Here is a 55,673-nt window from a genome sequence, read left to right on the forward strand (position 1 = left end):
GTGGACCAGGATGACGGTCGGCTTGGCTATGGCCGGCGCGGCCATCACAGCAGCAGGGGCAGCGACGGTGGCGGCAGCGATCGACAGGGCGAGGGCGATGGTGTTGGCAGCTTTCATGATCATTCCTTTATGGTAGTTGGCTATTAAATAGTGAGCTATATATTTGATCGGATTTCGGAGAGTTGCAGCGCAGCTTGCTGACCTCGCTCGCTTTGCTTGCCTACTCTCCATGTAAAAAATTATATATAGTGCGCTATTTAATAGCAAGATATTTAAATAATTATTTTTGCATGGTGTTGCTGGCCTCGGTCAGTACCAGGCGCGCCTGTAGGCCGCCTTCCGCATGATTGTTCAACTCCAGTGTGGCGGGCAGGGTGGTGGCCAGTTGCCTGGCGATCGCCAGGCCCAGGCCGGTGCCACCGGTATCGCGGTTGCGCGAGGTTTCCAGCCGGTAGAACGGTTCGAATACCTTGTCCAGTTGCTGATCAGGGATGCCGGCGCCGAAGTCGCGCACAATGATGGCAACCCCGCCCCCGCCCCCGTCGCTGGCCACCGTCAGCGCCACCGGTCCCGCATATTTCAAGCCGTTATCGACCAGGTTGTTCAGTATTCTTTTGAGCGCCTGCGGGCGCGTGGTGACCGCGCAGTTGGCGCGTCCGGCCAAGGTGACGTCCTGCCCGCTGTCGCGATAATCCTGCACCACGCTCTCGAGCAGCGAGTCGAGGTCGAGCCGGCACGGCAGTTCGGCGGCGCCGTGCAGTGTGCGCGCGTACGCGATGCCGTCGCGTACCAGGGTTTGCATTTCCGCCAGGTCGCGGTTCATCTTGTCGCGCTGCACCGGGTCGTCGAGCATGTCGGCGCGCATGCGCATGCGCGTGATCGGCGTTTGCAGGTCGTGCGAAATGGCCGCCAGGATGTGCGTGCGCTCGGTCATATAACCGCCGATGCGCGCCTGCATGGCATTGAATGCGCGCGCCGCCTGCGCTACCTCCAGCGGGCCGTCTTCGGGCAGGTGGTCGGTGTTGAGGTCAGGCCCGAGCCGGTTCGAGGCGGCCGCCAGCCGCGCCAGCGGGCGCGTAGCCAGCCGCACCGCGTACCAGGTGCAAGCGCCCAGCAACGCCAGCTGCACGGCCAGCACGGCCGGCAGCCACGGCGAGATCGGCAAGCTCGATGGCCGCAAGTCGATGGTGACCGGCTTGCCGTCGCCGAGCTGCACCTGCGCCTGCACCCGGTCCTCATGGCCGGGCACCGCGTAGGCGTGCACCGGGTAGGCCTTGCCGATCGCGGTTTCAAATACGTCGGCGATGCGCTGCGACAGCGCGCTGTCGGGCTTGTGGCCGGGGTCGCCTTCACGTAATTCGAAACGGTAGCTGCGCCGGTCAAGCCGCGCCAGCCATTGTGGCCGCTCATTGGCGGGCAGGCGGTCGAGCAGCGCCACCGAACTGGCCACGTCGCGCTCCAGGTAGCCCATCATCAGGCCGAACGCCGCTTCGTCGCGTTCGCTCACGATGAATACATACGTCAGCCCCTGCGCCAGCGCCAGCCCGGCCAGCAGAATCAGCGTGATGCGCAGAAACATGGTGCGCGGCCAGCGCAGCAGGCTCATGGGTTTGCATCCGCGTCCACTGCTGCCGAGAAGATGTAGCCCTCGCTGCGCAGCGTCTTGATGTAGCGCGGTTCGCGGGCGTCGTCGGCCAGGCGCTGGCGCAGGCGGCTTACCAGCAGGTCGATCGAGCGGTCGAACGAATCGGCGTCGCGGCCCTGGGTGAGGTTGAGCAGCTGGTCGCGCGTAAGCACGCGCTGCGGGTAATCGAGAAACACCCGCAGCAGGCGGTACTCGGCGCCGCTGAGCGCCACCATGGTGCCGTCGGCACTGAGCAGGTGGCGGCCAATGGTGTCGAGCTTCCAGTCGCCGAACGCCAGGAACTGGCCCGGCTCCTGCTCGGCCTGCATGCGCGGCGGCAGCATGCGCGCGCGCCGCAGCACCGAGCGGATCCGGGCCAGCAGTTCGCGCACCGCAAACGGCTTGGTCAGGTAATCGTCGGCGCCCATTTCCAGGCCGACGATGCGGTCGGTTTCCTCGTCGCGCGCGGTAAGCATCAGCACCGGCACCGCGCGCCATTTGCCCGCGCGCAGGTCGCGGCACAGCGTCAGGCCGTCTTCGCCAGGCAGCATCAGGTCCAGCACGATCAGGTCGATCTGGTGTTCGTCCAGCGCGCTGCGCATCTGGCGACCGTTGGCCACTGCCGTGGCGCGCATGCCGTTTTTTTCCAGGTAGGCCGCCAGCAGTTCGCGGATCTCGCGATCGTCGTCGACGATCAGGATGTGGTCGATAGTTTCCATGCCGCGATCTTACCGCAGGGCGTAGCCAATTTGTTTCACAGTGTATCTGCCCGCCGCGCAGACACACGGGCATGCAAAAAGGCCGCTGGCCGACACAGGCCAGATACGCTGGCGCGGTCAAATACGGTCTTCCAAACGGAGGACTCATGACTGAATCGATCGACGCCGCACTGGCGCTCACTGGCGGCGTACTGACCATCGCCTCGCCGTGCGTGCTGCCCATCCTGCCCATCGTACTGGGCGCCACCCTCAACCAGGGCAGCCGCAGCCGTCCGTTGCTGATCGTGGCCGGCTTCGTGCTGGCGTTTGCGGGACTGGGGATGCTGCTGGCCGGCGCGTCGCGCCACCTCGTCACGGCGCACGAAACGGTGCGCCAGCTCGGCATTGCCATCCTGCTGCTGGCCGGCCTGGCCATGTTGTGGCGCGCACCCTATGCCTGGCTGCTGCGCCATATCACCGGGCTATTGCCGGACAGCAGACCGCATGACCGCACCGGCGCCATCGGCGCGCTGCTGCTGGGCATGTCGCTGGGCGCGGTCTGGACCCCGTGCGCCGGTCTGGTGCTCGCCTCGATCCTGGTGCTGGTGGCCACCGCGCCGGATGTGACCTGGTCGGCCACCTTGCTGCTGCTGTATGCATGCGGTGCCGCCATCCCCATGCTGGCGATCGCCTACGGCGGGCGCTGGGCACGCAGCCGCATCGCGGTCGTGGCGCGCTATACCGACCGCCTGCAGCAGGGCTTCGGCGTGCTGATCGTGGCTACTGCCTTGCTGTTTCATTTCCAGTACGACGCCTTGCTGTATGCCCGCCTTGCCAACCTCGTTTCCCCTTGAAAGGATTTACCGTGCGCTATCTCCTCAACCTCGTGCCTGCCCTCGTACTCGCCGCTGCTGCGCTGTCCGCCACTGGCGCCCACGCCGCGCCGGTGCCGCCGCAGCCCGCTCCTGCGTTGGCCGGCATCGACCGCTGGCTCAACTCGCCCCCGCTGTCGATCGCGCAGCTGCGCGGCAAGGTGGTGCTGGTCGATTTCTGGACCTACACCTGCATCCACTGCATCCGCACGCTGCCGCATGTGCAGGCCTGGCACGCGCGGTACCGCGACCAGGGACTGGTCGTGGTCGGCGTGCACACGCCCGAGTACCCGGTCGAGCGGTCCACCGCCAACGTGCAGGCTGCCATCACGCGCTTCGGCATCACTTACCCGGTGGCGCAGGACAACGGCTACCAGACCTGGCAGGCCTATAACAACCGCTATTGGCCGGCGGTGTACCTGGTCAACAAGCGCGGCCAGATCGTTTATCAACATTTCGGCGAGGGCGCCTATGCAGAAACCGAGAAGACCATCCGCGCGCTGCTGGCCGAACCTGGTTGAGCGCTCGCCTCAACCGCCCAATTTACTCACCCAAGGAAAAATCATGAATGCTCTGCTGAAAACCGCTGTCACCGCCATCGCCGCCGCCTGCTTCGCCAGCGCCGCCGCCCCGGCCCCCGCCCTGGCGCAAGCGCCTGACCACGATCACGGTCACAGTCACGCTGCGGCGCTGCCAGCGCCCGCTTTTGACGCTCAAGGCATCGCCCGGACCGAGACCGTGCGCCAGGCATTCGACAGCACGCGCCAGGCGATCCAGGTGCGGGTGGACTTCCGTCCCGGCGCGTCATTCCCCAAGCACTCGCACCCGGGCGTGGAAATCGCCTACGTGCTCAGCGGGGAGATCGAATACGAGATGGGCGGCAAGATCATCCGCCTGCGCGCGGGCCAGTCGCTATACATTCCTGCCGGCGCCGTGCACTCGGCGAAAAATATCGGCACCGGCGTCACATCCGAGCTGGCCACGTACCTGGTGGAGAAGGACCAGCCGATCGTCATCCTCGACCAGTGAATGTGGGGCGGTGACCAATCGGCCACACAATTGTGAAGTTTCTGTGAAGAATCATTCGCAATTGTTCGTGCGGTCTTGTTGTGCGCGGTCGCGCGTGGCTAAATATACCGATGGTTAAAATCGGTATTACCGCTCGTCTGTTTTTGTCGCTGTTGATTGTCAGCCTGCTCACGGCGGTTGGCGTCGGCTTCGGCACGCGCTGGAGTTTTCAGCGCGGCTTCCAGGGCTACCTGAACGAGGTCGAATCGCGCCGCATGGAGGCCATGGCCGAAGAACTGGCCCAGGCCTACCAGGAACATGGCGGCAACTGGCAGTTCATGCGCGGCAACCGCGCCGCCTGGGAACGCACCACCGGCGCCATCGGCCGCGAACGCGCCACCGCGCCACGCGACAGCAACGATACCGATGCCGGCGGCAACTCGATCTATTACGCCGTGCCCGACAAGGCGCCGCGCCGGCTCGGCCTGTTCGACATGCAGGGCAACCACCTGGCCGGCAACCTGCAAACGGGACCGTCCTTGCGCTACCAGCCGGTGCTGGTCGAGGGCGTGCCGGTCGCCACCCTGGTCGGCGCGCCGCTGCGCGGCTTGCAGGAGGAAGCGGAGCAAGGCTTTCTGTTGCAGCAGCAGCGCGACAGCGTGCTGATCGGCCTGGCCACGCTGGTGCTGGCCGCCCTGGCCGCCTTGCTGCTGGCGCGCAGCTTCGTCGCGCCCACGCGGCGCCTGATCCATGCCGCGTCCAAGGTGGCCGCTGGCGACTACGCGGTGCGGGTGCCGCGCGGCCAGCGCGACGAGCTGGGCACGCTGGCGCACAACTTCAACATCATGGCCGCCACCCTCGAGAGCAACGAGGTGCTGCGCCGCCATTTCATGGCCGACCTGTCGCACGAGTTGCGCACGCCCTTGTCCGTGCTGCAGGCCCAGCTGGAAGCGATGGAAGACGGCATCGAACCTACCAACACCGCCAGCGTGGTGTTGCTGCAGGACGAAGTGGCCACGCTGACCCGGCTGGTCGACGACATGCGCCAGATTACCCTGTCCGAAGTGGGTGCTTTTGGTTACCAGCGCGAGCCGCTCGACCTGGGCGGCCTGCTCGAGAGCGAACTGACCAAATGGCGCGAGCCGCTGGCGCACGCCGGCATGACCGTCCAGGCAGGGATGCTGCCGCACCTGATGGTGGAGGGTGACACGATCCGCCTGCGCCAGCTGCTGCGCAACCTGTTCAACAACGCGCTGCGCCACGCCGACGGCGCGACCGAACTGCGCATTGCGCTGCACGTACTGCGCCAGCAGGCGCTGCTCACCATCACCGACAACGGCCACGGCGTCTCCGACGCTGCGCTGCCGATGCTGTTCGAACGCTTCTGGCGCGGCGACACGGCCCGTACCCGCGCCACCGGCGGCAGCGGTTTGGGGCTATCGATCTGCCGCAGCATCGTCACCGCCCACGGCGGCGACATCACCGCGACGCACGCCACGCCGGGCGGCCTGTGCATCACCATCGCGCTGCCGCTGGCGGAGAAGCAACCATGAGCGCCCAGCACGTGCTGGTGGTCGAAGACGAGCTGCGCCTGGCGCGGCTGCTGGTCAGCTACTTGCAGGCGGCCGGCTACCGCGCGACGGCCCAGCACGACGGCCTGGCGGTACAGGCCACGGTGGCCGCCGGCGACGTCGACCTGATCCTGCTCGACTGGATGTTGCCCGGCATTGACGGCTTGACCTTGTGCCGCGCGCTGCGGGCGTCGAGCGACATCCCGATCATCATGATGACCGCGCGCGCCCAGGAGGAGGACCGCCTGGACGGCCTCGACGGCGGCGCCGACGATTACATCTGCAAGCCCTTCAGCCCGCGCGAAGTGGTGGCCCGCGTGCGCGCGGTGCTGCGCCGCCGTCCCGCTGGTAGCCCCAAGCCGGGCTTGCAGATCGACGAGCAGGGCGTGCGCGCCTTTTGGCACGGCGCCGAGCTGCCGCTCACGCCGGTGGAATTCCGCCTGCTCAAAATGTTGCGCGACGCGCCCGGTAGAGCCATGTCACGCGATGACTTGCGCAGCGGCGTGTACGAGGACCGGCGCATCGTGCATGACCGCACGATCGACACGCACGTAAAAAACCTGCGCCGCAAGCTGGAGGAAGCTGGCCTGGCTGAAGCGATTTCAGCCGTCTACGGGGTCGGTTATCGGTGGGAGGCGCGCAGTGCGTCGCCCGTCATTTACAACTAGGAGAAAGCAAATGTCTGACGACACCCAGTCGCGGTCGCGGCGTAGTCTGATCAAGAGCATGGTATTCATCCCGATGGGGGTGGCCGGTGCTGCCGGCGCCGTGCGCGCGCTGCAACCGGCGCACGCGGCCGATGCCAACGCGCCGGAAGGCAAGCCGAACGACTACATCCCGTCGTTCTTCAACGCCAATGAATGGAAGTTCCTGGGCGCCGCAGTCGACCGCCTGATCCCGCACGACGAACACGGCCCCGGCGCCATCGAATCGGGCGTGCTCGAATTTCTCGACCGCCACATGCAAACCCCGTACGCGGCAGGCGACATCTGGTACATGCAGGGCCCGTACCTGAAGGCCGCGCCCGAGTTCGGCTACCAGGGCAAGCTGGCGCTGCGCGACATTATCCGCGTGGGCATCAGGGCATTCGACGGTTACGTTACCAGCCAGAACCCGGGCAAGGTATTCGGCGACCTGGACAAGAAGGCGCAGGAAGACTTGCTGAAAGCTGCTGAAAAGGGCGAGCTCAAGTTCGAGGATATCTCGTCCAAGCTGTTCTTCTCCAACCTGCTGACCGAAGTGCGCAACGGCTATTTTGCCGACCCCAAGCACGGCGGCAACAAGAACATGGGCGCCTGGAAAATGATCGGCTACCCCGGCATGCGCGCCGATTACCTCGACTGGGTCGAAGTGCGCGACAAGCCGTATCCGATAGGTCCGGTGGACCTCTCCGGCCGTCGGGCTTAGTTGCGTGGGAATACAAGGAAAAACATGAGCATCGTAAAAAACAAAGTAGACGCCGTCATCGTCGGCGCCGGCTGGACCGGCGCCATCATGGCCAAGGAACTCACCGATGCCGGCCTGTCGGTCGTCATCCTCGAACGCGGTCCGGACCGCGATACGCAACCGGACTTCGCCTACCCGCGCGTGGTCGATGAGCTCGAGGGCTCGGTCCACCGCAAGTACCTGCAATCGCTGGCCAAGGAAACCGTCACTGCCCGCCACAGCGTCAATGATGTTGCCGTGCCGTATCGCCAGATGGGTTCGTTCAAGCCCGGCACCGGTGTCGGCGGCGCCGGTTCGCACTGGTCGGGCGCGCACTTCCGCGCCTTGCCCGAAGACTTCACCGTGCGCAGCAATCTCGAGCAGCGCTATGGCAAGAAATTCATCCCCGCCAACATGACGGTGCAGGATTTCCCGGTCAGCTACGACGAGCTGGAACCGCACTTCGAGCACTTCGAATACGTGTGCGGCACGTCCGGCAAGGCCGGTATGCTCAACGGCCAGGTCAGCGAAGGGGGCAACCCGTTCGAAGGCTCGCGCAAGAAAGAGTATCCGCTGGGACCGAACCCCAACTATCTGGGCGCCGAGTGGTTTTATAAAGCAGCCAAGGAGAAGGGCTACCACGCGTTCCCGATCCCGGCATCGAACGCCTCTGGCGTATACACCAATCCGTACGGCTGCCAGATGGGTCCGTGCAACGCCTGCGGTTTCTGCTCCGATTACGGCTGCCTCAATTATTCGAAAGCCAGCCCGAACATCTGCATCTTCCCGGTCCTCAAAGGGCGCAAGAATTTCGAAATGCGCACGCTGGCGCAAGTGCTGAAAGTGAACCTCACCGGCGACAAGAAAAAAGCTACCGGCGTGACCTACCTCGACGCCCAGGGCCGCGAGACCGAACAGCCGGCCGACCTGGTGCTGCTGTGCGCTTTCTCGCTGTTCAATGTGCACATGATGCTGGTGTCGGGCATCGGCAAGCCGTACGATCCGGCTACCAGGACCGGCACCGTGGGCCGCAACTACTCGTACCAGAACCTCAACCGCGTGGTGATGTTCTACGACCAGAGCGTGCATGCCAACGGCTTCATCGGCATCGGCGGCGGCGGCGCCACGTTCGACGATTTGAACGGCAACCGCAACGACAGCGCCAAGACCGGCTACATCGGCGGCGGCATCATCTGGGCGCGCCAGCCGGGCGCCGGTCCGGTGCGCGGCATCCAGACCGAGCCGGGCGTACCGAACTGGGGCAGCGCCTGGAAAAAGGGCGTCAAGGATTCGTTCCTGCATTCGTTCTACTACGAGGTGCAAGGCTCGTGCATGTCGTACGACGATGCCTACCTCGATCTCGACCCGACCTACAAGGACGCCTTCGGCCGTCCGCTGCTGCGCATGACCTTCGACTGGCACGATAACGAAATCAAGGCGTCGCAATACCTGGTGGAAAAAGCCACCGACATGTGCAAGGTGCTGGGCCCGAAAGCGATGAAGGGCGACGCCAAGAAAGACGGCTCGCACTACAACATCACCCAGTACCAGTCCACCCACACGTGCGGCGGCGCCATCATGGGCAGCGATCCGAAGACGTCGGCGCTGAACCGTTATTTGCAGTCGTGGGACGTGTCGAACGTGTTTGCGCCTGGCGCCAACGCCTTCCCGCAAAACAACGGCTACAACCCGACCGGCATGGTCGGCGCGTTGACGTACTGGGCCGCCACGGCCATCCGCGAGCTGTATTTGAAGAACCCCGGCCCGCTGGTCCAGGCTTAAGGAGTGCGCATGAACACTGTGAAAAAAGTTTTAATCGCTGCCGTCGGCCTGGCCGTGATCGGCGTGGGCGGCGCGTATATGTACGCCTCGCAAGCGACGCCGACCAGGAACATCGGTCCCGGCGCCGTCAATCTGGCCGCGCCAAGCGCCCAGCTGATCGAGAAGGGCAAGTACATCGCCACCGCCGGCGACTGTATCGCCTGCCACACGGCGCCCGACGGCAAGCAGTTTGCCGGCGGCCTGTCGATGGCCACCCCGATTGGCGCCTTGTACAGCACCAACATCACGCCCGACAAGGCGACCGGCATCGGCAACTACAGCCTCGACGATTTCGACCGCGCGGTGCGCCACGGCATCACGCCCAACGGCGGCACGCTGTATCCGGCCATGCCGTATCCGTCCTACGCCAAGATCAGCGACGACGACCTGCGTGCGCTGTACGCGTACTTCATGCACGGCGTGGCGCCGGTAGCGAACGCCAACCGCGCCAGCGACATCCGCTGGCCGCTGTCGCTGAACTTCCCGCTGGCAATCTGGCGCAAGATGTACGCGCCGCCGGTAGCACCCTTGGTGCTGAACAAGTACGAGAGCGCGATGCTGGCGCGCGGCGCCTACCTGGTGCAGGGCCTCGGTCACTGCGGCGCTTGCCACACGCCGCGCGCCTCGACCATGCAGGAGCTGGCGCAGGACGAATCGAGCCCGGCGTACCTGTCCGGCGGTCCGGTGATCGATGGCTGGCTGGCGGTCAACCTGCGTAGCAATCCCGCTGGCGGCCTCGGTCGCTGGAGCGAGCAGGACATCGTCGATACGCTGTCGAAAGCGCGCAACGACCACTCGGCCGTGGTGGGCACGCCGATGGCGGAAGTGGTGTCGCACAGCACCCAGCACATGACCAAAGAGGACTTGACGGCCATGGCCGCCTACCTGAAGTCGTTGTCGGCGGGACCGGCTGAAAAGGCGGCGTACAAGGAGAGCAACGTCACCGCCTTGGCACTGAAGTCTGGCCGTGAAGACGGCCGTGGCGCCCAGTTGTACCTCGACAACTGCGCGGCCTGCCACCGCACCGACGCCAAATCGAACGGCAAGGTATTCCCTGCGCTGGCCGGCAACCCGAGCGTGCTGTCGGACGATGCGACGTCGCTGATCAAGTTGATCCTGGAAGGCAGTACGCTGCCGTCAACCCAGGCCGCGCCATCGAACCTGGGCATGCCGGGCTTTGCCTGGCGCCTGTCGGACGAGGAGACCGCGCAACTGGTCACCTTCGTGCGCCAGAACTGGGGTAACCAGGCGTCGGCGGTCAGTGCGGGCGAGGTGGCCAGGCTGCGCAAGCAGATCAAGGCCGAGCCTGTCGCTGCCGCGCATTAAGCGCTAGCGGGGCTGGTCCTTGCTGCTGCCCGGGCAGCATGCGGACCAGCACCTGGTCCTTGCGCACCAGGTGGTGGAACAGCGCTGCCACCACGTGCAGCACCACCACCACCCACGCCACCCATTTGCCCACGACATGGTGGACCATGTCCACCGGCGCTTCGAATCCTTCCCAGGTCAGGCCGAACGTCGCCGTCATCCAGTGGAACAAGCCGGTATCGCGAAACGACGGCACGCTGAACAGGCCGAAGTCAGTCGCCATGCTGGTGCCGACATAGCCGGTCAGCGGCATCACGATCAGCAGCGCATACAAGCCCCAGTGCGCCAGGCGCGCGAGCTGGTGCTCGAGCTTTGATCCCGGCGCATCGTCGGGCTGCACATCGAGCAGTTTCCACAGCAGGCGCGGCAGCACCAGCGCGCCGACCAGGATGCCCAGCATCCAGTGCACATTGAGCACGACCAGGCTTTCCGGCTGCTCGTCATCCATGAACCAGATCACGTAATAGACCACGATGTACGCGCCGATGAAGGCAGCCGCGCTGGTCCAGTGGAACAACTTGGCGAGCGCGCCAAAGCGGTGGGGTGTGCCTTGCCATTGCATGGTGGGGTCTTTCGAAGGTGAGAAGGTCAGCGCGCCAGCAGGCCGCGCAACAGTTGGTCGAGGCTGGCAATCGACACTGCCAGGCGGACCTCGGCATTGGCATCGTCAGCACCGTCGCCGGATGCTTCGGCGATCCAGAACGCCGCCTCCGTCACTGCGCCGTACAACATGCGCGCCAGCACGCCGGCGTGGCCGGGCGCCGCCGTGCCGGCGTCGATCAGTGCCTGCAGTTCGCGTTCGAGCACGGCAACGCCGGCGCTTTGATGGACCTGCGGTACGTCGCCGAACATGGCGCGGGCATCCTGCAAGATAATGCGGCGCAGCTCCGGCACCCGCGCCAGTTCCAGGTAACCGCAACAGCGCGCACGCAGCGCCAGCCAGGGCGTGGGCGCGGCGTCGGCTTTGGCCTGCAGTTGCACGGCCACTTCAGCTTCGAGCTGGTCGATCACCGCCAGCAGCAATTTCTCCTTGCTGCCGAAGTGGTGGTACAGCGCGCCGCGCGTGAGGCCAGCGGCAGCGGTAAACTGGTCCATCGAGGTCTGGGCATAGCCCTGTTCGGCAAACGCGCGGCGCGCCGTGGCGATCAGCCTGGCGCGGGTTGCTTCGATCATGTCGGCACGGGTGCGACGGGGGAGGGCGGTCATGGCAATCCTTTTACATACGCAGCGTATATTATTAGCATACGCTGCGTATGTCAATCAATGCCAGTCCACTGTGCTACTCATCCGGCAACGCCGCCTGCAGCAAGTCGATCAGCAAGCGGATCTTGGCCGAACCGCGCCGGCTGGCCGGGTACACGGCGTAGATGCCGATGTCCATCTGGCCCGGGTTGGCTTCGTGCCCGGGCAGCACGGCCAGCAGGGCGCCGCTGTCGAGGTCGCTTTGCACGAGCCAGGCCGGCAGCAGCGCCAGGCCCAGGCCATCGCAGGCCGCCAGGCGCAGCAGTTCGCTGTTGTTGACCGTGAGCGTGCCGGTCACTTCCACTTCCACCGTTTCGTCCGCGCTGCGCAAGTGCCAGCTGTGGCGGCTGGCGCCGTAGGCGAATTGCAGGCAGTTGTGGGCGGCCAGGTCCTGCGGCGTGCCCGGCGTGCCATGGTGCGCCAGATAGGCGGGGCTGGCCACGATGTGACGGCGGTGGCCGGCCAGCTTGCGTGCGATCAGGTTCGGCTGTTGCGGCGGGCTGCCAATGCGGATCGCCACGTCGATCGCTTCATCGACCAGGTGGGTCACGCTGTCTGCCAGGCGCAGGTCGAGCCGCAGGCGCGGGTAGCGTTCGGCCAGGCCGGGCAGCAAGGGCGCCAGGTAGCGGATCGCCAGCGTGACCGGTGCTGCCACCCGCAGCAGGCCCTGCGGTTCGCCATCGCCGCCGCCGGCCGCATCGTCGGCCTCGGCCAGCGCGGCCAGGATCTGGTTGGCGTGCTCGAGATAGGTGCGGCCACTGTCGGTGAGCGTGATGCTGCGGGTAGAGCGGTTCAGCAGTGGCGCGCCCAGGCGCTGTTCGAGCGCATCGACCAGGCGCGTGACCGACGAGGTGGCCACACCGAGCTGGCGGGCGGCGGCGGAAAAGCCGCCGTGACTGGCGACCAGGCTGAAAGCGTTGAGTTCGGCGAAGCGATCCATGGTGGCGTTGCGCAGTGCGCAAAGGTGTATGCGATGGCGCCCATATTATCAGCACTGCCCAGCCGATCTATAGTGGTTTCAACCATTCACGGCTGAGGAGGCCATATGAAACTCACTGCACATACTGAAGGATTCGGCGCCACCATCGAAGGGCTGGACCTGCGCGACGCCAACCCCGCCATGGGCCGCGACCTGCGCGCCGCTCTGGTCGAGCACGGCTTGCTGGTGATCCGCGGCCAGACCCTGGCGCCCGAGCAGCAACTGGCCGCCACCCGCCTGTTCGGCACGCTGGAAGTGTTTCCCACCGTGCGCGGACAATTACCGGGCGTGCCGGAAATCTTCCGCGTGGCCAGCCGGCCCGAGGACGGCCACGTCGAGGTGGGCCGCTACTGGCACTCGGACGGCTCGTTCCGCGACGATCCGACCCCGGTCAGTTTCTGGTACACGGTGGTGCAATCGGACCAGGGCGGCGATACGCTGTTTACCGACTTGCAGCAGGCCTACGCCGAGCTCAACGACGAAATCCGCGCGGAATTCGACGCCTTGACGACCGCCCACCGCAACGGCGTGGTGCACCCGCTGGTGCTGCGCCATCCGCACACCGACGTGCCGGCCCTGTACCTGAACGTGGGCCTGACCGCTGGCGTGCTCGGCTACAACAGCGCACAGTCGCGCGAAGTGATGGCTGCGATCGACCGCCACTATTCGCGCCCCGGCGCCAGCTACCGCCATCACTGGCTGCCCGGCGACGTGGTGGTGGCCGATAATTTGCGGGTCGCCCACAAGGCCACACCGCTGACGGGTGACAGCCGGCGCATCCTCAACCGCACCACGGTGCGCGCCGATGGGGTGATCTGGCAATAGTAACAATCGTGCGGCAGTTATTTCTCTGCCGCACGATTGGCGGGCTGCCTTATCAAGCTTGTAAATGCGATAAACTTCTCGCTTCACAAGATATCTTGGTCCGCATCATGCCTAACAAATCGTCGATGGACGACCAGTCGTTCCGCCGCATCCTTGCCCGCAACATCACCTTGCCGCTGGCGTCCGGCGTTGTCAGCGCCGGCGTATTTGTCGTGTTGCTGATCTATTTGATCACGACCATGAACTGGGTCGAACACAGCGAACGGGTAATCGGCAGCGCCAACGAGATCAGCAAGCAGATGGTCGACATGGAAACCGGCATGCGCGGTTACCTGCTGGCCGGCGACGAGGCGTTCCTGGAACCGTACGTGCTGTCCAAGCCCAAGGTCAAGGCCAGCATCGAGACCTTGCTGCAACTGGTGGAAGACAACCCGGCCCAGGTGGACCGGCTGCGCAATATCCAGGCCCAGCACGCCGGCTGGGACAAGTATGCGCAAGAAATGGTCGCGATACGGGCGGCCAACGGCGACGTCACCGGGCCGGTCAAAACCGCGCGTGGCAAAACCCAGTTCGACGAGATCCGCCGCCTGCTCGACGCCTTCATCAGCACCGAAGCACGCATGCGCCAGGAGCGCAACGATACCGCGCGCACCGTCACCATCGTGGTGGCGGCCGTGTACCTGCTGCTGACCTTGGGCGTGGGCGGCGCGCTGGCCTGGTTTGGCCGCCGCGAGCTGCTGGGCCTGTCCCGCGTCTACAACGACGTCCTGTTGCAGCACACCGAGCACGCCGACCTGCTGCAACAGCAGGCGTGGCTGCGCACCGGCCAGAGCGAGCTGGCCCAGCAGGGCATCGGCCAGATGGCGCTGCCGCAACTGTCGTCAGCGCTGCTGCAATTTTTGGCGCGCTACATGGACGTCGTCGTCGGCGCGCTGTACCTGCGCGCACCGGACGGCAGCTTCCACCGGGTAGCGTCGTACGGCTTCTCGGCCGAGTGGGACGCACGCGAACAGAAAATGCATCCGTCCGAAACGCTGGTGGCGCAGGCGGCGCTGGAACGGCGCCTGATCCGCCTCGACCAGGTGCCGGTCGATTACATCCAGGTCAGCTCGGGCCTGGGCACCGGTCCGGCCGCCAGCGTGATGCTGGCCCCGCTCGACAACGACGGCGTGATCAATGGCGTGGTGGAACTGGGCCTGCTGCGCCCAATCACTACCCGCGACGTCGATTTCCTCAACCTGGTCAAGGGCAATATCGGCAACGCCATCGAAGCCAGTCATTCGCGCCAGCGTCTGCAGGAAGTGCTGGCCGAAACCCAGCAGCTGAACGAAGAACTGCAAGTGCAGCAGGAAGAACTGCGCACCGCCAACGAGGAACTGGAAGAGCAATCGCGCGTGCTGGAAGAATCGCAAGCGAGCCTGGAAAACCAGAAAGCCGAACTCGAACAGACCAACGAACAGCTGGCCGAGCAGGGCCAGGCGCTCGACCAGAAAAACGCCGCCCTCACGCAGGCGCAGCAGGACCTGGAAGACCGCGCCGCCGAACTCGAGCGCGCCAGCCAGTATAAATCGCAGTTCCTGGCGAATATGTCGCACGAGCTGCGCACGCCGTTGAACAGCTCGCTGATCCTGGCCAAGCTGCTGTCGGAAAATAGCCTCGGCAACCTCAACGACGAGCAGGTGCGCTTCGCCAACACCATTTATTCGGCCGGCAACGACCTGCTCAACCTGATCAACGACATTCTCGACATCTCCAAGGTGGAGGCCGGCAAGCTGGAACTGGTGCCCGAGCAGCTGTCGCTGCGCCACGTGGCCGAAGGCATGGGCATGGTGTTCGAGCCGCTGGCCCAGCAAAAGAAACTGGCGTTCCAGGTGCAGGTGGCCGACGACGTGCCGCCGCACATGGTCTCCGACCGCCAGCGCCTCGAGCAGATCCTGAAAAACCTGCTGTCGAATGCGCTCAAGTTCACCAGCACCGGCCAGATCACGCTGAGCCTCGAGCGCGTGGGCAGCGACGCCGTGGCATTCTCGGTGCACGACACCGGCATCGGCATCCGCCCGGAAGACCAGCTCGGCATCTTCAACGCCTTCCAGCAGGCCGACGGCACCACCAGCCGCAAGTACGGCGGCACCGGCCTGGGCCTGTCGATTTCGCGCGACCTGGCGCATCTGCTGGGCGGCAGCATCAGCCTGGCATCCGAAGTGGGACAAGGCAGCTGCTTCACCCTGACCATGCCGCTGGCGTTTACCGCGCCCGAGGCCGGTCCGCGCCTGGGCAGCGCCAGCGCGCCGGCCGAGCTCGATGCAGACGGTCATACCCATGCTCCCGCGGTGCTGCAGCCAGTGTCCGTTCCAGCTGCCGCGCCATGGAAGGCGATGGCGCCGAAGCCGGCCGCAGCGCCAACCGAGCCGCCGCCACCGCGCGTGCGCCCGTTCGAGGACGACCGCGACGAGATCGACGCCGTGCCCCACGGCGTCGCCAGCCGTCGCACCGTGCTGGTGATCGAGGACGACGCCAACTTCGCCCGCATCCTGTACGACCTGGCGCACGAAAAGCAGTACCGCTGCCTGGTGGCCTTCCACGCCGACGAGGGCCTGGAACTGGCGCGCCAGTACCGCCCGGACGCGGTGCTGCTCGATATCCGCCTGCCCGACCGCTCCGGCCTGTCGGTGCTGCAACTGCTGAAAGACGACGCCACCACCCGCCACATCCCGGTGCACGTGGTCTCCGGCAGCGAGAACGGCGAAGCCGCGCTGCACCTGGGCGCCATCGGCTACGCCTTGAAACCGGCCACGCGCGACCAGCTGGTGGACGTGTTCCGCCTGATCGAAACCAAGCTCACGCAAAAGATCAAGCGCGTGCTGCTGGTGGAAGACGACGACCGCCAGCGCGACAGCGTGGTGCAGCTGATCTCGGACGATGACGTCGAAATCGTCGCGGTCGGCACCGGCGAAGAAGCGCTGGCGCTGCTGCGCACGACCATCTACGACTGCATGATCATCGACCTGAAACTGCCGGACATGCAGGGCAACGAGCTGCTGCAAAAAATGGCAGGAGAGCAGCTGGCCGCCTTCCCGCCGGTGATCGTGTACACGGGCCGCAACCTGTCGCGCGCGGAAGAAGCCGACCTGCACAAGTATTCGCGCTCGATCATCATCAAGGGCGCCCGGTCGCCGGAGCGCCTGCTCGACGAAGTCACGCTATTCCTGCACAAGGTGGAGGCGGACCTGTCGTCCGAGCGCCAGACCATGCTGCGCACGGTGCGCTCGCGCGACCGCGTGTTCGAGGGCCGGCGCATCCTGCTGGTCGATGACGACGTGCGCAACATCTTTGCGCTCACCAGCGCGCTTGAACAGAAGGGCGTGCTGGTGGAAGTGGGCCGCAACGGCTTCGAAGCGATCGAGAAGATGGACGCCAACCCGGACATCGACCTGGTGCTGATGGACGTGATGATGCCGGGCATGGACGGCCTGGAGGCGACGCGCCGCATCCGCGCCGACGCCCGCTTCGAGCGCCTGCCGATCATCGCCATTACCGCCAAAGCCATGAAGGACGACCAGGAGCAATGCCTGGCCGCCGGCGCCAGCGACTACTTGGCCAAGCCGATCGATTTGTCGCGCCTGTACTCGCTGTTGCGCGTGTGGATGCCCAACGGCGAACGGACCTGAGATGCACACCGACACCGACATCGAAATCAAAGTGTTGATGGAAGCCATCTACATGAAGTACAGCTATGATTTCCGCGACTACACGGGCGCTTCGCAAAAGCGCCGCGTGCTGCATGCGATGCGCGACATGGACTGTGAAACCATCTCGGCGCTGCAGGCGCGCATCATGCACGAACCGGCCGCCTTCAGCCAGCTGCTGCAATACCTGACCATCCCGGTGACGTCGATGTTCCGCGACCCCAGCTACTGGCTGGCGCTGCGCGAACAGGTGATGCCGGTGCTGCGCACGTACCCGTCGCTGAAGATCTGGATCGCCGGCAGCAGCACCGGCGAAGAAGTGTATTCGATGGCGATCCTGCTCAAGGAAGAGGGCCTGCTCGAGCGCAGCATGATCTACGCCACCGACATCAATCCGCAGTCGCTGGAAAAAGCGCGCAAAGGCGTGTTCCCGCTCGACGCCATGCGCGAGTACACGGCCAACTACCAGGCCGCCGGCGGCACCCGCAGTTTTTCCGATTACTACACGGCCGCCTACAACGCCGCCCTGTTCGACGGCGCGCTGTGCGAGAACGTCACCTTTGCCGACCACAGCCTGGCCACCGACGCGGTGTTTGCCGAAACCCACTTGATCAGCTGCCGCAACGTGATGATCTACTTTAAGAAGAAATTGCAGGAGCGCGCCTTCGGCCTGTTCCACGAGTCGCTGTGCCACCGCGGCTTTTTGGGACTGGGCAGCAAGGAGAGCATCGACTTTTCCGCCTACGGTCCCGCCTTCGAGCCGATCGTCAAGCGCGAACGGCTGTTCCGCAAGCGCTGATCATGCTCGACGCTGCTCTTGCCCTCACCGCCATCGACGCTGTCCTGGCCAGCCATCGCACCCGCATTGCGGCGGTGGTGATCGGCGCGTCGGCCGGCGGCGTTGGGGCGCTGCTCAAGCTGCTGCCGGGTTTGCCGAAACAGTATGCGCCGGCCGTGGTGGCGGTGCTGCACGTGCCGGAAAACCGCCAGAGCCAGCTTGCCGACGTGTTTGCCCAGCGCATGGCGCTGCCGGTGCGCGAGGCGGCCGACAAGGAAACGCTGGCGTCCGGGACGCTGTACTTTGCCGGTTCCGGCTACCATTTGTCTGTCGAGTCGGATTACTGCTTTTCCCTGAGCTGCGAAGCGCCGCGCAATTTTGCCCGCCCGTCGATCGACATCCTGATGGAGTCGGCGGCCGATGCCTACGGGCCGGCCCTGCTGGGCGTATTACTGACCGGGGCCAACCACGATGGCGCCGCAGGCATGGAGGCCATCGGCCGCGCCGGCGGCCTCACTGTCGTGCAAGACCCTCAAGATGCCGAAGTGGCCACCATGCCGCAGGAAGCGATCCGCGTGCGCCGCCCCGACCTGGTGCTGCCGCTGGATGCGATCCATACATTGCTGTTGAAGCTGGAGAAGAACTGATGCAAGCCGAGCAACCGACCAAACTGCTGATCGTCGACGATCTGCCGGAAAACCTGCAAGCCCTGAACGCCGTGATCCGGGGCCCGGGCCGCGAGATCTTCCAGGCCGGCTCCGGTGAAGAAGCGCTGGCGCTGCTGCTCCAGCACGACTTTGCCATGGCCTTTCTCGACGTGCAGATGCCGGGCATGGACGGCTTCGAGCTGGCCGAACTGATGCGCGGCACCGAGAAAACCCGGCAAATCCCGATCGTCTTCGTCACCGCCGCCGGCAAGGAACTCAATTACTCGTTCAAGGGCTACGAGGCCGGCGCGGTCGATGTGCTGTACAAGCCGCTCGATTCGCGCGCCGTGCGCGGCAAGGTCGAGGTGTTCGTGGCGCTGTGGGAACAGCGCGAAGCCATGCGGCGCCAGGTACTGGCACTGGAACAGGCACGCCAGGCACAGGAAGCCATGCTGGCCGAACTGAACGTGGCGCAAGGGCAGTTGCAGCGCGCGCTGGCCATGCGCGACGAATTCATGTCGATGGTCTCGCACGAGATGCGTACCCCGCTCAACACCCTGTACCTGGAAACCCAGTTGCGCAAGATGCAGCTCGAGCGCGGCAACATGGCGGCCTTCGGCGCCGAGCAGTTGCAGCGCATGGTCGCGCGCGACGACCGCCAGATCCAGAGCATCATCCGCCTGATCGACGACATGCTCGACGTTTCGCGCATCCGGTCCGGCAAATTGTCGCTGCGGCCGGGCTGGGTGGAAATGTCGGGCTTGCTGCGGCGGGTCGTGCATGACCTGACGCCGCAAGCGTCGACCGCCGGCTGCAGCATCGGCCTCGATGCCGGCACGCCGGTGTCGGGCTGGTGGGACGAGTTCCGCATCGAGCAGATCGTCGTCAACCTGCTCACCAACGCCATGCGCTACGGCGCCCAGATGCCGGTGTCGGTCGTGCTGACGGTGCAGGAAGAGCAGGTGCTGGTCGAGGTACGCGATCAGGGCCCGGGCATCGCACCCGAGCTGCAACAGAAAATTTTCGAACCGTACGAGCGCGGCGTGGGCAACGAAGTGCCGTCCGGCCTGGGCCTGGGCCTGTACATCTCGCGCGAACTGGCCGAGGTGCACCAGGGCAGCCTGACCGTGCGCAGCGTGCCGGGCGAGGGCGCAGTCTTCACGCTCGCCTTGCCACGCTCGGACGCGCCACCAATCTGATTACCGGGAATTGGCTTCTTCGCGGCGGCGGACCAGGTAGGCGTTGAGGTCGTCGATGGTGACGTGGCCGCGCTGGGCGGTGTCGATGTTGTCGAAGTTTTTCTCGACCACCGACAGCCCGGCCTGGTGCGCTTCTTCGCGGTTCAGGGTGCCGCTGTGATCGAGGTCGGCATCGGTGAAGCGCTTCTTGAGATTCTGCATCGGCTGCAGGCGCAGCAAGATCGGCGCGGCGCCCGACGCTGCCGCTGGACCGGCATCACGCTTGGGCTGACGCATTGAACGCCGCACATAGGCATCGGAATAGGGCGTGGACACGGCTGCCTTGGCCGTCATGTGCACGGCCATGTCGGCAGGTGGTGTCTGGGCCTGTGCCGGCGCCATGGACAGGCTGCCGACCGTCGCCGCTGTGGCGGCTAGTAGTTGTAATGTCGTCATAGTTATCTCCCCCGCATCGCGTGATGCCTGGTTCAGGGTGATACTGTGATCCGATTAAGACAAATTAGCAATTGAAGTCGTTGTGGCCGGCGAACGCGCGCGCCTGCCGGCCACGGTTGTGGCCCCAATACATCACTTCAGAGCAACAACCTTGTCTAATTAATCATTTTCCGGGTTCTTCCAGAACCCCGCATGCGCCAGCCGCGCCTCGTCCTCGCGCAGCGGCCCGATCACCTCGGTCGGGCGCTGGCCGGCTGCGAACACGGTCCGACACGGCAGCGCCAGGGTCGGATTTTCGGGATCGCTACCGGTCAGTTGTAGCAGGCTCGCTTCCGACAGCGCGTACACGACTCGCCCGACGCCGCTCCAGTAGGTGCCGCCACTGCACATGGCGCACGGTTCGGCGTTGGCGTACAGCGTGGCCGTGGCCAGTTCGGCCGGGCCGTACTGTTGCGAAGCGAGACGCAGCGCGTTCATCTCGGCGTGCGCGGTGCGGTCGGACGACGATGCGTTCATCGCCGACGAAATCACCGTGCCGTCCGCCGCCACCACCATGGCGGCAAACGGATGGTGGCCCTCGTCGCGCGAGCGCTGCGCCAGCGCCAGTACTTCGGTCAGAAAAGCGTGGTCCTGGGCGGTGGCGATGGCGGTCATGGTGTGCTCCTTACTTTGGAATCTTGCCATCGACGCCCTGCACGTAGAAGTTCATCGAGATCACGTCTTTTTCCGGCGCACGCACGCCGGCGGCGTACTTGATGGCGCCCGTTTGATCCTTGATCGGGCCGGTGAACGGGGCAAACGTGCCGGCGGTAAGCGCAGCCTTTTTCTCCTCGTAGAGCTTGGCCGCGTCAGCCGGCACCACCGCGTTCAGCTTCGACATCTTGACCATGCCTTCCTTCAGGCCGCCGCGGTAGTCGCTGGTCTTCCAGGTGCCGGCAATCACCGCCTTGGCCGCGTCGATGTAATAGCCCGACCAGTCGTTGGTGGCGGCGGTGAGATGCGCCTTGGGGGCGAAGCGCGACATGTCGGAATCCCAGCCGAACGCGTACACGCCTTTTTCCTGCGCCACTTGCAGCGTGGCCGGCGAGTCGGTGTTTTGCGCCATCACGTCCGCGCCTTGCGCCACCAGGGTCTCTGCCGCCTGGCGTTCCTTGGCCGGGTCGTACCACGAGTTCACCCAGATCACCTTGGTCTTGATTTTCGGGTTCACGCTTTGCGCACCGAGCGTAAACGCGTTGATGTTGCGGATCACTTCCGGCACCGGGAACGAGGCGACGAAGCCGAGCGTGTTCGACTTGGTCATCTTGCCGGCCAGGATGCCGTTCAGGTAAGAGCCTTCGTACAAGCGCGATTCGTACGTGGCCAGGTTCTTGGCGCGTTTGAAGCCGGTGGCGTGGATGAAGGTCACGCCGGGCGCCGACCTGGCCACTTTTTCGGTGGCGTTCATGTAGCCGAACGACGTGGTGAAAATCAGCTTGTTGCCTTCGGCGACCAGCTTGCGGATCACGCGTTCGGAGTCGGCGCCTTCCGGCACGTTTTCCACGAAGGTGGTTTTCACTTGCGCGCCCAGGGCTTTTTCCAGCGCCAGGCGGCCCTGGTCGTGGGCGTAGGTCCAGCCGGCGTCGCCGACCGGGCCCACGTAGACAAAACCCACCTTCAACGGCTCGGCGGCGAACGACGGGATGGCGGCGGCCAGGGTGCAGGCGGCGGCGATGGCGGTCAATACGGTGCGGCGATTCATCATGCGTCTTCCTCGAAGGGTAAATTAAAAGTGATATTCGGCGCGGACCATCGGCGTGCGGGCGGTGGCGCCGTTGTTGTTGCGGTCCGGGTTGCCGAACTTGTTCTTCCAGTACTGGTACTCGACGCCGACCTTGAAGGTGTTCTCGCCCGCGCCGACGGCGCCGCTCATGTCGTACATGATCTGCATGTCGATATTGGTTTCCGGCGCGGTGCCGCCGCCGAATTCGTTCTTGCCCTTGGCGGTGATGAAGTTGGCATAGCCTTCAAAGCTCAGCGGCAGGCCGAAGTCGAACGGGATGGCCCAGGCGCCGGTCAGCATGGCGTGGGTCTTGTACGAGTAGCGCGGCGTGGCCTGGTTGGTGAAGGTGCTGTATGGCGCGTTCGACTCCCAGATCGCCAGCAGGCTCACGTCGAGGAAACCGGGCACGTCGAGCATCAACGTCGGGCCAGCGACCACCATGCGCTTCTTGGAGTTGTAGCCGGCGTCGGTCTTGCTGTTGTAGTCGAAGCCGGCGGTGGCGCCCACGCCGCGTACCGGACCGAAGGCGTAGCTCTTGCCGGCGATCTTGCCGAAGTCCAGCGTGTGGCGGTACACCGCGTACGCCTCGTGGGCGCCGCTGTTGGAACCGGCCGACGAAGGATCGAGATTGGACGACATCAGCAAATCGACACTGAAGAAGTTCTTGCCGTACTTGTAGCCGGAAGCGTGGCTGAAGTTGACGATGTTCTTGGTAATGTCGTTCTCGTTGAACGGCTCGGCAAACTTGGTGCCGTAGCGGTAGCTGAGCGACGTGTCGCTCCAGTCGGCTGCGTGGGTGGTACCGACAGCGCCGGCGGCAAGGACTGCGAGAACTGCGGTGCAGCGGATCAGACGTGAACGACGTGGCATGTGCGGGCTCCGGTGAAGTAAAAGGCAGGTTGCTTTCCTGCCTACCTCTTTAGCAAGGATCAGGCCAGGGTTCATAGTCCCTTGAGCGCCTGCGCCAGGTTCACCTTGCGGTCCTGGCCCGCCAGGTGCAGGCGCGCTTCGATCGCCAGCAGGTGGTGCTCGATCAGGTGGATCGCCTGGTTGACTTTGCCCTGTTCGATCAGGGTGGCCAGGTCCTGGTGTTCGTCGTTCTCGCACATGGCGCTGCCCGGGGTTTCGTAGAGCGCGATGATCAGCGAGCAGCGCGACACCAGCTCGCCCATGAAGCGCAGCAGCACGTGGTTGCCGGCCAGGCGCGCCAGCAGCAGGTGGAACTCGCCGCCCAGGCGTATCCAGGCAGCGCGGTCGCCGCTGCGGCGCGCCGTGTCTTCGGCTGCCAGCGCGGCGCGGATCTGCTTCAGTGATTCGGGCGTGGCATGGCGTATCACCAGCGGCACGATCTCTCTTTCCAGCGCGCGGCGGGCGGCGAAAATCTCGCGCGCCTCCTGCGGCGTGGGCGAGGCGATCACCGCGCCGCGATTGGGCCGCAGCTCGATGATGTGGTCATGCGCCAGCCGTTGCAGCGCCTTGCGCACGGTGGTGCGGCTCACTTGATAGAGTTCGCAGAAATCGGCTTCGCCCAGGTGGGTGCCGGGCGGCAGGCGGTGGCTCATCACGGCAGTGACAACCGCCTTGTAGATACGCATGTCGATCGCGGTGGTACCGCGTTTGACGGCAGCTGGATCGGCTGGGCGCGGGTCGGGCATGGTGGGGCTCCATAGAGTAGTGCTAGCCGTGTAAAGCAGGAAGCGTGCTAGCGGCAGCCCCAAAAACGCCGCACGATTGTGTACGAAACCACTTTGTTTTTGCATCCACCCGCACGCTTTTGGGGAGCTTTGCATCCCGCTTTAGTGCAGGGCGCACGCTCAAGCGGCATGCGCAGTACGAGGTAGCGGTGGCATGTTAATTGCGTCTGTTCAGGTATTCGACGTGTATCCAATTTGTATACGATAAAGGACCGGCAGATGACTGAACCGCGCTTGCAGATGCTGGGCATCTCCAAGATCTATCCCTCGGTGGTGGCCAACGCCGACGTCAATCTCACCGTGATGCCGGGCGAAATCCACGCCGTGCTCGGTGAGAACGGCGCCGGCAAGAGCACGCTGATGAAGATCATCTACGGCGTGGTCAAACCCGACGACGGCCAGATCATGTGGGAAGGCCGGCAAGTGCATATCAACTCGCCGCACGATGCGCGCAAGCTCGGCATCGGCATGGTGTTCCAGCACTTCGCGCTGTTCGAAACGCTGACCGTGGCCGAGAACATCGCGCTGGCGCTGGACGACACGCCGGGCCAGGACCGCTCGCCGGCCGCGCTGGCGCCGCGCATCCGCGCTGTCTCGGAACAATATGGTCTGCCGCTCGATCCGGCGCGGCTGGTGCACAGCATGTCGGTGGGCGAGCGCCAGCGCGTGGAAATCGTGCGCTGCCTGCTGCAGTCGCCCAAGCTCCTGATCATGGACGAGCCGACGTCGGTCTTGACGCCCGACGCGGTATTGAAACTGTTCGAGTCGCTGCGGCGGCTGGCGGCCGAGGGCGTGAGCATCGTCTACATCAGCCACAAGCTCGACGAAATTCAAACCCTGTGCGACAAGGCCACCGTACTGCGCGGCGGGCGCGTATCCGGCACCGCGCTGCCGAAGCAGGAAAGTGCACGGTCGCTGGCCGAGCTGATGATCGGCCGCGAGCTGCCCGTATGCGTGAGTGTGCCGCAGCAGCCGGGCAACGTGGTGCTGCACCTCGATGCGCTCGATATCGACAGCGGCGATCCGTTCGGCACGCGCCTGAAAGACATCAGCCTGGCGCTGCGCGCGGGCGAGATCGTTGGCATCGCCGGCATTTCCGGCAACGGCCAGCAGGAACTGCTGAAAGCCATTTCGGGCGAGCGGCCACTGGGACGGCGCCAGGGAACCATTCAAATGTTCGGCCAGGACGTGGGGGCGCTCGACGCGGCGCAGCGGCGCCAGCGCGGCATGGGCTTCGTACCGGAGGAACGGCTCGGACGCGGCGCCGTGCCCGACCTGTCGCTGGCCGATAACGCGCTGCTGACCGGCTATGTACCACCGGCCACCGGCATGGTTCAACGCGGCATCGTCAAACGGGGCGCGGTTGCCGCCTTTGCGCGCGACGTCATCGAGCGCTTCAAGGTCAAGTGCGGCGGCGAGCGGTCTGCCGCTGCCAGCCTGTCGGGTGGCAACCTGCAAAAGTTCATCGTCGGCCGCGAGATCATGCTGTCACCGAAAGTGATGATCTTTGCCCAGCCCACGTGGGGCGTCGATATCGGTGCGGCCATGCTGATCCGCCAGGCCATCATCGACATGCGCAACGCCGGCGTGGCGGTGCTGGTGCTGTCGGAAGAAATCGAGGAACTGTTCATGCTCAGCGACCGCATCGCCGTACTGGCCGACGGCCGCCTGTCGCGCGCGGTGCCTGTGGCAGATACCAGCATCAACGAAGTCGGCGTGTGGATGAGCGGTGACTTCAACTATCAAGGAGCGCAGAATGTCCCGGCTTGAAAAACGTCCAGAACCTTCGCGGCGCATGATGCTCGCTTCGCCGCTGATCGCGGCAGTGGCCATGCTGGCCACCGGCTCGCTGCTGTTCCTGTTCATCGGCCAGGCGCCGCTGCACGCGTTTTACGTGTACTTCATCAAGCCGTGGACCACCCTGTACGGCGTGGGCGAGCTGCTGTTGAAAGCCACACCGTTGATCCTGTGCGGCGTGGGCCTGGCCATCGGCTTTCGCGCCAACGTCAACAACATCGGCGCCGACGGCCAGTTGACGGTGGGCGCGATCGCCGCTGGCGCCGTGGCGCTGCAGTTCCACGAGGTGGAGGCGTGGTGGGTGCTGCCTTTGATGATACTGGCCGGCGCCGTGGGCGGCATGCTGTGGGCGGCGATACCCGCGCTGCTGCGCACGCGCTTTAACACCAGCGAAATCCTGGTGAGCCTGATGCTGGTGTACGTGGCGTACCACTTGCTCAGCTACCTGGTGCACGGGCCGATGCGCGACCCGGACGGTTTCAATTTTCCGCAGTCGAAAATGTTCAGCGCATCGGCGACCTTGCCGCTGCTCGTCGATGGCTTGCGCCTGAACGCGGCGTTCATCCTGTCGCTGGTGGCGGCCGGTGCTGCATGGTTTTTCTGCCGCCATACCTTTGCCGGCTACCGCATGCAGGTAAGCGGCATGGCGCCGGCGGCCGCGCTGTATGCCGGCTTTTCCGAGCCGCGCAACGTGTGGCTCGCCTTCATGGTCAGCGGCGCGCTCGCCGGCGTGGCCGGCGTGGGCGAAGTGGCCGGGCCGCTGGGCCAGTTGCAGCCGTCGGTGTCGCCCGGCTACGGTTTTGCCGCCATCATCGTCGCCTACGTGGGGCGGCTGCACCCGCTGGGCGTGGTGCTGTCGGCGCTGTTGATGTCGCTGCTGTACATCGGCGGCGAGACCGCGCAGATCGAGCTGGGCGCGCCGTCGGCGATTACCGGCGTGTTCCAGGGGCTGCTGCTGTTCTACCTGCTGGCGGCCGACCTGTTCATCCATTATCGCTTGAAGCCGCACAAGCGCCCGCATAAAACCCCCGGAGTGCCAGCATGATGACCACCGAACTGTTGATCGCCTTTCTGGCCAGCACCGCCGGCGCTGCCACCCCGCTGGTGGTGGCCTCGATGGGCGAGCTGGTGACCGAGCGCTCCGGGGTGCTCAACCTCGGCATGGAGGGCATGATGCTGGTCGGCGCCGTGGTCGGTTTCGGCGTCACGCTCGGTACCGGCAGCATGGTGCTGGGGCTGTTGGCGGCGATGGTGGCCGGCATGTTGATGGCGCTGGTGTTCGGCTTCCTGGTGCTCACGCTGCAAACCAACCAGGTGGCCACCGGGCTGGCGCTGACCTTGTTCGGCATCGGCGTCTCGGCCTTCCTCGGGCGCAGTTTTGTGGGCCAGACCGTCGAGCGCATGCCCCACCTCGACATTCCGCTGCTGTCCGATCTGCCATTTGTCGGGCCGTTGCTGTTCCGGTTCGACGCCATGGTCTATGCCTCGGTGGCGCTGGTGGTCATCATTGGCTCGATGCTGGCGCGTACCCGCCTGGGCCTGGTGATCCGCGCGGTGGGCGAGTCGCCGCACAGCGCCCACGCGATCGGCTTCAACGTGATCGCGCTGCGCTATGGCACGGTGCTGTTCGGCGGCGCCATGGCCGGCCTGGGCGGCGCCTACCTGTCGCTGGCGTTGACGCCGATGTGGGTGGAGGGCATGACAGCCGGGCGCGGCTGGATTGCGCTGGCGCAGGTGGTGTTTGCGACCTGGAAGCCGCGCGGCGTGCTGGTGGGGGCCTACCTGTTCGGCGGCGTGACGGTGCTGCAATTTCACGGCCAGGGCATGGGGCTGGCGATTCCGTCGGAATTCCTGTCGATGCTGCCCTATGTCGCGACCATCGTGGTACTGGTGATTATCTGCCGCAATCCGCAGACAATCTTGTTGAATAAGCCAATGTCGCTCGGTCAAAACTTCAAAGCGGACTGATTAGTCGTTGTATTACTGCAATAAATCCCGGTATTGCGACAATTGGTGAGATTTCGCAATACCGAAAACTTTTATCCTGCGTTCTCAGGCCAAGTCCTGTGGCGCGCCCCAACCCCCGGTCCGCCTTCTTGCTCTCATAAGTCGTTAACATTTTTCCCATCCAGAACAAGCTAGCTACCGAGGAATCGCCATGCGCGTCAACACCCCCGTCACCCAGAACGAATACATCATGGAAGACGGTAAAACCATCGTCTCCAGCACTGATTTGCAGGGCAATATCAATTACGCCAACCCGTATTTTCTCGAGGTGAGCGGTTTTACCGAGGCGGAAGTGATGGGCGCGCCGCAAAACATCGTGCGTCATCCGGACATGCCGGTCGAAGCGTTTGCCGACCTGTGGGCCACCATCAAGGCCGGCATGCCGTGGACCGGGCTGGTGAAGAACCGCTGCAAGAACGGCGACTACTACTGGGTGCTGGCCAATGTCACGCCCGTCATCGAGCAGGGCAAGCAGGTGGGCTACCTGTCGGTGCGCACCAAGCCGTCGCGCGAGCAAGTACGCGCGGCCGATGCCCTGTACCGTGAATTCAAGGCCGGCAATCCGCGCGGCATGCGCATCCAGAACGGCCGCGGGGTATCCGGCGGCGCGTTCGCGCGCATGAAGCAGTCGCTGGCGATGTCGCTCAACCAGCAAATTGCGCTGGCCACGGCGGTGGGCGCTGGCGCCATGCTGGTGCTGGCGCTGTGCCTGTTCACCCTGGGCGACACCACGCTGCAGCAGTCGCGCGGCTGGCTCGGCGGCATTGCGCTGGCAACGATTGCCGGCATGGTGCTGTTCGGCCGCAGCCTGTATGCCAACGTGGCGCTGCCGCTCAAGCATGCCACCAAGGCCGCGCGCATGATGGCCGGCGGCGACCTGACCGCCACCATCGAGGTGCGCCGCGACGACGAGATGGGCCGCTTGCTGGCCGCGCTGCGCCAGACCAATATCAACCTGCACAGCATCATCGGCGACGTGCGCGCCAACTTTGCCGAAATCACCACCGCTACCACTGAAATTGCCAACGGCAATATGGATTTGTCGGGCCGCACCGAGTCGCAGGCGTCGAGCCTGCAGGAGACAGCGTCGAGCATGGAGCAGCTGACGTCCACCGTGCAGCAAAGCGCCAACAACGTCGCCAGCGCCAACCAGCTGGCCGAAGAGGCCAAGCAGGTGGCCGCGCACGGTGGCGACATCGTCTCGCAGGTGGTCACCACCATGGGCGACATCAGCACCTCGTCCACCAAGATTCTCGACATCATCGGCCTGATCGACGGTATCGCCTTCCAGACCAATATCCTGGCCCTCAACGCGGCGGTGGAAGCGGCACGCGCCGGTGAGCAGGGTCGCGGTTTTGCGGTGGTGGCGTCCGAAGTGCGCAGCCTGGCCCAGCGTTCGGCCACGGCCGCCAAGGAAATCAAGACCCTGATCGACATGTCGATCTCCAAGGTGCAGGCTGGCACCGCGCTGACCAACAGCGCCGGCGTGACCATGGGCCAGGTGATCGAATCGGTGAGCAAGGTCTCGCGCGTGATGGCCGAGATTTCGCACTCCACGCGCGAGCAGAGCACCGGCATCGGCCAGGTCAACCAGGCCGTAATCCAGATCGACGACATCACCCAGCAAAACGCCGCGCTGGTGGAGCAGGCCGCCGCTGCCGCCGGCAACCTGGTCGAGCAGGCGCGCAACGTGTCGCAGGCGATGGCCGTGTTCAAGCTCCAGCATGCGGCGCGCGCCGGCGCCCGTCCCGCCACGCCGGTGGCGCGGCCCGCGCCCGCCTCCACCCCCACCCGTGCCAAGCCCAAGCTGGTGGTCCACAACTAGGGGGGACGTGCCGTATCATGACGGTTTCGATCAGAACACCACGGCATGGACGGCACCATCACCATTACCTTGGCGGAGCAGGGCTGGACCTTCGCGGCTGACGCTGGCGCCACCGTGCTGGCGGCAGCGCAGCAGGCCGGCATCCGCCTGCCCAGCTCGTGCCGCAACGGCACCTGCCGCACCTGTCTCTGTCGTCTGGAGTCCGGCGCTGTCCGCTACACCATCGCCTGGCCCGGCGTGAGCCTGGACGAAAAGCGCGAGGGCTACATCCTGCCTTGCGTGGCGGTGGCCGATACCGATCTGGTCATCGCGGCGCCCGCCGCCAAGAAGGTTGCTTAGCCCTTCCTCAGGCGGTCGAGCAGGGCGTCGGTGGAGGCGCTGAGCGGCACGCCGTGACGGCGCAGCAGCTGGATGTGCAGCACCAGGTTTTCCAGCACCAGCTTGGCTGCCACGGCCAGCAAAGTCAGCTGTTTGTCTTCCTCGCTGAAGTTGTCCATGGCCTCGGCCATCTCGCACAGGTGGCTGGCGATCAGGCCGCGCAGTTCTTCTTCCGCGAACGGCAGGTCGGCGAAATCGATCGGATCATCCTGCTCCACTTCCTGCATCAGCAGTTCCAGCTCTTGTGGCGTAATCGACATGCGGGGCTCCGATGGTAGTTGACGCCATGTCATTTTAGCCAAACGCCCGCAATGCCGCGCTGCTTTGCGCCTATTTATCCCGCAACATTCGTTCCGTAATAGGCCAGGAACATGTCCACCGTCGCCTCCACCACCGTGGTCTGGGTGGCCAGGTCGAGCGGCGGCTGGTTGAGGGTGACCTGCGGCCAGAAGGCGAAGGTCTTGAGTTGGCCTTGCAACATGTGCGAGGCCAGCACCGGGTCGGCCGGGCGCAGCTTGCCGTCCGCTTGGGCGGCGCGCAGCCAGCGCGTGATGCCTTCTTCCTTGGCGCTCAGGCGCGCGACCATGTCGTGGGCGCGCTCGGGCGAGTGGATCGCCTCGGCAATGGCTACCCGCGCCAGGTCGAGGAAGTAGGCATCCTCGAGCATTGCCATCTTTTTCCACAACATGTCGAGCAACTGCGCGCGCAGCGGCAGGGCACTGTCGTACGGCGTGTCTTCCAGCGACGAGGTGCTGCACCACAGTTGCTGCAGGATGTGCGCGAACAGCTCGTCCTTGCTGGGGAAGTGGTTGTACACGGTGCGCTTGGACACGCCGGCCGTGGCGGCAACCTTGTCCATGCTGGTCGATTCGAAACCGCTGGCGCGGAACTCGGCAATGGCTGCATCGACGATGGCCTGGCGCTTGCGGTCGGTAAGCTTGATGGGAACATTCATCCGACTATTTTACACCCGATAGTTTACTTTTTCAAAAAACGGAACTACACTGTGTAGTGTATTTTTCACTTCGAGGATTCCCATGGCTTATCCATCCGGTATAGCAGAGGCTGCCACCAACGACCTCGACGCCCTGACCGTCACCGCGCCCGGCGCGCCGCGCACGCGCGATGGCCGCTTCCGCAACCCGGCCCGGATGCACAAGATGGGACTGCTCAAGGGACTGAGCATCATGGTGCGCATGATGTTCGACAAGCCGGCAGACACCGTACCGCGCGCCGCCATACCCGTTCATGCGATGACGCAGCAGCAATTACTGGCTGCTCCGGATCGCACCCTTTACCGCCTGGGCCACTCGACCGTGCTGCTCAAGCTCGACGGCGCCTTCTGGCTCACCGATCCGGTGTTCTCGGAGCGCGCCTCGCCGCTGCAGTGGGCCGGCCCCAAGCGTTTTCACCAGCCGCCCATCAGCCTGGAAGACCTGCCGCCGCTCAAGGGCATCATCCTGTCGCACGACCATTACGACCACCTCGACTACGCGGCGGTGATGGCGCTGGCGCCCAGGACCGAATACTTCATCACCCCGCTGGGCGTGGGCGACCGCCTGATCGATTGGGGCATCCCGGCAGGCAAGGTACGCCAGCTGGGCTGGTGGCAAGGCACGCAGGTCGGCAACATCCGCCTGCTGGCCACGCCCACCCAGCATTTCTCGGGCCGCGGCCTGACCGACCGCAACAAGACCTTGTGGGCGTCGTTCGTGATCGAGGACCGCGAGGCGCGCATCTTCTTTTCCGGCGACAGCGGCTACTTCGACGGCTTCAAGGAAATCGGCCGCCGCTATGGCCCGTTCGATTTGACCATGGTGGAAACCGGCGCCTACGATCCGCAATGGCCCGACGTCCACATGCAGCCCGAGGAATCGCTGCAAGCCCATATCGACCTGCGTGGCAAGGTGATGCTGCCGATCCATAACGGCACGTTCGACCTGTCGCTGCACCCGTGGCACGATCCGTTTTCCCGCATTGCCGAACTGGCGGCCGAACGCCGTCTGCCGCTGGCCACGCCGGAAATCGGCATGCCAATGTCCATCATGGCGCCATTGGCGGCGGTGGCGCAGCAGCAGTGGTGGGCGCCGCTGGTGGCGCAGGAGGCGGCCGCGCGCGAGGCAGCGGCCTGAGAAAAGTTCAGGCAGTAGTGTTGATGAACTTGCCGATGGTCTGGCCCAGTGCATTGACCTGGGGCCGGCTGGCGGCAAGCAGTCCCGGCAGCACTTGCTCGGCGCGCGACGGGTTTTCGATGGCGCGGTTGAGGTTGACCGCAGGCGCAGGCTCGGGCGCCGGACGCGTGGCCCGGGTGCTCTCGCGCTGGTTTTGCGCCAGCGCTTCGCGGTCGCGGCTGAGCTGACTTTCGCTCTGGTCCAGGCGCGCCGCATCCTGGTTCACGCGTGTTTCCCCCTGCTGTACCTGGCGCTCGGCCCGGACCACGGCGGATTGCACTGCGTTAATAGAAGTTACGTTAACCACGAATTTTTCCCCTCAAGCCAAAAGCCCGGGCATGGCAATGCAGATTTGATATCGCTTACCAAAGATTAGGCCAGAAAAACGGAAAAGGCAAGGCGGCAACATGAAATGTGGTGGACCTGCTGCCTGGCGCGTGGCTAGCAGGTTTTTTGGCGGTTTTGTTGTATTTATTGCGATTAACATCTGTTGTCATGGCGGCAGCGTTGGCGGCGCCGCTATAATCAATGATCAACATTGAATGTTACCCTATGAACTTGCAGCGCCTCGCTAATTTTCTCGGGATGTCGAAAACGACCGTGAGCCGGGCCCTGAACGGGTATCCCGAAGTCAACGTCAAAACCCGCGAACGCGTGCTCAAGGCGGCCCAGGACGCCGGCTACCAGCCCAATCCCATGGCGCGCAGCCTGGCGCTCGGACGCAGCAATGTATATGGCCTGATCTTCCCCCTGCTCACGTCCGACCTGGCCGACCCGATGTTTCTCGACGTGGTGGCTGGCATGTCCGGCGCGTTAGAGGCCTTCAACAAGAACCTGATCCTTGCCCCGGTCTCGCCCGGCACCGAGCAGCGCGCGTACCAGCAGATCGTGCGCGGTCGCCGCGTCGATGGCCTGGTGGTTGCGCGCACGCTGGTGCACGACGAGCGCATCGCCTTTCTCACCCAGGCCAAGTTCCCCTTCATCGCCCACGGCCGCACCCAGCAGGATGCGCCGTACGCCTGGTTCGACTACGACCATGCCGCCGGCGTGGAACTGGCGCTCGAGCGCCTGCTGGCGCTCGGTCACCGCCGGGTGGCGATGGTGAGCGCCTCGCTCGACATGAATTTCGCCCGCGAACGGCGCGACAGCTTCATGGCCTCGATGGCCGCTGCCGGCCTGGCGGTCGATCCGCGCTACCTGGTCGCCGACTGCATCGACCGCCGCAGCGGCCATACCGCCATGCAGCAGCTGCTGGCGTGCTCGCCACGGCCGAGCGCGGTCATCGTCGACAACCACATGTCTGGCGCCGGCGTGGTGCGCGCCATGTGCGACGCCGGCATCGAGATGGGCAAGGACATGTCGGTGGTGGTGTGGGGCAGCATGGCCGACTCCCTGGCCGGCGCCAACGTCGCCACCATCGACCAGCCCGAACCAGCCAAAGCCGGCGCCCGCATGATCGAAATGCTGCTGGCGCTGGTGAACGGCACCCCGGCCACCGACTTGCAGGAAATGTGGCAGCCGGTGCTGTTGCCTGGGGCGACGATCGGGGTGTGCAGCGAGAATTGATGCTGTCGTTCAGCGGTAACGGGGCAGGTCAATCTTGTCAGGCCAGCAGAGAGCTGCAGAAAGTGAATAGCAAATTTTTGTGGGTTCTGGTAGAAGAAACTGCGGTTTTGAATAGCAAAGTGAATAGCATTCGAGGCTTGGCTCAAGTGCTATTCTGGCGCTCAGATGGATTTCTCAGGCGGCTGTGGGCAGGTGCAGCTGTACAGTTGCCTTCAGCTGTTCGGCATATTTGTACAAATCATCCAGGTTCTCCAGCGAGACTCGTTCTTCTTCCTTCTTGTCGTTGAATAACCCGAGCGACAGCTTCTGCAAATTATTGAAGCGCAACCTGCAAACCGGTTTGCGGTTGTTATCGTCCAGCAGAATGGCGCAGTAGCTCTGCGAATCGCGCATCACGATTCTGCGTGGGTTGACCACGTCGCGCAGTATCGACCTGATCATGTGCAGTCCCTCAATTTCTTCTGCCGAGGTGACGATCAGGTTTTGTTCCAGCTCTTCCGGCAGCATGACAGGAGCTTGCTCCTGGACCGGCGATGTTTCAGGCGTCATGGCGCCCTTGAGCCGCTCGTTGATACGCTCTCCCAACAATTGTTCAAACGCCCGCTTGGTAATGATCGTGAACTGATCCTTGACTGTCGGCGTGAATCGCTTCCCGCTCAGCATATCCGTTGCCAACAAACGCACGAATTCTTCGGATGGATTGAGCATCCATTCCGCAAGGCGATTCTGGATAGCTCGGGTGTACTTGAGATCGTTGGCGGTCGTGAGGATGGTATCGATGTTGAACATCGTTTTGGCGAATTTTTTCAACTCGTCGACGTCACGTTCCTTGAAATCCAAAATATTGAATTCAAAAAAAGGTTTCTCATCCATTTTGTTGGGCTGCTCCAAGTCCGTAAAGAACTTGTAGATCAAGCCGTTGGTGAGTACGCCAAAACGTGCAGCGGTTACATGAAAATATCTGAACAGCTGGCTGGCATGATTGATATGCAGGTCAGCACCGCTTTTTTTGCACTCGAAAAGCATGATCGGCTTTCCCTCGAGTAGTACCGCATAATCGACTTTCTCGCCTTTTTTAGTCCCGATGTCAGCGATCAGTTCGGGAGTGACCTCCAACGGATCGAAGACGTTGTAACCCAATAGCTGGATGAAAGGCATGATCATTGCGTTCTTGGTTGCCTCCTCCGTCTGGATAATGTCCTTGGACGCGGCGACGCGGGATGCCAGTGCTCTGAGCTGATCGATTAAATCCATACGGTTCCCTGGTTGGCTAAGTTAAAAGAGGCCTGTGCGGTCTTTTCAGATAGATAACCGAGTCTTACATAATTCTTAAATATTTAGCAATAAAATATTTATGAAATTCAATAAAAATTATCCGGGTGACTTAAAGGAGACAGTGGTATTGGATGAAGTTCAAGACTGCGCCATGACTGCCGTCGCCTCAATCTCGAACAACATGCCATCGAGCGCCAGCCGTGGCACCGGGATCAGGGTGCAGGCCGGTGGTGGGGCGTCGCCCCAGGCGGTGCGTAGCGCGGTGCTGAAGATGGCCAGCCTGGCTTCGTCGTGATCGACGATCAGGACGGTGATCTTGGCCACTTGCGCCAGGGTGGTGTCGGCCGCTTGCAGGGCGGCGCGCAAGTTGCTCAGCGCTTGTTCGACCTGCGTGGCGAAATCTTCCGACAGCACGCCGTTGATGTCCTCGCCGCCCTGGCCGGCGATGTACACCAGGCGTGCGGGAGCCTGGGCGATGACGACGTGGGTGTAGCCGTTGGGGCGCGGGTCGTACAGGTCTGCGGGATTGATGAATTGCATGGAAGCCTCCTCGATAATCAATCCCGCCAGTCTAAAACCTCAATTTAAGTTGAGGTCAAGCGCGCTTGCATGCAGGCTTACATATTGCGGCGATACTGTCCTCCCACCTCGAACAGGGCCGTGGTGATCTGCCCCAGCGAACACACGCGCACCGCGTCCATCAGCTTCTCGAACACGTTGGCGTTGTCGATGGCGGCCTGCTGCAACGCTGCCAGCGCTTGCGGCGCTGCACTGGCGTGGCGTGCGTGGAAGTCGGCCAGGCGCTGCAACTGCGACTGCTTCTCGTCGTCGGTGGAGCGCGCCAGTTCGATCTTTTGCGGCGCTTCGCTGCCTTTCGGATTGCGGAAGGTGTTCACGCCGACGATCGGCAGGGTGCCGTCGTGCTTCTGGTGCTCGTACAGCATCGATTCTTCCTGGATCTTGCCGCGCTGGTAGCCGGTTTCCATCGCGCCCAGCACGCCGCCGCGTTCGGCGATGCGTTCGAACTCCTGCAGCACCGCCTCCTCCACCAGGTCGGTCAGCTCGTCGAGGATGTAGGCGCCCTGGTTGGGGTTCTCGTTTTTCGCCAGGCCCCACTCGCGGTTGATGATCAGCTGGATCGCCAGCGCGCGGCGCACCGATTCGTCGGTGGGCGTGGTGATCGCTTCGTCGTAGGCGTTGGTGTGCAGCGAGTTGCAGTTGTCGTAGATGGCGATCAGCGCCTGCAAGGTGGTGCGGATGTCGTTGAAGTCGATCTCCTGCGCGTGCAGCGAGCGGCCCGACGTCTGCACGTGGTACTTGAGCTTTTGCGAGCGGTCGTTGGCGCCGTACTTGTCGCGCATGGCCACGGCCCAGATGCGGCGCGCCACCCGGCCCAGCACCGTGTATTCCGGGTCCATGCCGTTGGAGAAGAAGAACGACAGGTTCGGCGCAAAATCGTCGATGTGCATGCCGCGCGCCAGGTACGCTTCCACGAAGGTCAGGCCGTTCGATAGCGTAAACGCCAGCTGCGAGACCGGGTTGGCGCCCGCTTCGGCGATGTGATACCCGGAGATCGACACCGAATAAAAATTGCGCACCTGGTGGTCGACGAAATACTGCTGGATATCACCCATCACCTTCAGCGAAAACTCGGTGGAGAAGATGCAGGTGTTCTGGCCCTGGTCTTCCTTGAGGATGTCGGCCTGCACCGTGCCGCGCACGTTTTGCAGCACCCAGGCGCGGATCTTCGCTGCCTCTTCGGCGTCGGGCTGGCGCTGGTGTTCGGCGGCGAACTTGTCGATCTGCTGGTCGATGGCCGTGTTCATGAACATGGCCAGGATGGTGGGCGCCGGGCCGTTGATGGTCATCGAGACCGACGTCGAGGGGCTGCACAAGTTGAAACCGTCGTACAGCACCTTCATGTCGTCGAGCGTGGCGATCGACACGCCCGAGTTGCCCACCTTGCCGTAGATGTCGGGGCGCAGCGCCGGATCGGCGCCGTACAGCGTGACCGAATCGAAGGCGGTGGACAATCGCTTGGCGTCCATGCCGGTGGAGACCAGCTTGAAGCGGCGGTTGGTGCGGAAGGCGTCGCCCTCGCCGGCGAACATGCGGGTAGGGTCCTCGCCCTCGCGCTTGAACGGGAATACGCCGGCGGTGAACGGGAACGAACCGGGCACGTTTTCCAGCATCAGGAAACGCAATACCTCGCCATGGTCCTCGTAGCGCGGCAGCGCCACCTTGCGGATGCGCGTGCCCGACAAGGTGTGCTGGACCAGCTTGGTGCGCAATTCCTTGTCGCGGATGGTGGTGACGTAATCGTCGCCGGCATACGCGGCCTGCAGTGCCGGCCACTGTGCCAGCAGTTTTTTCGCGCCCGCATCCATGGCGCTGTCGCGTTCCAGGATCACGTCATCAAAATCGACAACCTTGCCGGCAGCGGCCAGCATGCGCTTCGACTCCGCCAGCTGCTGGCGTTCGCGCGCCAGGGTGACCTGCTTGCGGGTGTGGCGGTGGTAGCCGCGTACGGTGTCGGCAATCTCGGCCAGGTAGCGCGCGCGGGCGGGCGGCACGATCACGTTCTTGCCGCTGGAATGACGGGCGCTTTCCATGGCCAGCTTGCCGGCGGTCGTGCGCAGGCCGAAGCGGCCAAGCAGCGGCAGCAGGCCCTGGTACAGGGCCGTGACGCCGTCGTCGTTGAAGCGCGAAGCTTGCGTGCCATACACCGGCATCTCGTGCGACGGGGTGCTCCATAGTTCGCGGTTGCGCTGGTACTGCTTGGCGACGTCGCGCAGCGCATCCAGGGCGCCCTTGCGGTCGAACTTGTTGATGGCGATGATGTCGGCAAAATCGAGCATGTCGATTTTTTCCAGCTGCGAGGCGGCGCCAAATTCCGGCGTCATCACGTACATCGACACATCGACGTGCGGCACGATGGCCGCGTCGCCCTGGCCGATACCGGACGTCTCCACGATCACCAAATCAAAGCCGGCCACCTTGCAGGCGGCAATCACGTCGGGCAGCGCTTGCGAAATCTCGGAGCCGGCGTCGCGCGTGGCCAGTGACCGCATGAACACGCGCGATTGCCCGTTCCACGGGTTGATGGCGTTCATGCGAATGCGGTCGCCGAGCAGCGCGCCGCCGGACTTGCGGCGCGACGGGTCGATCGAGATCACGGCAATGTGCAAGGCGTCGCCCTGGTCGAGGCGAATGCGGCGTATCAGCTCATCGGTCAGCGACGATTTGCCGGCGCCGCCGGTGCCGGTGATGCCCAGCACCGGCACCGCCAGGCCGGCAGCTGCCGCCAGCAGTTCGGCCCGCAGCGGGACGCCCGCGCGGTCGTTCTCGAGCGCCGTGATCAGTTGCGCCAGCGGCCGGTGACGGTCGACCACTTCGCCTTCACGCAGCGGCGCGAGCGACGTCGGCGAATACTGCGACAGGTCGATATCGCACTGCGCCACCATCCACTGGATCATGCCGACCAGGCCCATGCGCTGGCCGTCCTCGGGGCTGAAGATGCGCGTGACGCCATAGGCGTGCAGCTCGGCGATTTCTTCGGGCACGATCACGCCACCACCACCGCCGAACACCTTGATGTGGGCGCCGCCGCGCTGGCGCAGCAGGTCGATCATGTACTTGAAATATTCAACGTGGCCGCCCTGGTAGCTGGAAATCGCAATGCCCTGCACATCTTCGGCCAGCGCGGCGGTGACCACCTCATCGACCGAGCGGTTGTGACCCAGGTGCACCACCTCGACACCGTTCGATTGCAGGATGCGGCGCATGATGTTGATCGAGGCATCGTGGCCGTCGAACAGCGAGGCGGCGGTAACGAAGCGGATTTTGTTGGCCGGCGCCTGGTGTTCCGGTACTGCTGCCAGCTTGGGCGTGGAGAGATCGTTCATTGCATGTCCTTTCTATGCTGCGCGCAGCTGTGTAAATTGCGCCAGCAGGCGTGCTTTATCGGTGCGGAAGGTGGCGACAGCCTGTTCCTTCACGTGGCCGAAGCCCCGTACTTTTTCCGGCAGTGCGGCCAGTTCCACGGCCAGCGCGTGGTTATCGGGCGTGAGTTGCGCCAGCAGCGCCTGCACCATCTCGCGATATTCGATGACCAGCGCACGTTCCATCCTGCGCTCGGCGGTATAGCCGAAGACGTCAAACGCGCCGCCACGCAAGCCCTTGAACCTGGCCAGCAGCGCGAACGCCTTCCACATCCACGAACCGAATTCCGCCTTGACCAGGTGGCCCTTGGCGTCCTTTTTTGCCATCAGCGGCGGGGCCAGATTGAACTTGACCGAGAAATCGCCTTCGAACTGCTGCTTCAGCTGTTCGACAAAGCTGCCATCGGTGTACAGCCGCGCCACTTCGTATTCGTCCTTGTAGGCCATGAACTTGAAGTAGTATTTCGCTACCGCCGTGGACAGCTTGGTGCCGAGCCCCAGCGCTGTCTCACGTTCGCGCACCTGCGTCACCAGGCCGGTGTAGCGGGCGGCGTAAGCGGCGTCCTGGTAGGCGGTGAGGAACGCTACGCGTTTGCCGATGATGGCGTCCAGGCTTTGCGGCATGTGCAGCACGACCGACTTCGCTGGCGTGGCCACGCGCTCAACCCGCACCAGGTCGACTGCCGCGCGCCGGCCCCACAGGAAGCTGTGCTTGTTGGACGCCACACCGACGCCATTAAGTTCAATCGCGCGCAACAGCGCCGCCTCGGACAGCGGAATGCGGCCGCGTTGCCAGGCATAGCCGAGCATGAACAGGTTGGCGGCGATCGAGTCGCCCATCAGCGCCGTGGCCAACTTGGTCGCGTCGATGAAGTCGGCAGCGTTATCGCCCACCGATTGCGCGATCAGCGCCTGCACTTCCTCGGCCGGGTACTGCCAGTCGGCGTCCTGCGCGAACGTGCCTGGTGGCTGCTGGTGCAGGTTCACCACGGCGAGCGTGCGGCCGGCGCGCATCTTGGAAATCGCATCAGCGGCGCCGGCGGTGAGCATGTCGCAGCCGAGCACCAGGTCGGCCTCGCCGGTGGCGATGCGCTGGGCGCGCAGGTGGGCCGGGGTGCGGGCGATTTTCACATGCGACGTCACCGAACCGTTTTTCTGCGACATGCCGGTCATGTCGAGCACCGACGCACCTTTGCCCTCCAGGTGCGCGGCCATGCCCATCAGCGCGCCCACTGTAATCACGCCGGTGCCGCCGATGCCGTTGATCAGGATGTTGTACGGCTGGTCGCACGAGGGCAAAATTGGCAGGGGCAAAGGCCCGAAGTCATCAACCTTGTTGGCCGACACAGCCCCGGCGCGGCTCTTCCTGAGCGTGCCGCCTTCCACCGTGACGAAACTCGGGCAGAAGCCCTTGGCGCACGAATAGTCCTTGTTGCACGACGACTGGTCGATGGTGCGCTTGCGGCCAAACTCGGTTTCCTTGGGCAGGATCGACACGCAGTTCGACTGCACGCCGCAGTCGCCGCAGCCTTCGCACACGGCGTCGTTGATGACCATGCGCTTGGCCACGTCCGGGTACTCGCCTTTTTTGCGGCGGCGGCGTTTTTCGGCCGCGCAGGTCTGGTCGTAGATCAGCACCGACACGCCCGGCACTTCGCGCAGTTCGCGCTGCACCGCGTCCATGTCCTTGCGGTCGTGCAAGGTAATGTGGGCAGGCAGGGCGCTGCGGTCCTGGTAGCGGGCCAGGTCTTCGGTCACGAGCGCGATGCGCTGCACGCCTTCGGCGGCCATTTGCCGAGCGATCAGCGGCACCGACGTGATGCCGTCCACCGGCTGGCCGCCGGTCATGGCTACCGCGTCGTTGTACAAAATTTTATAGGTGATGTTGACCTTGGCCGCCAGCGCGGCGCGAATGGCCAGGTAACCTGAGTGGAAATAGGTACCATCGCCGAGGTTCTGGAATACATGCGGAATGGTGGAAAACGCGGCCTGGCCGATCCACGGCGCGCCTTCGCCGCCCATGTGGGTGGTGAGCTTGTTGAATTCCGGGTAGATCGACGTGGCCATCACGTGGCAGCCGATGCCGGCCAGCGCCAGGCTGCCTTCGGGCACCTTGGTGGACGTGTTGTGCGGGCACCCGGAGCAGTAGAACGCCGGACGGAACGGCGTGTTGACGGCACGCGTCAAGACCGCGTCCTTGGCGTCGAGGAAGTCGAGCCGGGCGGCGATCTGCTCGCACGTGGCGGCGTCGAGGTCGAAGCGCTTGATGCGGCTGGCGATCACGCGCGCTACCTGCGACACCGAGAAATCGGCCTTGGACGTGAGCAGCCATTCGCCGCGCGGCGCCACCCATTCGCCCTTTTCGTCGAACTTGCCGATCACGCGCGGGCGCACGTCGTCGCGCCAGTTGTACAGCTGTTCCTTGAGCTGGTACTCGACGATCTGGCGTTTTTCTTCGACCACCAGGATTTCGTCGAGGCCCTGCGCGAACTCGCGCACGCTGTCCGGTTCCAGCGGCCACGGCATGGCCACCTTGAACAGGCGCAGGCCCACCCTGGCGGCCATGGCTTCGTCGATGCCCAGTTCTTCGAGCGCTTCGAGCACGTCCAGGTACGATTTGCCCGAGGCGATGATGCCGAGCTTGGCGTCCGGGCTGGTGATGGTGGTGTGGTTGAGGCGGTTTTCGCGCGCATAGGCCAGCGCCGCGTAGATTTTATAGTCCTGCATCAGCGCTTCCTGGTTGCGCGCCTGGCGCCCCAGCGGAATGCTCGACAGCCGCGCATTGAGGCCGCCTTCGGGCATGACGAAGTCCTGCGGAATCTTCACCTGCACGCGGAACGGATCGGCATCGACCGAGGCCGATGATTCCACCGTGTCGGCCAGCGCCTTGAACGCCACCACGCAGCCGGAAAAGCGCGACATGGCCCAGCCATGCACGCCGAGGTCCAGGTATTCCTGCACATTGCACGGGTAGAGCACCGGGATCATCGAGGCCGAGAACAAATGGTCGGACTGGTGCGGCAGGGTGGACGAATACGCGCCATGGTCGTCGCCGGCCACCAGCAGCACGCCGCCATGCTGCGAGGTGCCGGCATGGTTCATGTGCTTGAAGACGTCGCCGCAGCGGTCCACGCCCGGGCCTTTGCCGTACCACATGGCGAATACGCCGTCGTACTTGGCCTCGCCGATCAGGTCCACCTGCTGCGAGCCCCACACGGCAGTTGCCGCCAGGTCTTCGTTGACGCCGGGCACGAACTGCACGTGGTGCGCGGCCAGGTGGGGCTGCGCCTTCCACAGGTTTTCGTCGAGGCCCCCGAGCGGCGAGCCGCGGTAGCCGGAAATGAAGCCGGCAGTGTTCAAGCCCGCAGCCTGGTCGCGCACGCGCTGCATCAGCGGCAGGCGCACCAGCGCCTGGATGCCGGACAGGAAAATGGGGCCGCTGGTGGCGGTGTATTTGTCGTCGAGGCCGACGTCGAGGTTGACGGCGGCGCTGCCGTCGGGAAGGCCGGAAGGGGGCGCGTCGGTCAGCGCGCGCCCGGTGGTGTCGTCTGGCATGGCGGTGTCTCCGTGATGTGCCGTTCTTGCGCAGTCGCAGCAGCGCCGGGTAGGCGCACCGCGATGGCGCTATGGGCCGCGTGGTGGCGGCGCTCGCAGATAGTTTAGGCTTAAATTATCTGCGTTGTAGCGCAGTATGGGCGCGTTCGCGCTCGGCGTGGAAATACAGTTTTCGGATGGGGGTATAAGGAAAAGTGATGGGTTGGCGCTGTGCTGCGGCTGCGCGGTCCCGGATTGCCCGTAACCGTGAATCCGTCATCCCCGCGGAGGCGGGGATCCAAGGTGGGCGAACAGCCCGGGTATCGGCGCATGTCCTGGCGACGCGTAAAAATTGGATTCCCGCCTGCGCGGGAATGACGGATCTTGGGCTGGCGGCTGGCGGCTGGCGGCTGGCGGTTCGTGACTGGTGCTCAGCCGTCGATCACGGCGGCGCCGGGCCAAGCGCCGTTGGCGCACAGCTCGCCGCACACGCTGCGCACCAGCGCACCCACCGCCTGCGCAGCATTGGTCAGCGGAATGTTTTTCGACGCGCACAGCACCACCGTGCGCGAGATCGCCGGGTCGCAGATGGCCTGCGCGCGCAGGGTACCGCGCTGTAATTCGTCGAGCACCGGCGCCGACGGCAAAATCGTGGCACCCAGGTCGGCCAGCAGCGCCGATTTTAAAATCGCAATCGAATTGATTTCGATCACCGACGACAGGACCAGGCCGGCGCTGCGCAGCACGCTCTCGATGCGCGGGCGCACGCCGTGCTGCAAGCCAGGCAGGATGAGCGGGGTGGCGACGGCTTCCTGCAAGGTGAGGGCAGGCTGGCCCAGCGCATACGGCGCGTCGGCGCGGCAGATGAAGCGCAGTTCCTCTTCCACCAGCGGCGTGGTGGCAAACTGGCCCAGCTGGCCATCGTCGAACAGCACCGCCAGGTTCACCCGGCCCGAGCGCAGTTGTTCGTTGAGGTTGCCGGTCAGTTCCTCGGTCAGTTGCAGCGTGATTTCCGGGTAGCGGGCGCGGCTGGCGGTGAGCAGCGGCAAGGCCAGTGCGCCGGAAATGCTGTGCGGCAGCCCCAGGGTGACGCTGCCGCCGGGGCGCTCGGCCGATTGGACGACCGCCGAGCGGGCATCGGCCACCTGCTTGAGGATGGCCTGCGCGTGTTCGTAGAAAATCTTGCCGGCGTCATTGCTGAGCATGCCTTGCGCCGAGCGGTGCAGCAGTTGCACGCCCAGTTCGTCCTCGAGCTGGCGCAGCTGCTGGGTCAGTGCCGGCTGCGCCACGTGCAGCGCCAGCGCCGCGCGCGACAGCGAGCCGTGATCGACGATAGCAACAAAATAGCGAAGTTGGCGCAGTTCCATGTTTGTTGCAGCAGTCCGACAAGCGCGGTGAAAGACAGGGCCGTACAGTGTAGCACCGGTGCCGGATGATCCTGATGGGAAACTATTTGTTATACTCGATTCACGTTTTCAGCACGTCTTCCAGCCTTATAACGGGTGCCGGTATGTTCAAGAAAGTCGATGCATCGCAGCTCAAGGTGGGCATGTTCATCCAGGACCTCAGTTGCGACTGGATGGCCCACCCGTTCGTGCGCAACCGTTTCACGATCACCACCGAAGCGGAGATCCGCAAGATCATCAACGCCGGCATCCACGACGTGGTGATCGACAGTTCCAGGGGGCTGGACGTGGAAGCGCCCACGCTGGCCGAGGCGCAGGCCGCCACCGAGCGCGAAATCATCGAATTGATCGCCAAGGCGCCGGTGGTCACGCGGGTGGCGCTGGGCGAGGAAATGCGGCGCGCCACGCAAATCCGCCACCAGGCATCCACCCTGGTGCGCACGGTGATGCAGGATGCCCGGCTGGGCAAGGCCATCGAACTCGACCTGGTGGAGCCGGTGGTGCAAAGCATTACCGAATCGATCCTGCGCAACCCCGGTGCGCTGACCGGGTTGCTGCGCATCAAAGCCGCCGACGATTACACGTTCCTGCATTCGGTCAGCGTGTGCACCTTGCTGGTGGCGTTTTGCCGCTCGCGCAGTCTTGACGCCGAGACCACCCACCAGGCCGGCCTGGGCGGGCTGCTGCACGACACCGGCAAGGCGCTGGTGCCCGACGCCATCCTCAACAAGCCGGGGCCGCTCACCGACGAGGAATACGAGATCATCCGCCGCCACCCGCAGGACGGCTACGACCTGCTGCGCCAGTCGCCCGACATCGGCCCGATTCCGCTCGACATCACCTTGCACCACCACGAACGGCGCGACGGCAGCGGCTATCCCGGCCACCAGGCCGAGGGCCAGATCAGCGACATGGCACAAATGGCGGCCATCGTCGATGTGTACGACGCCATCACCTCGGACCGCTGCTATCACAAGGGCATGCCGGCCGCTGCCGCGCTGCGCAAGATTTACGAGTGGAGCAAACACCATTTCAATCCGCAATATGCACAGGAATTCATGCGCTGCGTGGGGATTTACCCGGTGGGAACCATGGTGATGCTGGAGTCGGGCCGGCTGGGCGTGGTGGTCGAGCCGCACGAAACCAACCTGCTGGCGCCCAAGGTCAACGTGTTTTTCAATACCAAGCAGAATGTGTACATCAAGCCGGAGATGGTCGACCTGTCGCGCGGGCTCGGCTTTGGCGGCGCCGACAAGATCGTCGGCCACGAATCGGCCGCCAAGTGGAATGTCGATCCGATGCGGTTTTTAACCCTGGCCTAGAAGAACTCGGCGGTATCGTTCGACTCGGTACTCTGCAACAACCCTTCGCTGAGCAGCTCGTCGTAGTGGCACACCAGGTTGCGGCCGTGGCTCTTGGCGTAATACAGCGCCTGGTCGGCGCGGCCCAGCACGATCACCGGGGGCTCGAACGCGGTGATGCTGACAAAACCCACGCTCACCGTCACCTTGCCCACTTGCGGGAAATCGTGCGCGGCCACGTTCTGGCGGAAGCGTTCGATGATTTTCCTGGCATTGTCGAGCGTGGTGCCGCGCAGCAGTACCACGAATTCTTCGCCGCCGAAGCGGAACACCCGGTCCTGCGCGCGGAACGACGTGTTGAGCAGGTTGGCGATCAGGATCAGCACCTCGTCGCCATATAAATGGCCGAAGCGGTCGTTGACATGCTTGAAATGGTCGACGTCGACCACCGCCAGCCATTGCCGTTCCTCGTCGCCGTGCTGGCGACGCTCGAGTTCGCCGGGCAGGGTCAGCGAGTCCTGGTCGGCGCTGGCGGCCAGCATCTTGGCCAACTGGTCGTCGAAGGTCTTGCGGTTGAGCAGGCCCGTGAGCGAATCGCGTTCGCTGTAGTCGAGCAGGTTCTGGAAGTTGCGGTACACGCTGACCACGCCCCCGATCACCTGGATGGTGGCGCTGGTGTAGGGCGTGGGATGGACGATTTCGAGGCAGGTGTCGGCCTTGTCGCCGAGCCAGATCGGCAGCCACAGCGTGTGGCTGCCGTTGTCATTGGCCACTGTCGCGCTGGCTTCGTGGCGGGCCAGGCAGGCCGCCAGCGCCGGATAATTCCCGATCGGTTCGCCCGGCTGCTGGAGGTCCGCCGTATCGACCATGGTGGCGGCCTCGCCGGCGGTAATCTGCGCGCGCGGACGTACGAAGATCTTGCCGCGAACAATGGCCAGGGTCAGTACCCGGGTGCGGCTGGCTTGGGCGAGTTCCTGCACCGCCGAGATCACCGAGATGTCGAGCATCGTATGATCGCGGTGGCCGGTCATGTCCACCATGTGTTTCAGTAGGGAATCCATTTTCTTCTCTGGAGAAAAACGCTGTCCTGTGCGGCTAGGCAAGCTGAGCAGGATAATATCTTTTTGCAATCAAGGCAATTCTTGTGTGCGAAAAAAAACTATAGCAGGGCAAACGAACGATTCCTTGCGCTTGCAAAATAGTTCCCCAAGGAAAACTTGTCTCATGTCAACTCTCCCATCAGAAGGCTCCGTATAGTGAATTCCAATGGCGCAGCGACGGCAACCCACCGCCGCCGTGCTGCTACCGCGCCAGGGTCTTTCTTTCCACCTTTACGGGAGTTCATCATGACATCGCTTATTGCAGCTGCAAAAGTGTTTGCGTCCGATGAGGAGGGCATCACCGCCATCGAGTATGGCCTGATTGCCGCCACCATGGTCGCTGCGGTCATTGCGGCGTTCTCGTTCCTTTCGCCGGCGTTGAAAGACGCTTTCGAAAAGATCTCGACCGAGATCGCCGCGCATAACGCTTGACGGCACGGCTTTCCAGTCGCTGTCCGGGCTGGAAAGCCTTTTCTTTTCGGAGCATCCATGTGGACCGCGCTCGAACTGCTGGTGCTCTGGCTCGTTGCGCAGGCGGCAGTGACCGACCTGGCGCTGCGCAAGATTCCCAATATCCTGGTGGTGAGCGGCCTGGCGCTGGCGCTGGTCCTGCACGGACTGGCCGGGCCGCCACTGGCCGCGCTGACGCACTGGCTGACCGGCCTGCTGGCCGGATTTTTCCTGTTGTTGCCGCTGTACCTGCTGCGTGGCATGGCGGCCGGTGACGTCAAGCTCATCGCCATGGTCGGCGCCTTTGTGGGGCCGCAAGCGGCACTGCACGTGGCGCTGCTGACTTACCTGCTGGGCGCGCCGCTGGCGCTGGCCACGCTGGTGTGGCAGGGCTGGCGTCAAGGCACGGGCCTGGCCATCGCGCGCCAGCTGGGCCGCAACTTGTGGCGCCTGGTGCAGCCGTGGCTGGGCCGCCTGGTAGGCCTGCCGCTGGCGCCGCTGCCGCGCGAGACCATCGCCAGCGTGGGTGGCATGCCCTACGGCGTGGCGATTGCGCTGGCGACAGTGGCGGTTGTGGCGTGGCCGCATCGTTAATCGCCCGATCGGCGCCTTCTTGCTACGGGTCAATATCCACCGGGCAAGGCTCGATAAACTCAGTTCCTTAGTGAAACATTTCAGCAGTTCTGACAGCAGCGCGGAGAACAGTCATGCTCAGCCTCGATTCCTCACCTTATTCTGCCCCGGTTCCCCTGGCCGACGCCGACCCGGCCTGCGTGCTGCCGCCGCCACCGCGCTCGCTGCGCGACACCGGCCTGCCGCAGCAGTTCGTGGTGGAACTGGTGGCCAGGGCTTTGTTGCTGGCCGGTAAGACGCACCTGCCGGTGCTGACCACCCGGCTGCACCTGCCGATCACGGTGCTACGCGAGGTGCTCGACTTCATGGTCGCCGAGCACGTGGCCGAAGTGGCGTGGCGCGGCGAATCCGATATCGACATCCAGTACCAGCTGACGGCCGGCGGCAAGCAGCGCGCCAGCGGCTGGATGGAGCGCTGCCGCTATACCGGGCCGGCGCCGGTCACGCTGGAAGCCTACCGCGCCATGGTCGAGCGCCAGTCGCTGCCGGCGTCGGCGCTGGAGGCCGACGAGCTGGGCGCAGAACTGGCCGACCAGTTGCTGGCGCCCGGCGTGTTGCAAATGCTGGGCGCGGCCATGCACGCCGGGCGCACCATGCTGCTGTACGGGCCGTCGGGCAGCGGCAAGTCCACCCTGGCGCGCAAGCTCGGCGCGCTGCAACAAGGCATGGTGGCGGTACCGCACGCGCTGCTGGTGGGACAGGACGTGGTACAGGTCTACGATCCGCAGGTGCATCTGCCTCCGCATGGGCCACATGGGCTGCATGGGCCGCTCGGGCCGCAGGCGCGCCACAGCCGTCCGGCCAGCGAGCGCCGCGGCGTCGATACGCGCTGGGTGCAGTGCCAGCGCCCGGTGGTGGCGCTGGGCGCCGACGTCACCGCCGACATGCTCGACCTGCAGGCGGACACGCCCAACGGCTGCTACCGCGCCGCGCCGCAGCTCAAGGCCAACAACGGCCTCTTGATCGTCGACGACCTGGGACGCCAGCGCATCGCCGCCACCGAACTGCTCAACCGGTTTGCCCAGGCCCAGGAACTGCGCCGCAGCCAGCTGACGCTGGCCGGCGGCTACCACTTCGAGGCGCCGTGCCGCATGCGGCTGGTGTTTGCCACCAGCCTGGCGCCGGACACGCTGCTCGACGCGCCAGCGCTGCGCCGCGTGGGCTACAAGATCCCGGTGGGCGCGCTGGGTGCGGCCGGCTACCGCGCGCTGTTCCGCCAGCAGTGCCTGGCCGCCGGGGTGCTGTACGACGACGCCGCCCTGCGCTACCTGGTCGACGAGCTGCACGCCGGCAGCGCACTGCCGCTGCTGGCCGCGTATCCGCACGAGATTGTCGGCCGCATCGTCGATTTTGCCGGCTTCAATGGCACGCCGCCCCGGCTCACCATCGCCGCGCTGGACCAGGCCTGGACCAGCATGTTCGCCTGCTCAACATCGGCGCCGGTCGACGACGACCTGGCGCTGCCGCTGATCGGCCAACTGGCGCAGCACATCGTATGAAGAACCGGCGCGCACTGTCGATGATGGCGCTGGCCGTCGTGTTCGGACTGGCAGCGGTGGCGCTGGCCTCGCACTGGCTGCTGGGCCAGGCGCCAGGCGCCGGCAACCGCATCGTGGTGGCCGCCGCCGATGTCAGCCTGGGCCAGCGGCTGGCGCCCGAGATGATGAAGACGCTCGACTGGCCTGCCGACAGCCTGCCGCACGGCGCCCTGCGCGATCCCGTCAAGCTGGTGGGGCGGGTACTCAAATCGAGCGTGCTGCGCGACGAGCCGCTCAGCGAAGCGAAGCTGGCGCCGGCCGGCACCGTGGGCGGGCTGTCGGCGCTGATCACCGAGGGCAACCGCGCCATCACCGTGCGCGTCAACGACGTAGTGGGGGTGGCCGGCTTCGCCTTGCCGGGCAATTTTGTCGACATCCTGGTCAACACGCAGTCGGCGCGCGGTGGTGACAACGCGATTTCCAAGATCGTGCTCGAACGGATACTGGTGCTGGCGGTGGCGCAGGAAGTGGGGCGCGACGAGACCAAGCCGCGCGTGGTCAATGCCGTCACGCTCGAGGTAACGCCGGGCCAGGCCGAAAACCTCGACCTGGCGCGCAGCGTGGGCACGCTGTCGCTGGTGCTGCGCAACCAGGTCGATCCGCGCCCCGGCACCACCGACGGCGCTACCAAGGCGTCGTTGCTGGGCATGGCTGCGCCGGAGGCTGCACCGGCGTCGCCTGGCGCCGTTTCTGCGGTGGCACCAGTACCAGTAGCGACAGCGGCAGCGGCCGGGTCGCGTCCGCGCCTGGCGGCAGCCGCACCGCCGCGCCACTGCGTCGGCGTGATCGCCGGCGTGCAACGCAAGCAGGAGTGTTTGTGAACACGTCCTCTCGCCCCCGGTGCTTGCGCGTGCACCTGTCGCCGCTGCCGCCGGTTTTGCTGCGACGGTTGGTGCCGATGCTGGCGCTGGCCATCGCCACCGTGTGCGCCGCAGCGCCGGCGGACGCGCAAAAGGCCGAACCGGCCAACGCCACCTTGCGCTGCGCCGGCCAGGCCGCCGCACCAGGACACCTGTCACTGCAACTGGGTAAATCGACCTTGATGCGCATGCCCGAGGCGGTGGCCGCACGCAGCGTGGGCAACCCGGCCGTGCTGGAAGCCATGCTGGTAGCGCCCGATACGCTGTACGTGGCCGGCATCGACATCGGCACCAGCAATATGATCGTGCAGGGCAGGAGCGGCATCTGCAACGTGGTCGAGGTGGTGGTGGGCATCGACCCCGGCGCCTTGCAGGCGTCGCTGGCGGCGCTGATGCCCGAGCAAAAGCAGGTCGTGGTCACCGCCGCCGGCGACACGCTGGTCTTGAGCGGCACCGTTAGCGACACCCAGGCGGCCGCTCGGGTGCTGGAACTGGCGCAGGCGTTCGTGCGGCGGCCGGCGCGCGCGCTGGCCGGCAGTGGCGACAAGGAGGGCGCCGCCGCCAGCGCTGGCGGCGCGGGCACAGCTACCGGCGCCGGCACCGGTACTGGAACTGCCCAGGCCCGCGTGATCAACTTCCTCAACGTCAGCGCGCCGCAGCAGGTGATGCTGGAGGTGAAAATCGCCGAGGTGTCCAAGACCCTGCTCGACAAGCTCGAAAGCGGCGTCTCGCTCGGCGTGGGTGGCGGCAGCTGGGCCAGCGTACTGGCGGCGAACTTCCTGACCGGCACCCTGCGCGGCGGCCTGGCCGTGGGCCGTCCCAATGGCGACCGCTTCGGCATCGCGGCCGAGAAGCAGGAAGGCCTGGTGCGCATCCTGGCCGAACCGACGGTGATGGCGATCAGCGGCCAGGAAGGCAGTTTTCTCGCGGGCGGCAAGATCCTGATACCGGTGGCGACCGATAACAACAAGGTCACGCTGGAAGAAAAGGAGTTCGGCGTGGGCCTGCGCTTTACGCCCACCGTGCTGGCCGGCGGACGCATCAACCTGCGGGTGGCGCCGGAAGTATCGGAACTGTCGCGCGAGGGCGTGGGCATTTCGGCCAGCGGTGTTGGCGGCGTCTCGATCCTGCCGCTGATCACCACCCGGCGCGCCGCCACCACGGTGGAGCTGCAGGACGGCCAGAGCTTCGCCATCGGTGGCCTGATCAAGAACAACCGCACCACCAACATCAACGGCCTGCCGATCCTGGGCGAGCTGCCGATCCTGGGCGCGCTGTTTCGCAGCACCGATTTTCAGCACGACCGCACCGAGCTGCTGTTCGTGGTCACGCCGCGCCTGGTGCGGCCGCTGCCGGCCGACTACCAACTGCCGACCGACAGCATGACCGCACCCACCCGCACCGAGCTGTTCTTGGGCGGCAAGCTCGAAGGCGCACCACCGCCATCACCAGTACCAGGGGCACCACCCCGATAAACCTCAGGAACCTTATGCGACTCTTTTTCGTGATGCTGGCGGCATGCACGCTGGCCGGCTGCGCCTTGTCTCCGCCCGGTACGCCGTACTGGGACACCCACTTCGGCGCCAATGCGCGCCTGGCGCTGGCAGCGCAGGTGATCGACGCCGATGCCAGCCGCAACCCCGACCCGGTGGCCGGCATCGACGGCAAGGCTGCGCAGCAGGGCTATGTACGGTACCAAAAATCGTTCAGCGATCCGCCGCCACAGCCCACCTTTGTCATCACCGCCAAGTAAGGAACCGCCATGAGAGCACTGATGATCAGCAACGACAGCCTGCTGCACGCCGAGGTGGCGGCGCAGGGATCGGCGCGCCTGCCGGCGGTGCAACTGGTGGCTACGCGCCACGGCCTGCGCGATGCCGTCGAGCGCCAGTTGCCGGAGGCGCCGGACCTGGTGATTTTCGATGCCAGCGACGTCGAGCCGGCCGAGGGTGAGCTGGTGGAACGCCTGTCGAGAAACTATCCGGCGGCGTCGTTCATGCTGCTCACGCGCGCGCCGCAGCACGACCTCCTGATCCGCGCCATGCGCGCCGGCATGCGCGAGGTGCTGCAATTGCCGCTGGTGCACCGCGCCTTCCACGAGGCGATGGACCGCATCGAGGTGGCGGCGGGCGTGAGCCGCATGCGCGATGGCCGCGTGCTGGCCTTTATCTCCTGCAAAGGCGGCAGCGGCGCCACCTTCCTGGCCACCAATTTCGGCTATGCACTGGCTGCGCTGGCCGATAAAAAAGTGCTGCTGATCGATTTGCACGGCCAGTTCGGCGACGCCACACTGTATGTGTCGGACCAGAAGCCGGCCATGACATTGTCCGACATCTGCGGCCAGATCGGCCGCATGGACGGCGCCTTTCTGGACTCGTGCCTGGTGCACGTGGCGTCCAACTTCGGCGTGCTGGCGGCGGCCGACGACCCGCAGCACCTGGTGGAGATGAAGCCCGAGCACATGGACACCATCCTGCGGGTGGCGCGCCAGCACTACGACTACATCGTGCTCGACGTGGGCCGCCAGATCGACGCCATCTCGCTGCGCGCGCTCGACCAGGCCGATTCGATCTTCCCGGTGCTGCAACTGGCGCTGCCCGACATTCGCGACGGTCGCCGCCTGCTCGACATCTTCCGCTCGCTCGGCTACCCCGGCGAACGGATGCGCCTGATCGTCAACCGCTACGAGAAGGGCGGCAAGCTGCGCCTGGTGGACCTGGAGCAGGCGCTGGGCGCGGAGGTGATGCACACGGTGCCGAACGATTATGTCGCGGCGACCGATTCGGTCAACCAGGGCATCCCGGTGCTGCAACTGTCGCGCAGCAGCGCGGTAGCGCGCAGCCTGGCCGACATGGTGGAACTGGTGACGGCGCGCCGCGTGGCCGAGAGCCGCGGCCTGTTCGACCGCCTGTTCGGCCGCAACAGCAGCGAACACCACATCGACTAGGAGAAACGACATGAGCTTGCGCGAACGCCTGGCCCTGGCCGGCGATGGCCGCCCCGGTGTCCCCAGTGTGCCCGGTATGCCGTCTTTGGCCGCTGCCGCCTACCAGGAACTGAAAAAGAGCATGCACCACATGATCATGGAGCGCATCGACCTCGAACGCTTGCAGCGGCTCACGCCAGAGCAGTTCAAGCACGAGCTGGCGCTGCTGGTCCAGCGCATCATCGAGGAAGAGCGTATCGTGCTCAATCAGCACGAGCGCCACAGCCTGGTGCTCGACATCCAGCACGAGATGCTCGGCTTCGGCCCGCTCGAACCGCTGCTGGCCGATCCCGGCGTCTCCGACATCCTGGTCAACACCGCCGCCATGGTATACGTGGAGCGCGCCGGCCGGCTCGAGCTGACCGACGTCACCTTCAACGACAATGCCCACCTGATGAAGATCATCGAGAAAATCGTCTCGCGCGTGGGCCGCCGGGTGGACGAATCGAGCCCGATGGTGGATGCGCGCCTGCCCGACGGCTCGCGCGTCAACGCCATCATTCCGCCGCTGGCGATCGACGGTCCGATCCTGTCGATCCGCCGCTTCGCGGTCAACCCGCTCACCATCGACAACCTGCTGGCCAACCGCAGCCTGACGCCGCCGATGGTGGAGGTGTTGGCCGCGCTGGGCCACGCCAAGGTCAACATCCTGATCTCGGGCGGCACCGGCAGCGGCAAGACCACGCTGCTCAACGTGCTGTCGGGCTTCATTCCGGCCCAGGAGCGCATCGTCACCATCGAGGATGCGGCCGAGCTGCAAATGCGCCAGCCGCACGTGGTGCGGCTGGAAACCCGGCCGCCGAATATCGAAGGCAAGGGCGAGGTGAACCAGCGCTCGCTGGTGCGCAACGCGCTGCGCATGCGCCCCGACCGCATCATCCTGGGCGAGGTGCGCGGGCCGGAAGCGCTCGACATGCTGCAGGCGATGAACACCGGCCACGAAGGCTCGCTGGCCACGGTCCACTCCAATACCCCGCGCGATGCGCTCGCGCGGCTGGAGAACATGGTGGGCATGGCCGGCGTGAACCTGACGCCGCGCGCCACCCGCCAGCAGATCTGCTCCGCCGTCACGGTGGTGATGCAGGTCTCGCGCCTGACCGACGGCACCCGCAAGCTGGTCAGCCTGCAGGAAGTGACCGGCATGGAGGGCGACGTGATTGCCATGCACGAGATTTTCCGCTTCGAGCAGCGCGGGGTCGATGCCAAGGGCTGCGTGCAGGGTGCGTTTTCCGCCACCGGCGTGCGGCCGCGCTTTGCCGACCGCCTGCGCATGTTCGGCGTGCCGGTGCCCGACTCGGTGTTCGATCCCGCCCGGGTCTTCGAGTAAGCCATGGACGCGGTCTTTTCCGCCTTTGCGGTGCTGCTGTTCGCCGCCGTGATCCTGCTGGTCGAAGGCGCCTGGTTGTGGTGGTCGGCGGCGCACGGTGGCGGCGCTCGGCGCATCTCGCGGCGCCTGCGGCTGATGGCCGAGCGCGGGCCGGGCGGCGCCGAGCGGGTGGACATCGTCAAGCGCCGCACCTGGAGCAGCCAGCCGGCGGTCGAACGCCTGCTGCGCCGCCTCGGCCCCTGGTGCAAGCTGGCCGCGCTGGACGCCCTGCTGTTGCAGGCCGGCGTGCAATGGTCGGTGGCGCAGTTTCTCGGCGCGCTGCTGGTGCTGGGCGCCATCGGCCTGGTGGCGCCGGCCATGGCCGGGCTGCCGGGCGTGGGGGTGTTGCTGGCGCTGGGGCTGGCAGTGGCGCTGCCGTGGATGGTGCTGCTGCGCACGCGCCGCGAACGGCTGACCAGGCTGGAACAGCAGTTGCCCGAGGCGGCCGATTTTTTCGGCCGTGCGCTGCGCGCCGGCCACTCGTTCGCCAACGTCATGCAAATGGTGGCCGACGAACTGCCCGAACCAATCGCCGGCGAGTTCCGCATCGCCTACGAGGAGATCAATTACGGCGTCTCGATGAGCGAGGCGCTGCACAACCTGGCCTACCGGGTGCCGCTGACCGACCTGCGCTACCTGATCATCGCGGTGCTGATCCAGCGCGAGTCGGGCGGCAACCTGGCCGAGGCGCTGGGCAACATCAGCCGCCTGATCCGCGCGCGCCTGAAGCTGCTGGCGCAGGTGCGGGTGATGTCGGCCGAAGGGCGCATGTCGGCCTGGATCCTGGGCCTGCTGCCGCTGGTGGTGATGTTCCTGATGTCGCTGACCAACCCGGAATACATCAGCGTGTTGTGGACCGATCCAATCGGTGTCGCGCTGATGTGGTACGCAGGGGCGATTGCGACCGGTGGCGTGTTATGGATGCGAAAACTGATCCGCATCCGCATCTAGGATATTGACGAGGGAGCATGGCATGACTGGTCAGCAGATGATTTTTCTCGCGCTGGTGTTTGCGGTGGTGGCCGGCCTGGTATTCGTGGCGGTGCGGCTGTTTGCGCCGGTGCAGGTGCGCGAGCGCCTGGGCGGCGCGCTCGCCCCCGAAACACAGGCGGACGCGCCGCAGCAGGGCTGGGTGGAAAAGGTGGCGCACGCGGCGCAGCCGTTCTCGCGCCTGTCGCTGCCGGAGGAGGGGTGGGAGCGCTCGCCGCTGCGTACGCGCTTCATGAACGCGGGCTGGCGCAGCGCCTCGGCGCCGTCGCTGTACTTCGCCGCCAAGACCGTGCTGGCGCTGGCATTGCCGGCGCTGGCGACGGTGCTGGTGGCGCTGCTCAGCGGCCGGGCGCCGCAACAAGGCCACATGGCGCTGCTCTTGATCGCCGCCAGCATCGGCTACTACCTGCCCAACCTGGTGCTGTCGCGCCGGGCGACGCGCCGCTGCCGTGAAATCTTCGAGACCTTTCCCGACGCACTGGACCTGCTGACCGTGTGCGTGGAAGCTGGCCTGAGCCTGGAGCGCGCGCTGGCCAAGGTGGCCGGCGAAATCCACATCAAGAGCATGACCCTGGCGCAGGAACTGCAACTGGTGCTGATGGAAATGCGCGCGGGCTTCAGCAAGGAAAAGGCGCTGCGCAACCTGGCCTTGCGCAGCGGCGTGGAAGACGTCGATACGCTGGTGGCCATGCTGATCCAGTCCGAGCGTTTCGGCACCAGCATGGGCGATTCGCTGCGGGTGCACTCCGACAACCTGCGCAGCAAGCGCAGCGTGCAGGCCGAGGAGGCGGCGGCCAAGATCGCGCTGAAATTGCTGTTCCCGCTGATCTTCTGCATTTTCCCCACGCTGATGCTGGTCCTGATCGGACCGGCCGGCATTTCGATCTACCGCTCGGTGCTGCCCACCGGCCAATAAAC

General features: G+C 64.9%; 52 protein-coding genes (1 of these 52 only partly in view). 31 read left to right on the forward strand and 21 right to left on the reverse strand.

Translation table 11 applies throughout. The features are described 5' to 3' along the window. The 3 genes from J2X54_RS01930 to J2X54_RS01940 all read right to left on the reverse strand — a co-directional run. Window positions 1-117, reverse strand: the beginning of a protein-coding gene (locus J2X54_RS01930; RefSeq protein WP_310177134.1) for an alpha/beta hydrolase. The gene continues 678 nt to the left of window position 1, outside the view; only the first 117 of its 795 coding nucleotides appear in the window; it begins with the start codon at window positions 115-117; its stop codon lies beyond the left edge, outside the window. Window positions 118-280: 163 nt separating this feature from the next. Beyond that, window positions 281-1,606: an ATP-binding protein gene (locus J2X54_RS01935; RefSeq protein WP_310177136.1), complete on the reverse strand. Its 1,326-nt coding sequence runs from the start codon at window positions 1,604-1,606 to the stop codon at window positions 281-283. Further along, window positions 1,603-2,343, reverse strand: a complete 741-nt coding sequence (locus J2X54_RS01940; RefSeq protein WP_310177139.1) for a response regulator — start codon at window positions 2,341-2,343, stop codon at window positions 1,603-1,605. Before J2X54_RS01940 ends, J2X54_RS01935 begins: the two co-directional genes overlap by 4 nt. A 146-nt stretch (window positions 2,344-2,489) precedes the next feature. On the opposite strand from J2X54_RS01940, the gene J2X54_RS01945 reads away from it, so the two are divergent. The 8 genes from J2X54_RS01945 to J2X54_RS01980 all read left to right on the forward strand — a co-directional run bounded on the left by J2X54_RS01945 (window position 2,490) and on the right by J2X54_RS01980 (window position 10,345). After that, the gene (locus J2X54_RS01945) at window positions 2,490-3,176 is read left to right on the forward strand and encodes a cytochrome c biogenesis CcdA family protein (protein WP_310177141.1); all 687 of its coding nucleotides are present in this window, start codon (window positions 2,490-2,492) and stop codon (window positions 3,174-3,176) included. Between the two features lie 11 nt (window positions 3,177-3,187). Continuing rightward, on the forward strand, window positions 3,188-3,715 hold the full coding sequence (locus J2X54_RS01950; RefSeq protein ID WP_310177142.1) for a thioredoxin family protein: 528 nt from the start codon (window positions 3,188-3,190) through the stop codon (window positions 3,713-3,715). Between the two features lie 43 nt (window positions 3,716-3,758). Next, the gene (locus J2X54_RS01955; RefSeq protein ID WP_310177144.1) at window positions 3,759-4,223 is read left to right on the forward strand and encodes a cupin domain-containing protein; all 465 of its coding nucleotides are present in this window, start codon (window positions 3,759-3,761) and stop codon (window positions 4,221-4,223) included. 110 nt (window positions 4,224-4,333) lie between these two features. Beyond that, entirely contained in the window at window positions 4,334-5,755 is a 1,422-nt protein-coding gene (locus J2X54_RS01960) for an ATP-binding protein (protein ID WP_310177146.1), read from the forward strand. Beyond that, window positions 5,752-6,441 carry a response regulator gene (locus J2X54_RS01965; RefSeq protein WP_310177148.1) on the forward strand — a complete coding sequence of 230 codons (690 nt, stop codon included), beginning with the start codon at window positions 5,752-5,754 and terminating at the stop codon, window positions 6,439-6,441. Before J2X54_RS01960 ends, J2X54_RS01965 begins: the two co-directional genes overlap by 4 nt. 10 nt (window positions 6,442-6,451) lie before the next feature. Further along, the gene (locus J2X54_RS01970; RefSeq protein WP_310177150.1) at window positions 6,452-7,180 is read left to right on the forward strand and encodes a gluconate 2-dehydrogenase subunit 3 family protein; all 729 of its coding nucleotides are present in this window, start codon (window positions 6,452-6,454) and stop codon (window positions 7,178-7,180) included. Between the two features lie 24 nt (window positions 7,181-7,204). Beyond that, window positions 7,205-8,980 carry a GMC family oxidoreductase gene (locus J2X54_RS01975; protein WP_070251500.1) on the forward strand — a complete coding sequence of 592 codons (1,776 nt, stop codon included), beginning with the start codon at window positions 7,205-7,207 and terminating at the stop codon, window positions 8,978-8,980. 9 nt (window positions 8,981-8,989) lie between these two features. After that, window positions 8,990-10,345, forward strand: a complete 1,356-nt coding sequence (locus tag J2X54_RS01980; RefSeq protein ID WP_071651686.1) for a cytochrome c — start codon at window positions 8,990-8,992, stop codon at window positions 10,343-10,345. Here J2X54_RS01980 and J2X54_RS01985 read toward each other — a convergent pair. The 3 genes from J2X54_RS01985 to J2X54_RS01995 all read right to left on the reverse strand — a co-directional run bounded on the left by J2X54_RS01985 (window position 10,314) and on the right by J2X54_RS01995 (window position 12,566). Continuing rightward, entirely contained in the window at window positions 10,314-10,946 is a 633-nt protein-coding gene (locus tag J2X54_RS01985) for a cytochrome b/b6 domain-containing protein (RefSeq protein WP_310177154.1), read from the reverse strand. The genes J2X54_RS01980 and J2X54_RS01985 overlap by 32 nt on opposite strands. A gap of 26 nt (window positions 10,947-10,972) precedes the next feature. Then, a complete protein-coding gene (locus J2X54_RS01990; RefSeq protein WP_070251498.1) occupies window positions 10,973-11,590 on the reverse strand; it encodes a TetR/AcrR family transcriptional regulator in 618 nt (205 codons plus the stop codon). Between the two features lie 73 nt (window positions 11,591-11,663). Further along, on the reverse strand, window positions 11,664-12,566 hold the full coding sequence (locus J2X54_RS01995) for a LysR family transcriptional regulator (protein ID WP_310177157.1): 903 nt from the start codon (window positions 12,564-12,566) through the stop codon (window positions 11,664-11,666). Window positions 12,567-12,671: 105 nt separating this feature from the next. On the opposite strand from J2X54_RS01995, the gene J2X54_RS02000 reads away from it, so the two are divergent. From J2X54_RS02000 to J2X54_RS02020, 5 genes are all read left to right on the forward strand, one after another. Further along, window positions 12,672-13,430 (forward strand): TauD/TfdA family dioxygenase, encoded by a 759-nt coding sequence (locus J2X54_RS02000; RefSeq protein WP_310177160.1) that lies wholly within the window; start codon window positions 12,672-12,674, stop codon window positions 13,428-13,430. Window positions 13,431-13,537: 107 nt separating this feature from the next. Then, entirely contained in the window at window positions 13,538-17,098 is a 3,561-nt protein-coding gene (locus tag J2X54_RS02005; protein WP_310177163.1) for a response regulator, read from the forward strand. Between the two features lies 1 nt (window position 17,099). Continuing rightward, the gene (locus J2X54_RS02010; RefSeq protein ID WP_070251490.1) at window positions 17,100-17,915 is read left to right on the forward strand and encodes a protein-glutamate O-methyltransferase CheR; all 816 of its coding nucleotides are present in this window, start codon (window positions 17,100-17,102) and stop codon (window positions 17,913-17,915) included. Between the two features lie 2 nt (window positions 17,916-17,917). Then, window positions 17,918-18,541, forward strand: a complete 624-nt coding sequence (locus tag J2X54_RS02015) for a chemotaxis protein CheB (protein ID WP_310177167.1) — start codon at window positions 17,918-17,920, stop codon at window positions 18,539-18,541. Continuing rightward, window positions 18,541-19,740 (forward strand): hybrid sensor histidine kinase/response regulator, encoded by a 1,200-nt coding sequence (locus tag J2X54_RS02020; RefSeq protein WP_070251487.1) that lies wholly within the window; start codon window positions 18,541-18,543, stop codon window positions 19,738-19,740. Before J2X54_RS02015 ends, J2X54_RS02020 begins: the two co-directional genes overlap by 1 nt. On the opposite strand, the gene J2X54_RS02025 is transcribed toward J2X54_RS02020, so the two are convergent. The 5 genes from J2X54_RS02025 to J2X54_RS02045 all read right to left on the reverse strand — a co-directional run bounded on the left by J2X54_RS02025 (window position 19,741) and on the right by J2X54_RS02045 (window position 23,592). Beyond that, window positions 19,741-20,175, reverse strand: a complete 435-nt coding sequence (locus J2X54_RS02025; protein ID WP_310177170.1) for an EF-hand domain-containing protein — start codon at window positions 20,173-20,175, stop codon at window positions 19,741-19,743. A gap of 159 nt (window positions 20,176-20,334) precedes the next feature. Next, window positions 20,335-20,829: a nucleoside deaminase gene (locus tag J2X54_RS02030; protein WP_310177174.1), complete on the reverse strand. Its 495-nt coding sequence runs from the start codon at window positions 20,827-20,829 to the stop codon at window positions 20,335-20,337. A 10-nt stretch (window positions 20,830-20,839) separates the two neighbouring features. Beyond that, window positions 20,840-21,919, reverse strand: a complete 1,080-nt coding sequence (locus tag J2X54_RS02035; protein WP_070251485.1) for a BMP family ABC transporter substrate-binding protein — start codon at window positions 21,917-21,919, stop codon at window positions 20,840-20,842. Window positions 21,920-21,940: 21 nt separating this feature from the next. Next, entirely contained in the window at window positions 21,941-22,807 is an 867-nt protein-coding gene (locus J2X54_RS02040) for an outer envelope protein (RefSeq protein WP_310177177.1), read from the reverse strand. A gap of 71 nt (window positions 22,808-22,878) precedes the next feature. Next, the gene (locus J2X54_RS02045; protein WP_310177179.1) at window positions 22,879-23,592 is read right to left on the reverse strand and encodes a GntR family transcriptional regulator; all 714 of its coding nucleotides are present in this window, start codon (window positions 23,590-23,592) and stop codon (window positions 22,879-22,881) included. Between the two features lie 258 nt (window positions 23,593-23,850). Between J2X54_RS02045 and J2X54_RS02050 the strand changes: the two genes are divergently transcribed. The 5 genes from J2X54_RS02050 (at window position 23,851) to J2X54_RS02070 (ending at window position 29,599) form a co-directional block, all read left to right on the forward strand. Beyond that, the gene (locus tag J2X54_RS02050; protein WP_310177182.1) at window positions 23,851-25,401 is read left to right on the forward strand and encodes an ABC transporter ATP-binding protein; all 1,551 of its coding nucleotides are present in this window, start codon (window positions 23,851-23,853) and stop codon (window positions 25,399-25,401) included. After that, the gene (locus tag J2X54_RS02055; RefSeq protein ID WP_070251480.1) at window positions 25,388-26,473 is read left to right on the forward strand and encodes an ABC transporter permease; all 1,086 of its coding nucleotides are present in this window, start codon (window positions 25,388-25,390) and stop codon (window positions 26,471-26,473) included. The genes J2X54_RS02050 and J2X54_RS02055 overlap by 14 nt, the downstream gene beginning before the upstream one ends. Continuing rightward, entirely contained in the window at window positions 26,470-27,396 is a 927-nt protein-coding gene (locus J2X54_RS02060) for an ABC transporter permease (RefSeq protein WP_070251479.1), read from the forward strand. Before J2X54_RS02055 ends, J2X54_RS02060 begins: the two co-directional genes overlap by 4 nt. A gap of 190 nt (window positions 27,397-27,586) precedes the next feature. Beyond that, the gene (locus J2X54_RS02065; RefSeq protein ID WP_310177187.1) at window positions 27,587-29,260 is read left to right on the forward strand and encodes a methyl-accepting chemotaxis protein; all 1,674 of its coding nucleotides are present in this window, start codon (window positions 27,587-27,589) and stop codon (window positions 29,258-29,260) included. Between the two features lie 45 nt (window positions 29,261-29,305). Continuing rightward, window positions 29,306-29,599, forward strand: a complete 294-nt coding sequence (locus J2X54_RS02070; protein WP_310177189.1) for a 2Fe-2S iron-sulfur cluster binding domain-containing protein — start codon at window positions 29,306-29,308, stop codon at window positions 29,597-29,599. On the opposite strand, the gene J2X54_RS02075 is transcribed toward J2X54_RS02070, so the two are convergent. Together J2X54_RS02075 and J2X54_RS02080 are read right to left on the reverse strand one after the other, a co-directional pair. Next, entirely contained in the window at window positions 29,596-29,898 is a 303-nt protein-coding gene (locus J2X54_RS02075) for a hypothetical protein (protein WP_310177191.1), read from the reverse strand. The genes J2X54_RS02070 and J2X54_RS02075 overlap by 4 nt on opposite strands. Window positions 29,899-29,972: 74 nt before the next feature. Further along, window positions 29,973-30,593 (reverse strand): TetR/AcrR family transcriptional regulator, encoded by a 621-nt coding sequence (locus J2X54_RS02080; RefSeq protein ID WP_310177193.1) that lies wholly within the window; start codon window positions 30,591-30,593, stop codon window positions 29,973-29,975. 82 nt (window positions 30,594-30,675) lie between these two features. Here J2X54_RS02080 and J2X54_RS02085 point away from each other — a divergent pair, with 82 nt between their 5' ends. After that, complete coding sequence (locus tag J2X54_RS02085) at window positions 30,676-31,770, forward strand: MBL fold metallo-hydrolase (RefSeq protein ID WP_310177195.1); 1,095 nt, start codon at window positions 30,676-30,678, stop codon at window positions 31,768-31,770. A 7-nt stretch (window positions 31,771-31,777) separates the two neighbouring features. Here J2X54_RS02085 and J2X54_RS02090 read toward each other — a convergent pair whose 3' ends face one another. Next, complete coding sequence (locus tag J2X54_RS02090; protein WP_310177197.1) at window positions 31,778-32,035, reverse strand: hypothetical protein; 258 nt, start codon at window positions 32,033-32,035, stop codon at window positions 31,778-31,780. A gap of 136 nt (window positions 32,036-32,171) precedes the next feature. Then, a complete protein-coding gene (locus tag J2X54_RS02095; RefSeq protein WP_310177199.1) occupies window positions 32,172-32,348 on the reverse strand; it encodes a hypothetical protein in 177 nt (58 codons plus the stop codon). A gap of 13 nt (window positions 32,349-32,361) precedes the next feature. Here J2X54_RS02095 and J2X54_RS02100 point away from each other — a divergent pair, with 13 nt between their 5' ends. Next, window positions 32,362-33,375 carry a substrate-binding domain-containing protein gene (locus J2X54_RS02100; RefSeq protein ID WP_070251466.1) on the forward strand — a complete coding sequence of 338 codons (1,014 nt, stop codon included), beginning with the start codon at window positions 32,362-32,364 and terminating at the stop codon, window positions 33,373-33,375. A 174-nt stretch (window positions 33,376-33,549) separates the two neighbouring features. Here the strand turns inward: J2X54_RS02100 and J2X54_RS02105 are convergent, their stop codons facing one another. From J2X54_RS02105 to J2X54_RS02125, 5 genes are all read right to left on the reverse strand, one after another. Then, window positions 33,550-34,629, reverse strand: coding sequence for a type I restriction endonuclease (locus J2X54_RS02105; protein ID WP_310177203.1), 1,080 nt, complete (start codon window positions 34,627-34,629; stop codon window positions 33,550-33,552). A gap of 159 nt (window positions 34,630-34,788) precedes the next feature. After that, window positions 34,789-35,190 carry a RidA family protein gene (locus tag J2X54_RS02110; RefSeq protein ID WP_310177205.1) on the reverse strand — a complete coding sequence of 134 codons (402 nt, stop codon included), beginning with the start codon at window positions 35,188-35,190 and terminating at the stop codon, window positions 34,789-34,791. Between the two features lie 77 nt (window positions 35,191-35,267). Beyond that, window positions 35,268-38,555 (reverse strand): fused isobutyryl-CoA mutase/GTPase IcmF, encoded by a 3,288-nt coding sequence (gene icmF, locus J2X54_RS02115; protein WP_310177207.1) that lies wholly within the window; start codon window positions 38,553-38,555, stop codon window positions 35,268-35,270. A 12-nt stretch (window positions 38,556-38,567) separates the two neighbouring features. Further along, a complete protein-coding gene (locus tag J2X54_RS02120) occupies window positions 38,568-42,146 on the reverse strand; it encodes an indolepyruvate ferredoxin oxidoreductase family protein (RefSeq protein WP_310177209.1) in 3,579 nt (1,192 codons plus the stop codon). A 410-nt stretch (window positions 42,147-42,556) separates the two neighbouring features. Next, window positions 42,557-43,492 carry a LysR substrate-binding domain-containing protein gene (locus tag J2X54_RS02125; RefSeq protein ID WP_310177211.1) on the reverse strand — a complete coding sequence of 312 codons (936 nt, stop codon included), beginning with the start codon at window positions 43,490-43,492 and terminating at the stop codon, window positions 42,557-42,559. A gap of 143 nt (window positions 43,493-43,635) precedes the next feature. Here J2X54_RS02125 and J2X54_RS02130 point away from each other — a divergent pair, with 143 nt between their 5' ends. Beyond that, complete coding sequence (locus tag J2X54_RS02130; protein ID WP_310177213.1) at window positions 43,636-44,853, forward strand: HD-GYP domain-containing protein; 1,218 nt, start codon at window positions 43,636-43,638, stop codon at window positions 44,851-44,853. Here the strand turns inward: J2X54_RS02130 and J2X54_RS02135 are convergent. After that, window positions 44,850-45,893 (reverse strand): GGDEF domain-containing protein, encoded by a 1,044-nt coding sequence (locus J2X54_RS02135; RefSeq protein WP_310177215.1) that lies wholly within the window; start codon window positions 45,891-45,893, stop codon window positions 44,850-44,852. The two genes, J2X54_RS02130 and J2X54_RS02135, sit on opposite strands and share 4 nt — an antisense overlap. Before the next feature lie 285 nt (window positions 45,894-46,178). Here J2X54_RS02135 and J2X54_RS02140 point away from each other — a divergent pair, with 285 nt between their 5' ends. The 10 genes from J2X54_RS02140 (at window position 46,179) to J2X54_RS02185 (ending at window position 55,671) form a co-directional block, all read left to right on the forward strand. Then, window positions 46,179-46,364 carry a Flp family type IVb pilin gene (locus J2X54_RS02140; protein WP_070251451.1) on the forward strand — a complete coding sequence of 62 codons (186 nt, stop codon included), beginning with the start codon at window positions 46,179-46,181 and terminating at the stop codon, window positions 46,362-46,364. A gap of 57 nt (window positions 46,365-46,421) precedes the next feature. Next, a complete protein-coding gene (locus J2X54_RS02145) occupies window positions 46,422-46,976 on the forward strand; it encodes a prepilin peptidase (RefSeq protein WP_310177218.1) in 555 nt (184 codons plus the stop codon). A gap of 113 nt (window positions 46,977-47,089) precedes the next feature. Further along, on the forward strand, window positions 47,090-48,514 hold the full coding sequence (locus tag J2X54_RS02150) for an ATP-binding protein (RefSeq protein WP_310177220.1): 1,425 nt from the start codon (window positions 47,090-47,092) through the stop codon (window positions 48,512-48,514). Next, window positions 48,511-49,374 carry a Flp pilus assembly protein CpaB gene (gene cpaB, locus J2X54_RS02155; protein ID WP_310177222.1) on the forward strand — a complete coding sequence of 288 codons (864 nt, stop codon included), beginning with the start codon at window positions 48,511-48,513 and terminating at the stop codon, window positions 49,372-49,374. The genes J2X54_RS02150 and cpaB overlap by 4 nt, the downstream gene beginning before the upstream one ends. Next, on the forward strand, window positions 49,371-50,888 hold the full coding sequence (locus tag J2X54_RS02160) for a type II and III secretion system protein family protein (protein ID WP_404990873.1): 1,518 nt from the start codon (window positions 49,371-49,373) through the stop codon (window positions 50,886-50,888). The genes cpaB and J2X54_RS02160 overlap by 4 nt, the downstream gene beginning before the upstream one ends. Window positions 50,889-50,902: 14 nt before the next feature. Continuing rightward, entirely contained in the window at window positions 50,903-51,166 is a 264-nt protein-coding gene (locus J2X54_RS02165; protein ID WP_070245897.1) for a hypothetical protein, read from the forward strand. A gap of 9 nt (window positions 51,167-51,175) precedes the next feature. After that, window positions 51,176-52,360, forward strand: a complete 1,185-nt coding sequence (locus tag J2X54_RS02170) for an AAA family ATPase (RefSeq protein ID WP_310177225.1) — start codon at window positions 51,176-51,178, stop codon at window positions 52,358-52,360. Window positions 52,361-52,370: 10 nt separating this feature from the next. Continuing rightward, window positions 52,371-53,726 carry a CpaF family protein gene (locus J2X54_RS02175; protein WP_310177226.1) on the forward strand — a complete coding sequence of 452 codons (1,356 nt, stop codon included), beginning with the start codon at window positions 52,371-52,373 and terminating at the stop codon, window positions 53,724-53,726. A gap of 3 nt (window positions 53,727-53,729) precedes the next feature. Continuing rightward, complete coding sequence (locus J2X54_RS02180) at window positions 53,730-54,716, forward strand: type II secretion system F family protein (RefSeq protein WP_310177229.1); 987 nt, start codon at window positions 53,730-53,732, stop codon at window positions 54,714-54,716. 22 nt (window positions 54,717-54,738) lie between these two features. Continuing rightward, window positions 54,739-55,671 carry a type II secretion system F family protein gene (locus J2X54_RS02185; protein ID WP_310177231.1) on the forward strand — a complete coding sequence of 311 codons (933 nt, stop codon included), beginning with the start codon at window positions 54,739-54,741 and terminating at the stop codon, window positions 55,669-55,671. Window positions 55,672-55,673: the final 2 nt, after the last annotated feature.

Source organism: Duganella sp. 3397 (genome assembly GCF_031456625.1).
Classification (GTDB): domain Bacteria; phylum Pseudomonadota; class Gammaproteobacteria; order Burkholderiales; family Burkholderiaceae_D; genus Rugamonas; species Rugamonas phyllosphaerae.

Bases quoted from the DNA above. Each gene is read 5' to 3' on its own strand.
- J2X54_RS01935 (WP_310177136.1), bottom strand. From the start codon at position 1,606: ATGAGCCTGCTGCGCTGGCCGCGCACCATGTTTCTGCGCATCACGCTG.
- J2X54_RS01940 (WP_310177139.1), bottom strand. From the start codon at position 2,343: ATGGAAACTATCGACCACATCCTGATCGTCGACGACGATCGCGAGATC.
- J2X54_RS01945 (WP_310177141.1), top strand. From the start codon at position 2,490: ATGACTGAATCGATCGACGCCGCACTGGCGCTCACTGGCGGCGTACTG.
- J2X54_RS01955 (WP_310177144.1), top strand. From the start codon at position 3,759: ATGAATGCTCTGCTGAAAACCGCTGTCACCGCCATCGCCGCCGCCTGC.
- J2X54_RS01960 (WP_310177146.1), top strand. From the start codon at position 4,334: ATGGTTAAAATCGGTATTACCGCTCGTCTGTTTTTGTCGCTGTTGATT.
- J2X54_RS01965 (WP_310177148.1), top strand. From the start codon at position 5,752: ATGAGCGCCCAGCACGTGCTGGTGGTCGAAGACGAGCTGCGCCTGGCG.
- J2X54_RS01970 (WP_310177150.1), top strand. From the start codon at position 6,452: ATGTCTGACGACACCCAGTCGCGGTCGCGGCGTAGTCTGATCAAGAGC.
- J2X54_RS01975 (WP_070251500.1), top strand. From the start codon at position 7,205: ATGAGCATCGTAAAAAACAAAGTAGACGCCGTCATCGTCGGCGCCGGC.
- J2X54_RS01980 (WP_071651686.1), top strand. From the start codon at position 8,990: ATGAACACTGTGAAAAAAGTTTTAATCGCTGCCGTCGGCCTGGCCGTG.
- J2X54_RS01985 (WP_310177154.1), bottom strand. From the start codon at position 10,946: ATGCAATGGCAAGGCACACCCCACCGCTTTGGCGCGCTCGCCAAGTTG.
- J2X54_RS01990 (WP_070251498.1), bottom strand. From the start codon at position 11,590: ATGACCGCCCTCCCCCGTCGCACCCGTGCCGACATGATCGAAGCAACC.
- J2X54_RS01995 (WP_310177157.1), bottom strand. From the start codon at position 12,566: ATGGATCGCTTCGCCGAACTCAACGCTTTCAGCCTGGTCGCCAGTCAC.
- J2X54_RS02000 (WP_310177160.1), top strand. From the start codon at position 12,672: ATGAAACTCACTGCACATACTGAAGGATTCGGCGCCACCATCGAAGGG.
- J2X54_RS02005 (WP_310177163.1), top strand. From the start codon at position 13,538: ATGCCTAACAAATCGTCGATGGACGACCAGTCGTTCCGCCGCATCCTT.
- J2X54_RS02010 (WP_070251490.1), top strand. From the start codon at position 17,100: ATGCACACCGACACCGACATCGAAATCAAAGTGTTGATGGAAGCCATC.
- J2X54_RS02015 (WP_310177167.1), top strand. From the start codon at position 17,918: ATGCTCGACGCTGCTCTTGCCCTCACCGCCATCGACGCTGTCCTGGCC.
- J2X54_RS02020 (WP_070251487.1), top strand. From the start codon at position 18,541: ATGCAAGCCGAGCAACCGACCAAACTGCTGATCGTCGACGATCTGCCG.
- J2X54_RS02025 (WP_310177170.1), bottom strand. From the start codon at position 20,175: ATGACGACATTACAACTACTAGCCGCCACAGCGGCGACGGTCGGCAGC.
- J2X54_RS02030 (WP_310177174.1), bottom strand. From the start codon at position 20,829: ATGACCGCCATCGCCACCGCCCAGGACCACGCTTTTCTGACCGAAGTA.
- J2X54_RS02035 (WP_070251485.1), bottom strand. From the start codon at position 21,919: ATGATGAATCGCCGCACCGTATTGACCGCCATCGCCGCCGCCTGCACC.
- J2X54_RS02040 (WP_310177177.1), bottom strand. From the start codon at position 22,807: ATGCCACGTCGTTCACGTCTGATCCGCTGCACCGCAGTTCTCGCAGTC.
- J2X54_RS02045 (WP_310177179.1), bottom strand. From the start codon at position 23,592: ATGCCCGACCCGCGCCCAGCCGATCCAGCTGCCGTCAAACGCGGTACC.
- J2X54_RS02050 (WP_310177182.1), top strand. From the start codon at position 23,851: ATGACTGAACCGCGCTTGCAGATGCTGGGCATCTCCAAGATCTATCCC.
- J2X54_RS02055 (WP_070251480.1), top strand. From the start codon at position 25,388: ATGTCCCGGCTTGAAAAACGTCCAGAACCTTCGCGGCGCATGATGCTC.
- J2X54_RS02060 (WP_070251479.1), top strand. From the start codon at position 26,470: ATGATGACCACCGAACTGTTGATCGCCTTTCTGGCCAGCACCGCCGGC.
- J2X54_RS02065 (WP_310177187.1), top strand. From the start codon at position 27,587: ATGCGCGTCAACACCCCCGTCACCCAGAACGAATACATCATGGAAGAC.
- J2X54_RS02070 (WP_310177189.1), top strand. From the start codon at position 29,306: ATGGACGGCACCATCACCATTACCTTGGCGGAGCAGGGCTGGACCTTC.
- J2X54_RS02075 (WP_310177191.1), bottom strand. From the start codon at position 29,898: ATGTCGATTACGCCACAAGAGCTGGAACTGCTGATGCAGGAAGTGGAG.
- J2X54_RS02080 (WP_310177193.1), bottom strand. From the start codon at position 30,593: ATGAATGTTCCCATCAAGCTTACCGACCGCAAGCGCCAGGCCATCGTC.
- J2X54_RS02085 (WP_310177195.1), top strand. From the start codon at position 30,676: ATGGCTTATCCATCCGGTATAGCAGAGGCTGCCACCAACGACCTCGAC.
- J2X54_RS02095 (WP_310177199.1), bottom strand. From the start codon at position 32,348: ATGTTGATCATTGATTATAGCGGCGCCGCCAACGCTGCCGCCATGACA.
- J2X54_RS02100 (WP_070251466.1), top strand. From the start codon at position 32,362: ATGAACTTGCAGCGCCTCGCTAATTTTCTCGGGATGTCGAAAACGACC.
- J2X54_RS02105 (WP_310177203.1), bottom strand. From the start codon at position 34,629: ATGGATTTAATCGATCAGCTCAGAGCACTGGCATCCCGCGTCGCCGCG.
- J2X54_RS02110 (WP_310177205.1), bottom strand. From the start codon at position 35,190: ATGCAATTCATCAATCCCGCAGACCTGTACGACCCGCGCCCCAACGGC.
- icmF (WP_310177207.1), bottom strand. From the start codon at position 38,555: ATGAACGATCTCTCCACGCCCAAGCTGGCAGCAGTACCGGAACACCAG.
- J2X54_RS02120 (WP_310177209.1), bottom strand. From the start codon at position 42,146: ATGCCAGACGACACCACCGGGCGCGCGCTGACCGACGCGCCCCCTTCC.
- J2X54_RS02125 (WP_310177211.1), bottom strand. From the start codon at position 43,492: ATGGAACTGCGCCAACTTCGCTATTTTGTTGCTATCGTCGATCACGGC.
- J2X54_RS02130 (WP_310177213.1), top strand. From the start codon at position 43,636: ATGTTCAAGAAAGTCGATGCATCGCAGCTCAAGGTGGGCATGTTCATC.
- J2X54_RS02135 (WP_310177215.1), bottom strand. From the start codon at position 45,893: ATGGATTCCCTACTGAAACACATGGTGGACATGACCGGCCACCGCGAT.
- J2X54_RS02140 (WP_070251451.1), top strand. From the start codon at position 46,179: ATGACATCGCTTATTGCAGCTGCAAAAGTGTTTGCGTCCGATGAGGAG.
- J2X54_RS02145 (WP_310177218.1), top strand. From the start codon at position 46,422: ATGTGGACCGCGCTCGAACTGCTGGTGCTCTGGCTCGTTGCGCAGGCG.
- J2X54_RS02150 (WP_310177220.1), top strand. From the start codon at position 47,090: ATGCTCAGCCTCGATTCCTCACCTTATTCTGCCCCGGTTCCCCTGGCC.
- cpaB (WP_310177222.1), top strand. From the start codon at position 48,511: ATGAAGAACCGGCGCGCACTGTCGATGATGGCGCTGGCCGTCGTGTTC.
- J2X54_RS02165 (WP_070245897.1), top strand. From the start codon at position 50,903: ATGCGACTCTTTTTCGTGATGCTGGCGGCATGCACGCTGGCCGGCTGC.
- J2X54_RS02170 (WP_310177225.1), top strand. From the start codon at position 51,176: ATGAGAGCACTGATGATCAGCAACGACAGCCTGCTGCACGCCGAGGTG.
- J2X54_RS02175 (WP_310177226.1), top strand. From the start codon at position 52,371: ATGAGCTTGCGCGAACGCCTGGCCCTGGCCGGCGATGGCCGCCCCGGT.
- J2X54_RS02180 (WP_310177229.1), top strand. From the start codon at position 53,730: ATGGACGCGGTCTTTTCCGCCTTTGCGGTGCTGCTGTTCGCCGCCGTG.
- J2X54_RS02185 (WP_310177231.1), top strand. From the start codon at position 54,739: ATGACTGGTCAGCAGATGATTTTTCTCGCGCTGGTGTTTGCGGTGGTG.